49 protein-coding genes and 4 pseudogenes are annotated in these 57,671 nt (G+C 61.7%); 33 read left to right on the top strand and 20 right to left on the bottom strand.

Going from position 1 to position 57,671, the window contains the following annotated elements; translation table 11 throughout:
* Nucleotides 1-1,342: 1,342 nt before the first annotated feature.
* The 5 genes from CV102_RS19460 to CV102_RS19440 are packed head-to-tail and all read left to right on the top strand — an operon-like array spanning nt 1,343 to nt 7,155.
* Complete coding sequence (locus tag CV102_RS19460) at nt 1,343-3,034, top strand: ABC transporter substrate-binding protein (protein ID WP_233710747.1); 1,692 nt, start codon at nt 1,343-1,345, stop codon at nt 3,032-3,034.
* Between the two features lie 53 nt (nt 3,035-3,087).
* On the top strand, nt 3,088-4,065 hold the full coding sequence (locus CV102_RS19455; RefSeq protein WP_148859699.1) for an ABC transporter permease: 978 nt from the start codon (nt 3,088-3,090) through the stop codon (nt 4,063-4,065).
* 2 nt (nt 4,066-4,067) lie between these two features.
* A complete protein-coding gene (locus CV102_RS19450; protein WP_148859698.1) occupies nt 4,068-5,051 on the top strand; it encodes an ABC transporter permease in 984 nt (327 codons plus the stop codon).
* Entirely contained in the window at nt 5,052-6,104 is a 1,053-nt protein-coding gene (locus CV102_RS19445; RefSeq protein ID WP_148859697.1) for an ABC transporter ATP-binding protein, read from the top strand.
* 1 nt (nt 6,105) lies between these two features.
* Nucleotides 6,106-7,155, top strand: coding sequence for an ABC transporter ATP-binding protein (locus CV102_RS19440; protein ID WP_148859696.1), 1,050 nt, complete (start codon nt 6,106-6,108; stop codon nt 7,153-7,155).
* A 15-nt stretch (nt 7,156-7,170) separates the two neighbouring features.
* Here CV102_RS19440 and CV102_RS19435 read toward each other — a convergent pair whose 3' ends face one another.
* A complete protein-coding gene (locus CV102_RS19435; RefSeq protein ID WP_148859695.1) occupies nt 7,171-8,616 on the bottom strand; it encodes a metallopeptidase TldD-related protein in 1,446 nt (481 codons plus the stop codon).
* A gap of 177 nt (nt 8,617-8,793) precedes the next feature.
* On the opposite strand from CV102_RS19435, the gene CV102_RS19430 reads away from it, so the two are divergent.
* The 3 genes from CV102_RS19430 (at nt 8,794) to CV102_RS19420 (ending at nt 14,423) form a co-directional block, all read left to right on the top strand.
* Nucleotides 8,794-10,062, top strand: coding sequence for an amidohydrolase (locus CV102_RS19430; RefSeq protein ID WP_148859694.1), 1,269 nt, complete (start codon nt 8,794-8,796; stop codon nt 10,060-10,062).
* A gap of 418 nt (nt 10,063-10,480) precedes the next feature.
* The gene (locus CV102_RS19425) at nt 10,481-11,413 is read left to right on the top strand and encodes an alpha/beta hydrolase (protein ID WP_148859693.1); all 933 of its coding nucleotides are present in this window, start codon (nt 10,481-10,483) and stop codon (nt 11,411-11,413) included.
* A 409-nt stretch (nt 11,414-11,822) separates the two neighbouring features.
* Nucleotides 11,823-14,423 (top strand): YegP family protein, encoded by a 2,601-nt coding sequence (locus CV102_RS19420; RefSeq protein WP_148859692.1) that lies wholly within the window; start codon nt 11,823-11,825, stop codon nt 14,421-14,423.
* 706 nt (nt 14,424-15,129) lie between these two features.
* Here the strand turns inward: CV102_RS19420 and CV102_RS19410 are convergent.
* A complete protein-coding gene (locus CV102_RS19410; protein ID WP_148859691.1) occupies nt 15,130-15,423 on the bottom strand; it encodes a stress response translation initiation inhibitor YciH in 294 nt (97 codons plus the stop codon).
* Nucleotides 15,424-16,233: 810 nt separating this feature from the next.
* Nucleotides 16,234-16,554, bottom strand: a complete 321-nt coding sequence (locus CV102_RS19405) for a hypothetical protein (protein ID WP_148859690.1) — start codon at nt 16,552-16,554, stop codon at nt 16,234-16,236.
* A gap of 522 nt (nt 16,555-17,076) precedes the next feature.
* Here CV102_RS19405 and CV102_RS19400 point away from each other — a divergent pair.
* A complete protein-coding gene (locus CV102_RS19400; RefSeq protein WP_233710752.1) occupies nt 17,077-18,150 on the top strand; it encodes an SPFH domain-containing protein in 1,074 nt (357 codons plus the stop codon).
* Between the two features lie 185 nt (nt 18,151-18,335).
* On the opposite strand, the gene CV102_RS19395 is transcribed toward CV102_RS19400, so the two are convergent.
* Nucleotides 18,336-19,325 carry a DHH family phosphoesterase gene (locus CV102_RS19395; RefSeq protein ID WP_148859688.1) on the bottom strand — a complete coding sequence of 330 codons (990 nt, stop codon included), beginning with the start codon at nt 19,323-19,325 and terminating at the stop codon, nt 18,336-18,338.
* A 481-nt stretch (nt 19,326-19,806) separates the two neighbouring features.
* Between CV102_RS19395 and CV102_RS19390 the strand changes: the two genes are divergently transcribed.
* Nucleotides 19,807-20,466, top strand: a complete 660-nt coding sequence (locus CV102_RS19390; RefSeq protein ID WP_148859687.1) for a metal-dependent hydrolase — start codon at nt 19,807-19,809, stop codon at nt 20,464-20,466.
* 639 nt (nt 20,467-21,105) lie between these two features.
* On the opposite strand, the gene CV102_RS19385 is transcribed toward CV102_RS19390, so the two are convergent.
* The 3 genes from CV102_RS19385 to CV102_RS19370 all read right to left on the bottom strand — a co-directional run bounded on the left by CV102_RS19385 (nt 21,106) and on the right by CV102_RS19370 (nt 24,657).
* A complete protein-coding gene (locus tag CV102_RS19385) occupies nt 21,106-22,380 on the bottom strand; it encodes a DUF4397 domain-containing protein (RefSeq protein WP_148859686.1) in 1,275 nt (424 codons plus the stop codon).
* 847 nt (nt 22,381-23,227) lie between these two features.
* Nucleotides 23,228-24,505, bottom strand: a complete 1,278-nt coding sequence (locus CV102_RS19375) for an RNA-guided endonuclease InsQ/TnpB family protein (RefSeq protein ID WP_148859684.1) — start codon at nt 24,503-24,505, stop codon at nt 23,228-23,230.
* A complete protein-coding gene (locus CV102_RS19370) occupies nt 24,502-24,657 on the bottom strand; it encodes a DUF2080 family transposase-associated protein (RefSeq protein WP_148859683.1) in 156 nt (51 codons plus the stop codon). The genes CV102_RS19375 and CV102_RS19370 overlap by 4 nt, the downstream gene beginning before the upstream one ends.
* 53 nt (nt 24,658-24,710) lie before the next feature.
* On the opposite strand from CV102_RS19370, the gene tnpA reads away from it, so the two are divergent.
* The 5 genes and pseudogenes from tnpA to CV102_RS26745 all read left to right on the top strand — a co-directional run bounded on the left by tnpA (nt 24,711) and on the right by CV102_RS26745 (nt 27,648).
* Nucleotides 24,711-25,109 (top strand): IS200/IS605 family transposase, encoded by a 399-nt coding sequence (tnpA, locus tag CV102_RS19365; protein ID WP_148859682.1) that lies wholly within the window; start codon nt 24,711-24,713, stop codon nt 25,107-25,109.
* A gap of 146 nt (nt 25,110-25,255) precedes the next feature.
* Nucleotides 25,256-25,363: pseudogene (locus CV102_RS26755) on the top strand (IS6 family transposase); the annotation flags it as partial.
* Between the two features lie 406 nt (nt 25,364-25,769).
* Nucleotides 25,770-26,339: an ATP-binding protein gene (locus CV102_RS19360; RefSeq protein WP_233710746.1), complete on the top strand. Its 570-nt coding sequence runs from the start codon at nt 25,770-25,772 to the stop codon at nt 26,337-26,339.
* A gap of 67 nt (nt 26,340-26,406) precedes the next feature.
* Nucleotides 26,407-26,856: pseudogene (locus CV102_RS26750) on the top strand (FAD/NAD(P)-binding protein); the annotation flags it as partial.
* 66 nt (nt 26,857-26,922) lie between these two features.
* Nucleotides 26,923-27,648, top strand: coding sequence for a hypothetical protein (locus CV102_RS26745; RefSeq protein ID WP_233710751.1), 726 nt, complete (start codon nt 26,923-26,925; stop codon nt 27,646-27,648).
* Nucleotides 27,649-27,735: 87 nt separating this feature from the next.
* Here CV102_RS26745 and CV102_RS19350 read toward each other — a convergent pair whose 3' ends face one another.
* Nucleotides 27,736-29,004 carry an FAD/NAD(P)-binding protein gene (locus tag CV102_RS19350; RefSeq protein WP_148859679.1) on the bottom strand — a complete coding sequence of 423 codons (1,269 nt, stop codon included), beginning with the start codon at nt 29,002-29,004 and terminating at the stop codon, nt 27,736-27,738.
* 104 nt (nt 29,005-29,108) lie between these two features.
* On the opposite strand from CV102_RS19350, the gene CV102_RS19345 reads away from it, so the two are divergent.
* The 6 genes from CV102_RS19345 to CV102_RS19320 all read left to right on the top strand — a co-directional run bounded on the left by CV102_RS19345 (nt 29,109) and on the right by CV102_RS19320 (nt 33,797).
* Nucleotides 29,109-30,383 carry a GTP-binding protein gene (locus CV102_RS19345; RefSeq protein WP_148859678.1) on the top strand — a complete coding sequence of 425 codons (1,275 nt, stop codon included), beginning with the start codon at nt 29,109-29,111 and terminating at the stop codon, nt 30,381-30,383.
* A gap of 22 nt (nt 30,384-30,405) precedes the next feature.
* Complete coding sequence (locus CV102_RS19340) at nt 30,406-30,591, top strand: DUF7511 domain-containing protein (protein ID WP_233710745.1); 186 nt, start codon at nt 30,406-30,408, stop codon at nt 30,589-30,591.
* Between the two features lie 23 nt (nt 30,592-30,614).
* Nucleotides 30,615-30,872, top strand: coding sequence for a hypothetical protein (locus CV102_RS19335; protein WP_148859677.1), 258 nt, complete (start codon nt 30,615-30,617; stop codon nt 30,870-30,872).
* Nucleotides 30,869-31,066, top strand: a complete 198-nt coding sequence (locus tag CV102_RS19330) for a 30S ribosomal protein S14 (RefSeq protein ID WP_148859676.1) — start codon at nt 30,869-30,871, stop codon at nt 31,064-31,066. Before CV102_RS19335 ends, CV102_RS19330 begins: the two co-directional genes overlap by 4 nt.
* A 206-nt stretch (nt 31,067-31,272) precedes the next feature.
* Complete coding sequence (locus CV102_RS19325) at nt 31,273-32,433, top strand: hypothetical protein (protein ID WP_148859675.1); 1,161 nt, start codon at nt 31,273-31,275, stop codon at nt 32,431-32,433.
* 407 nt (nt 32,434-32,840) lie between these two features.
* On the top strand, nt 32,841-33,797 hold the full coding sequence (locus CV102_RS19320) for a transcription initiation factor IIB (RefSeq protein WP_148859674.1): 957 nt from the start codon (nt 32,841-32,843) through the stop codon (nt 33,795-33,797).
* 532 nt (nt 33,798-34,329) lie between these two features.
* Here CV102_RS19320 and CV102_RS19310 read toward each other — a convergent pair.
* Nucleotides 34,330-35,403, bottom strand: a complete 1,074-nt coding sequence (locus CV102_RS19310) for a hypothetical protein (protein ID WP_148859673.1) — start codon at nt 35,401-35,403, stop codon at nt 34,330-34,332.
* A gap of 334 nt (nt 35,404-35,737) precedes the next feature.
* Nucleotides 35,738-36,181, bottom strand: a complete 444-nt coding sequence (locus CV102_RS19305; RefSeq protein ID WP_148859672.1) for a hypothetical protein — start codon at nt 36,179-36,181, stop codon at nt 35,738-35,740.
* Between the two features lie 642 nt (nt 36,182-36,823).
* Between CV102_RS19305 and glmS the strand changes: the two genes are divergently transcribed.
* On the top strand, nt 36,824-38,614 hold the full coding sequence (glmS, locus tag CV102_RS19300; RefSeq protein WP_148859671.1) for a glutamine--fructose-6-phosphate transaminase (isomerizing): 1,791 nt from the start codon (nt 36,824-36,826) through the stop codon (nt 38,612-38,614).
* Between the two features lie 125 nt (nt 38,615-38,739).
* Here glmS and CV102_RS19295 read toward each other — a convergent pair.
* From CV102_RS19295 to CV102_RS19285, 3 genes and pseudogenes are all read right to left on the bottom strand, one after another.
* Nucleotides 38,740-39,124, bottom strand: a pseudogene (locus tag CV102_RS19295) (DUF192 domain-containing protein); the annotation flags it as partial.
* Nucleotides 39,125-39,139: 15 nt separating this feature from the next.
* Entirely contained in the window at nt 39,140-39,373 is a 234-nt protein-coding gene (locus tag CV102_RS19290) for a PRC-barrel domain-containing protein (protein WP_148859670.1), read from the bottom strand.
* Between the two features lie 349 nt (nt 39,374-39,722).
* Nucleotides 39,723-41,015: a hypothetical protein gene (locus tag CV102_RS19285; RefSeq protein WP_148859669.1), complete on the bottom strand. Its 1,293-nt coding sequence runs from the start codon at nt 41,013-41,015 to the stop codon at nt 39,723-39,725.
* Between the two features lie 777 nt (nt 41,016-41,792).
* On the opposite strand from CV102_RS19285, the gene CV102_RS19280 reads away from it, so the two are divergent.
* A complete protein-coding gene (locus tag CV102_RS19280; RefSeq protein ID WP_148859758.1) occupies nt 41,793-42,437 on the top strand; it encodes an SDR family oxidoreductase in 645 nt (214 codons plus the stop codon).
* Nucleotides 42,438-42,509: 72 nt separating this feature from the next.
* Here the strand turns inward: CV102_RS19280 and CV102_RS27165 are convergent.
* Nucleotides 42,510-42,677: pseudogene (locus CV102_RS27165) on the bottom strand (class I SAM-dependent methyltransferase); the annotation flags it as partial.
* A 601-nt stretch (nt 42,678-43,278) separates the two neighbouring features.
* Here CV102_RS27165 and CV102_RS19270 point away from each other — a divergent pair.
* From CV102_RS19270 to CV102_RS19250, 5 genes are all read left to right on the top strand, one after another.
* Entirely contained in the window at nt 43,279-44,787 is a 1,509-nt protein-coding gene (locus tag CV102_RS19270; RefSeq protein WP_148859668.1) for an amidase, read from the top strand.
* A gap of 196 nt (nt 44,788-44,983) precedes the next feature.
* A complete protein-coding gene (locus CV102_RS19265) occupies nt 44,984-45,532 on the top strand; it encodes a hypothetical protein (protein WP_148859667.1) in 549 nt (182 codons plus the stop codon).
* 156 nt (nt 45,533-45,688) lie between these two features.
* Nucleotides 45,689-46,402, top strand: a complete 714-nt coding sequence (locus CV102_RS19260; RefSeq protein WP_148859666.1) for a class I SAM-dependent methyltransferase — start codon at nt 45,689-45,691, stop codon at nt 46,400-46,402.
* Between the two features lie 186 nt (nt 46,403-46,588).
* On the top strand, nt 46,589-47,458 hold the full coding sequence (locus tag CV102_RS19255) for an alpha/beta fold hydrolase (protein ID WP_148859665.1): 870 nt from the start codon (nt 46,589-46,591) through the stop codon (nt 47,456-47,458).
* Nucleotides 47,459-47,605: 147 nt separating this feature from the next.
* Nucleotides 47,606-48,184: a carboxymuconolactone decarboxylase family protein gene (locus tag CV102_RS19250; protein WP_148859664.1), complete on the top strand. Its 579-nt coding sequence runs from the start codon at nt 47,606-47,608 to the stop codon at nt 48,182-48,184.
* Between the two features lie 60 nt (nt 48,185-48,244).
* On the opposite strand, the gene CV102_RS19245 is transcribed toward CV102_RS19250, so the two are convergent.
* A complete protein-coding gene (locus CV102_RS19245; RefSeq protein ID WP_148859663.1) occupies nt 48,245-48,691 on the bottom strand; it encodes a universal stress protein in 447 nt (148 codons plus the stop codon).
* Between the two features lie 219 nt (nt 48,692-48,910).
* On the opposite strand from CV102_RS19245, the gene CV102_RS19240 reads away from it, so the two are divergent.
* The gene (locus CV102_RS19240) at nt 48,911-49,300 is read left to right on the top strand and encodes a fluoride efflux transporter FluC (protein ID WP_148859662.1); all 390 of its coding nucleotides are present in this window, start codon (nt 48,911-48,913) and stop codon (nt 49,298-49,300) included.
* Nucleotides 49,293-49,640 (top strand): fluoride efflux transporter CrcB, encoded by a 348-nt coding sequence (gene crcB, locus CV102_RS19235; protein WP_233710744.1) that lies wholly within the window; start codon nt 49,293-49,295, stop codon nt 49,638-49,640. The genes CV102_RS19240 and crcB overlap by 8 nt, the downstream gene beginning before the upstream one ends.
* A gap of 34 nt (nt 49,641-49,674) precedes the next feature.
* Here crcB and CV102_RS19230 read toward each other — a convergent pair whose 3' ends face one another.
* Nucleotides 49,675-50,217 (bottom strand): AmiS/UreI family transporter, encoded by a 543-nt coding sequence (locus CV102_RS19230; protein WP_148859661.1) that lies wholly within the window; start codon nt 50,215-50,217, stop codon nt 49,675-49,677.
* Between the two features lie 194 nt (nt 50,218-50,411).
* Here CV102_RS19230 and CV102_RS19225 point away from each other — a divergent pair, with 194 nt between their 5' ends.
* Nucleotides 50,412-50,681: a transcriptional regulator gene (locus CV102_RS19225; RefSeq protein WP_148859660.1), complete on the top strand. Its 270-nt coding sequence runs from the start codon at nt 50,412-50,414 to the stop codon at nt 50,679-50,681.
* 28 nt (nt 50,682-50,709) lie between these two features.
* On the opposite strand, the gene CV102_RS19220 is transcribed toward CV102_RS19225, so the two are convergent.
* Nucleotides 50,710-51,348, bottom strand: coding sequence for a hypothetical protein (locus CV102_RS19220; RefSeq protein ID WP_148859659.1), 639 nt, complete (start codon nt 51,346-51,348; stop codon nt 50,710-50,712).
* A 202-nt stretch (nt 51,349-51,550) separates the two neighbouring features.
* Here CV102_RS19220 and fmdA (CV102_RS19215) point away from each other — a divergent pair, with 202 nt between their 5' ends.
* Nucleotides 51,551-52,810, top strand: a complete 1,260-nt coding sequence (gene fmdA, locus CV102_RS19215) for a formamidase (RefSeq protein WP_148859658.1) — start codon at nt 51,551-51,553, stop codon at nt 52,808-52,810.
* A 72-nt stretch (nt 52,811-52,882) separates the two neighbouring features.
* On the opposite strand, the gene thsA is transcribed toward fmdA (CV102_RS19215), so the two are convergent.
* A complete protein-coding gene (gene thsA, locus CV102_RS19210; protein ID WP_148859657.1) occupies nt 52,883-54,583 on the bottom strand; it encodes a thermosome subunit alpha in 1,701 nt (566 codons plus the stop codon).
* A gap of 357 nt (nt 54,584-54,940) precedes the next feature.
* Between thsA and CV102_RS19205 the strand changes: the two genes are divergently transcribed.
* On the top strand, nt 54,941-55,276 hold the full coding sequence (locus CV102_RS19205) for a hypothetical protein (RefSeq protein WP_148859656.1): 336 nt from the start codon (nt 54,941-54,943) through the stop codon (nt 55,274-55,276).
* Between the two features lie 27 nt (nt 55,277-55,303).
* Here CV102_RS19205 and fmdA (CV102_RS19200) read toward each other — a convergent pair whose 3' ends face one another.
* Together fmdA (CV102_RS19200) and CV102_RS19195 are read right to left on the bottom strand one after the other, a co-directional pair.
* Nucleotides 55,304-56,575 (bottom strand): formamidase, encoded by a 1,272-nt coding sequence (gene fmdA, locus CV102_RS19200; RefSeq protein ID WP_148859655.1) that lies wholly within the window; start codon nt 56,573-56,575, stop codon nt 55,304-55,306.
* Nucleotides 56,576-56,849: 274 nt separating this feature from the next.
* Nucleotides 56,850-57,326: an FKBP-type peptidyl-prolyl cis-trans isomerase gene (locus CV102_RS19195; RefSeq protein ID WP_148859654.1), complete on the bottom strand. Its 477-nt coding sequence runs from the start codon at nt 57,324-57,326 to the stop codon at nt 56,850-56,852.
* Between the last annotated feature and the right edge of the window lie 345 nt (nt 57,327-57,671).

Raw genomic sequence — 57,671 nt, 5'->3', positions numbered from 1 at the left:
AGGGACATTGCAGTCCGCGATGCGGACGAGAAATACGGTCGGACGGGCAAGAGCCGACACTTTCTTGTTAGTCACTTTCATACGTTCAAGATGAACAGCGGTCGGTGGCTGCTGGCCTCAGCGCGCTGAGGAACCGGAGGCCGGGTTAAGAGGCACAGATCCGTTATGCCGGCTCGAGGCCATCATGGACGGTATACGAACAGCGCACCATCCCGGCCTCCCTGCAACGGGAAGGCCGAGAGATGATATCGAAGCCTCGTCCTCAGCGATCGACGTGCGGTGGAGGAGTTCACCTACCGGTGTCCGAGAACCATGGAGTTAATCCGTTCCCTGATGCGTCAACGACCGAGGTGTCTCGAGATCTGTCTGCGGAAATCCCGGACGGAGAGGCGAAACGGGGACCGACGACCGGGGAGGCGAGGCGAGTAGGATGGTAGACGTTGCACGTAGCAGAGGCCGTGCGAAGATCGCTTTTGGTCTCTCGGCGTTAGCTGCAGCGGCTGCAGTCGGTTGGTTCTGGTATCGAGGTGATCCCGTCACCGGAGTCGTACTGGGTGGACTGCTGATAGGCGGCGGGTACTGGGAGTATCGACGACGGCTCGTGGACGTCAGGCGCGCCGCACGGGCCGAAAGCGACCTCGAAGATAATACCGGTCGTAAATGATCGTTCGACCGTCTGACTGGTAGCGGCAGTATGTGTAGTCACAGTTGACCTCCTCCACGCCGTTTACGGCGTGGAACCCCGACCGGTGGGCGTTTCAGGTTTGCAGTTCAATTACCGGACTACGACACCCTAGTGGGACTGGAGGTCCCGTGGAATGTCTGGTGGACTGCTGGTGGGGCCGAACCGTCGTCAACCCCTCTCCTCGACCAGTCGGGATTCCTCGGTGTTGTTTTTATTACGGGGAATCCGTCTTGGCATCAATAGATTCGAGGGTATCTTGTGGCTCGCTTCGAGCAGTCGGCACACGACCACACTCTTCTTGAATGTGGCGTTCACCGCCTGCTCTTCCGGATACGCCTCGTTCCGTTGGCGGACAGGTAGCCTCCCCACGACGGTTCGGAATTCACTCCGTTCCGACCAATTCCCGTCTTGATACAGCAGCCTGTTACTTCATCGTTGGTAGTAGAAACTCGAAGGGGCGTCCGAACGAAGAGTGTATCCTGTAGTAACGGCGCGTATTCACGATGTGAACGCCGTGGTACTGCACCCGTTCAGCGTATACCACTGGTTCATACCTTTATAGGGTATTAAATGGACCTTTCTTATCTTTAATATTTAAGTCCGAGTGAACATTCTGGCCAGTAGGTTTATCAACCTGAAAAATATTGGTATGGAAGTATGTCACACAGAGGCACAACCAATCGGCGAGGATTTCTAAGCAAAGCGGGCGCGACGGCGGGTCTCGGCGGACTTACTGTGATCGCTGGCTGTACCGGTGGTGACGGCGATGAGGATGACAGCGACGGAGCCGATGTCGAGGCGACCGATCCCGACAAACTCGGCGAGCAACTGCCGACGTACCAGTTCCTCAACAACGCGCAGAGCTACAATCCGCCTCGGCACGACGCAATCAACCTCATGGCAGACCAGTTCGGGGATATCGGGCTCGACATGGAGGTCGAGGTGCTGGAGTGGGGGACGTTGTTCAATCGCGTCGACGTGGAGTACGACTACGACTTCTCGTTATGGCACACGTTCTTCACCATCGACCCGGTGCTGGAGCTCAACTCTACGATGTACTCCGAAAACACCGATCCGGGCCAGGGGAACTTCGCCGGGTACGAGAACCCCGACGCCGACGAGCTGATGGATCAGTACCTCGAGGAGCCCGATGAGGACACTCGGATCGAGTTGGTGCACGACCTCCAGCGGACCCTGATGGAGGATCTGCCGCAGATGCCGATCGTCGACATGCCGTTCCTGGCCGTGTATAACAACGAGCAGGTCGACAACTGGGAGGCTGACCTTCCGCTAGGGTTCAACTCCTACTGGACGATGATCAACCTCGAAATGCAGGGCGGCGAGGACACCCTGAAGGGGTACTGGCCGGAGGCGCTCGACACGATGAACATCCTCGGCCACAACGACGAGAACAAACACACGTACAACTTCTCGGTGATGTACGACAGCCTCGTCCGACTCAACGACCAGGTCGAGATTGACACCGACGTGAGTCTCGCAACCGAGTATGAGCGCGTCGATACGACGACGATGGAGTACACGATCCGTGACCATACCTTCCACGACGGCGAGCCGCTTACCGTCGAGGACGTCGCGTTCAGCTACAACTACATCAACGAGAACGAGGTGCCAGTGTACTCGGTCCAGTCGGACTTCATCGACGAAGCGGAAGTGGTCGACGACAGCACGGTTCGGATCCACATGCCCGAGGACAACCCGCTCGGTCCGTTCAACCTGCTCGTCGGCACACAGATCCCGATCCTCCCCGAGCACCGGTGGGCGGATCGCGACGAGCCGAGCCAGGTGAACGTCGAAGAGCCCGTGGGCTCGGGTCCGCTCCAGTTCGACTACTGGGACCGGGGTGCCGAGCTCGGGCTCGAACGGTTCGACGACCACTTCGCGCCGGTCGACTTCGAGCAACGGTTCTGGCGGATCATTCCGGAGACGTCGACGGTGTGGGAGAACCTACGTAACGGCGACCTCAACTACGAGCCGTTCGGCCGGATCGACCGCCAACTCGACGAGAACCGGGATCTGGACGAGATCAGCGTCCAGTCGGTCCCGGCCACGTCTTTCTGGCACTGTACGCCCAACCAGCGATCCGATGGTCTCGGCGATCCCGAAGTGCGGAAGGCAGCGTACAACGCGGTCCCGCGGTCGGCGATCATCGACCAGATTCTCTTTGGTGTTCCGGAGCCCGGGTTCAACGTCGTCACCGAGGCGTTCGGTCCGCTCCACACGGAGGACGTCCCCCAGTACGAGGAGGACGTCGACGTCGGGATCGAACGGCTCCAAAATGCCGGTTACGGGTACGACGAGGACGGAATGCTCCACCACCTGGACGAATAAACACCTGCCCGCGGTTGCGGTTCAGATTCGAATGATACCACCTACCACCGAATATGAGTAAAGCAAGTTTCGTCATCCGACGGCTGCTCCAGCTCGGCGTGACCTTCTGGGCAGTCGGAACTGTGTTGTTCTTCCTGTTCCGTCTCATGCCGGGCGATCCGACAGCGTTCGTCGTCTCCGCGCAGATGACGCCGGAGGCACGACAACAGGTCATCGAGAGCTACGGCCTCAACCAGCCGCTGTACATCCAGTACGTGCGCTTCCTCGAGAACGCGCTCACTCTCAACTTCGGACGATCGTTCCACACCAACGAACCCGTCCGGGACGTGATCTGGACGTACCTCCCGAACACGCTAGTGTTGATGTTGAGCGCGTTCGTTGTCGCGTACATCCTGGGGATCGTCCTCGGCGTGCTCAGCGGATGGTACCGGGGATCCAGATTCGAGAAGACGACCGTCGTGACTGCGCTAACCGCGCGGAGCCTCCCCACCTTCTACGTCGGGCTCATCGTGCTGTGGCTCTTCGGCGCGACGCTCGGTGTGATCCCGATGAGCGGAATGGGGACGTCCGGGCAGACGTACGACACGTTCGGGGCGCGGATCTTCAACCTCGACTTCCTGCACCATCTCGTCGCTCCTGCAGCGGTGCTCGCGTTCTACTACATGGGCTACCCGCTTCTGATCATGCGCTCGAGCATGATGGAAGTGCTCTCACAGGACTTCATCGACGTCTGTCGCGCGAAGGGGCTCAGCGAGCGGGCGATCATGTTCAGGCACGCGGCACGGAACGCGCTGCTACCGATCATCACGGCTGCAGCGATTGCGCTCGGCTACGCTGTCGGCGGAAGCGTCCTCATCGAGACCGTGTTCGGGTGGCCCGGCCTCGGACGGGAGATGGTCAACGCCGTGTTGCGGCGCGACTTCCCGGTCGCACAGGGCACGTTCATGGTGCTCGCCGCTACGATCATCATCCTGAACTTCATCGCCGACCTCCTGTACGGCTACTTGGATCCACGGGTGACTTACGACTAACCATGGCAACTCAGGACAAACCATCGATCTTCGCAGACATTGACGACGGAGAGGTCGACCAGGAGGACGAAAGCGTCGACCGGTGGAGACGTAACCTGCGGTTGTGGCGAGAGACGCTCGCGAAGCAGTGGCGCATGCTCACCGACGACCTGATGGTCCGTCTCGCCATGATCACCATCGCCTTCTTCATGATCGTCGCCGTGTTCGCGCCGTTCATCGCGCCGTACCGGCCGCTCAACCGGCAGTACGAGAGCGACGCGGGAATTATCGTGGCCGACTGGATGGAGCCGTCGTTCATGTCCTCAGAGTCGGGCTACCTGCTCGGGACGACGGCCGAGGGATTCGACATCTTCAGTCAACTCGTGTACGGATCCCGGGCTGCTCTATTGGTCGGGCTAGTGGCGGCAGTGTTTACCGCCGGAATCGGCACGCTCGTCGGGCTGACGGCGGGCTACTACGGCGGCAAGATCGACGACATGCTGATGCGGATCGTCGACTTCCTGTACGGGATGCCGCTCCTGCCGACGGTGATCATTCTCGTCGCCCTGCTGGGGCCGAGCCTCTGGAACATCCTCTTGGCGATCATCCTGCTCCAGTGGCGGTCGACGGCACGGGTGATCCGGTCACAGGCGCTGTCGCTTCGTGAGCGACCGTTCGTCAAGGCGGCACAGGTTGCCGGTGCGAGCGACTGGCACATCATCTCCAGACATCTCGCACCGAACGTGCTTCCGCTATCGTTCCTCTACGGGGCGTTCGCCATCGCGTGGGCGATCCTCGCCGAAGCCGGCGTGTCGTTCATCGGACTCGGTGATCCGAACACGGTCTCGTGGGGAACGATGCTGCAGTCGTCACGCGCGTACTCCGCGCTCGACTTCGGTGCCTGGTGGTGGTTCATTCCGCCGGGCATCTGTATCGGTCTCGTGGTCATCAGTGGGTTCCTGATCGGCCGCGGGTACGAGGAGATCACGAACCCAGAGCTCAGATAAATGTCCGTACTCGAAGTTTCAGATCTGGAAGTCTACTACGAAACGGAATCAGCACCGGCGCAGGCGGTCGACGGGGTCTCGTTCTCCATCGAAGAGGGGGAGAACCTCGGGATCGTCGGTGAGTCCGGCTGTGGAAAAACCACGCTCGCGAAGGCAATCATCGGCATCCTCCCGGATGAGGGCTACGTTAACCGTGGCTCGATCGAGTTCGACGGCAGGGATCTCACGGAGATGTCCGAAGCGGAACGCCGTCGATACAAGTGGGAGGAGATATCGATGATCGCCCAGTCGGCGATGAACGCACTCGATCCCGTCTACACGATCCACGAGCAGATCGTCGAGGCGATCGAGACGCATCGCCCTGGAACGGGGCGAACCGAGTCCAACGAGATCGTCGCCGAGATGTTCGATCTCGTCGGTCTCGACCCCGAGCGAGCGGACGACTACCCACACCAGTTCTCCGGCGGTATGCGACAGCGGGCGATGATCGCGATGGCGCTTGCGCTCGAACCGTCGCTCGTGCTCGCGGACGAGCCGACGACGGCGCTCGACGTGATCATGCAGGATCAGATCCTGAAACGTATCGGGGAGATCCAGTCGGACATCAACTCCTCGATGATGGTGATCACCCACGACGTAAGCGTGGTCGCGGAGACCTGCGATCGCGTGATCGTGATGTACGCGGGCAAGATCGCGGAGGAGGGTCCCGTCGAGGAGATATTCGGAAATCCGTACCATCCGTACACGATCGGGCTCAAGCGGGCGTTTCCGAATATCCGGCAGTCGGATCAGGATCTTCTGTCGATCGCCGGCTATCCGCCGGAACTGACCGACCCACCGTCTGGCTGTCGGTTCGCGGAGCGATGCCCGATCGCGACCGACGAGTGTCGGACAGTCGAACCGGAGGCGCAGCAGCAGGGCGATCTCCGGACGTACTGCCACTACGCCGACGAGATAGATGACGGGTTCCGCTCGCGGGCCGACGATCCCGAAACGTGGGAGGAGACGGAGGCAGCTCGGTCCACCCGGTCGGCCGCGGAGGTGAACAATTGAGATGAGTGACGCTGGATCACCTGACGACTCGAGCGAGAACCCGCTCCTTCGAGTGGAAGGGCTACAGAAGCACTTTCAGGTCAACGAGGGGTTGATCTCCAGTGTCCTTCGTGCGGTGACGGCGAAGGAGGCGGACTACGTCCATGCTGTCGACGGCGTGAGCTTCGAACTCGAACACGGCGAGACGCTCGGACTCGCCGGCGAGTCGGGCTGTGGGAAAACGACGACAGGGATGTCCCTCGTGAAGCTTCACGAGCCGACGGACGGTCGGATCGAGTTCAAGGGCATGGACCTCACGGAGCCCGACGACGAAGAACTCGCCGAGTTCCGGCAGAACTCGCAGATGATCTTCCAGGACCCGTTCGAGTCGTTGAACCCCCGCATGACGGTGTACGACACGCTCGCTGAGCCACTGCGGATCCACGACATTGCGAACGAAACCGCTCGCATCCGGCGGGCTCTGGAGTTCGCGGAACTCCAGCCACCGGACCAGTACTTCGATCAGTATCCCCACGAACTGTCCGGCGGTCAACGACAGCGGGTCGCCATCGCTCGAGCGCTCGTCTTGGATCCCGATTTCATCGTCGCCGACGAACCCGTCAGCATGCTCGACGTCTCGCTTCGGGCGGGCGTGCTGTCGTTGATGGAGCGGATGACCGAGGAGTTCAACCTGTCCGTCGTATACATCAGCCACGACCTCTCGCTGCTTCGTCACATGTGTGACCGACTCGCGATCATGTACATGGGCGAGATCGTCGAAAAGGGAGACACCGAGGACGTGATCGAGAACCCACAACACCCGTACACCCGCGCACTCATCAACGCGGTGCCGGTTCCGGACCCCAACGTGGGACGCGAGCGCGTCGAACTCGCGGGTGAGGTCGGGGACGCAATTGACGTCCCCTCCGGCTGCCGGTTCCACGGGCGATGCTCGGAGTACATCGGCGAGATCTGCAAGACCGAGTCGCCCCCGATCGAACAAAAGGTGGAGTTCGACGACGACCGCGAGGTCGCCTGCCACCTGTACGACTCTTGCCAGGACGGGTCGTAGCCCTCGATCGCGCACTCAGTTTTCGCACCGGACGTCGAGCCGTACCGCGGGTGCCGTAACGGCGTACGGGATTCGTGACTTGTGTTTCGACGCGACGCCCGTCACGGTCGATCGCGTCTCACCGATACCGTCGATACTCTCGAGAGCGTCGGCTGTCCAGACGACTGTCGAATCGACGGCGGGACCGAGTTCGCCGTTCTCGACGAGGAATCCCTCGGCGATCGGGAGTTCCACGGTTCCAGCGTCGGGGCGGTCGCCCATGCGCTCTGCGACGTCGTGAGCGTACAGCGAACTCGGCGGCATCGCGCCGCTACGCTGCGTTCGTTCGAACTCATCGCGGTAAAAGGCTGGACCGAAGCGTCGGACGTACACGTCCGCGTCGGCCAACAGCTCGTCCCTGCTCGCCGCTCCAGCGTGGACGTCTAGGTGCCGGTGATGGATTCGCGGTGGCTGCTCGAATCCGATCGCCGGGATCGCGTTGCCGGTCGGGACCTGCCCGGCTTCTGCCGCCGTCGTCGTGTCGTGGAGGAAGGACTCGACTTGCCCCCGGTCGACGAGTCGGACCGGCGTAGTCGGTCGAGCCTCGGCGTCGTACGCCGTGGCGGCCCACGATCCCGCACGGACTCCGTCGTCGATCGTCAACGGAGCATCGGTCAATCGATCGCCCTGCTCGAACGGGGAAAACCCGAACGCTGCCACGTCGGCCGCGAGATACCCGCCGATCTCGTGACACAGTTGTCCGGTCGCCGACGGACTCAACACGACGGTCGATGTCCCCGACGGGGAATCGGCCTCGGCTGCGCTCGCGATCGTACTCGCGTCGCGGTCGATCTCTGCGAACAAGCTCGGGAGGCGGTCGAGAAACGCTGCACCGCGAGTACTGCCGTGGTGACGCCGGAGCTTCGGCCCGTCGACGGGCACCAGCGTCACGTCCACGCTCGCCCGATCGACCGTCGTTCGGACGACGCTGTCCGCGGTCGTCGCGATCGAGTGGTCCACGCGCTCGTCGGCGTACGTTACCCGGGTTCGGTCGAGCGCCGTCTCGACTTCGTCGGGGGCGGCCTGCACGGACGCGCGCTTCTCCGAGAGGGATCGGTCCGCGACCGACTCGCGTGCCCAGCCGTCGTGGACCCCGCGGTGGCTCGATTCGATATCGACGCGTTCGGCGGTCGACTGAGCAAGTTGGTCTCCACCGGTCGTCGCGCGATTTGCAGCGTCGGAGAGGGCCTCGGATGAGAGCTCACTCGTGAACCGATACGCCGCGGAACCGCCGGCAAAGACGCGACACCAGACGCCGGTCGTCGTCCACTCGTTGTCGCTCCGGACCCCGGTTTCCGTGATGACGACTTCCGTCGCACTCCTCGTCGTTCCGCCGACCTCCGCGAAAGAAACCCTGTCGTCCGATTCCAGGATCGTTAGCAGTTCATCGACCGCATCGGCGACGCCCCCCTGTTCGCTCATTGGTTCCTGTTTCCCGGCTCGGAACTTGAATCTTCGTCGCGACGAGGGGGGAAGATCCTCGGGAGCGACAAGACGTCACCCTGCTTTGGACAGACGAGGAGGGTCGATTGGAACGACCCCCACCGATCGACTCGCCGTCAACCAATGTTTTTTGATCCTCGTCTGAGTGTCACTGACATGGACACACTTGATACGTTCGTTGACGCACCGCTCCGCGACGTTCGGCGGGATCTCCATGCGCATCCGGAAGCGGGCTGGAAGGAGTTCCGGACGACGGCGCTGCTCGCGGACGCGCTCGACGAACTCGGGTACGACGTGCTGTTGGGTACGGAAACGGTCGATCCCGACGAGCGAATGGGGGTCCCGCCGACGGACGATGTCGCTGCGGCCCGCGAGCGCGCACGAGACGAGGGAGCGCCGGAGGAGTATCTCGAGGCGATGGACGATATCACTGGCGTCATCGCGACGCGAACGTTCGGCGACGGCCCCGTCATCGGACTCCGGACCGACATCGACGCCCTCTCGCTGCAGGAAGCGATGGACGATGATCATCGACCTGCTCGAGAGGGATTCGCGAGCGGTCATCCCGGCGAGATGCACGCCTGCGGCCACGATGCACACGCAGCGATCGGACTCGGCGTGGCCCGCGAGTTCGCCGAAAACGGGTTTGACGGTACGTTGAAACTCTTTTTCCAGTCCGCGGAGGAGGGGGGCCGCGGTGGGAAACCGATGGCTGAGTCGGGTCACCTCGATGACGTCGACCATCTGCTTGCGGTGCACGTCGGACTCGACGAACCGACCGGGACGGTGTTGTCCAGCTACGACGCACCGCTCGCGAACGCCAAAATCGACGTCACGTTCGACGGAGAACCGGCACATGCGGGCCGCGAGCCGAACGCAGGACGGAACGCGCTCCAGGCGGCGACGGCGGCGATCGGAAACCTGTACGGGATTGCACGACACAGGGACGAACGGACCCGGATCAACGTCGGCCGCGTTAGCGCCGACAACGCACAGAACGTCATCTGTGAGGAGGCAACGATGCGCGTCGAAGTCCGTGGCGGAACCCACGACGCCAACGAATACATGCTCGGCCGTGCCCGCGAGGTGATAGATGGTGCGGCGACGATGCACGACGTTGACTACGAGACGAGCCTCTACGGAAAGACGACGACGTTCGAGAACGATGACGCGGTGACTGAACGCGTCGAAGCAGCGGCGAGCGCGACCGACGCGGTCGATGAGATCGTCAGAAAGGAATTCGGCGGCAGTGAGGACGCCTCGTACCTCATCCGTCACGTCCAGGAGCAGGGCGGCACCGCGACATACCTCGGTATCGGCGCGAGCAATCCCGCGGGCCACCACACGGCGTACTTCGACATCGACGAGACGGCTATCGACATCGGCGTGGACGTGATCGTCGACACGATCGAACTGCTAACCTGAGCCGGCGGCGTTCACGCCGAGCGTCCAAGACGACGAAGTCGTGGTGGCAAAGCGTTCAGATCTCGCCGGGATCCGCGGACGTGGGAACATTGCGGGCTCGCCACACGTCCTGCGGGCGACCGCCGACCGCGTGAAGGACGTGACGTCGAAGCGATCCCGAAGCGTTGCGAGCGGACCGGCGTCGTCGCGTTCGCGTGCGTACTCTACGCCAGTCCGGTGTTTGCGGGCTGTGCCGTCTTCCGTGTTCGAGTCCACGTTCCCTCTCTCGAGGGGGAACCGACAGGAACGTTTCGACGTCTTGTGACGAATCAGCGATCCCGCCGGGCGAACGGTCGTCGATCGTCCGATCACCGTTTCCGCCCGTCCTCGATCCTCGATACGAGAAGGATTAAACGTTCAATCGGTCGATATTCGGGGTATGAACCACGCGAGCGACGAACTGGATCCCGAGCTCGAGGGCGTCATCGAAGCGATTCAAGCGGCCGGTGTCCCGCCCTGGCATTCGCTGTCGGTCGAGAGCGCCCGGCGGATCGAAGACGAGGTGTTCTCGTCCGGCAGTGGACCCGAGATGCGGTCGGTGCGGAATCTGCGGATCGACGGTCCCGGTGGCGACCTGCCGATCAGGGTCTACCGGCCGCACGCCGAGCGTCCGTCGACGCTCGTGTTCTATCACGGCGGCGGCTGGACGCTCGGGACGCTCGACTCCGCGGACGACATCTGCCGGGAACTGGCGGCCCGCGCGGAGTGTCTCGTTCTCTCGGTCGACTATCGCCTCGCACCCGAACACCCCTTCCCCGCGGCGGTCGACGACGCCTACGCTGCTCTCGAGTGGGCGGCCGATTACGCCGACTCTCTGGGGGGCGACCCCGGTCGGCTGGGTGTGGCGGGAACGAGCGCTGGCGGGAACCTCGCCGCGACGACGGCGCTGCGGGCGCGCGACGCCGGGCCGGCCCTCGCCGGCCAGTTCCTGCTGTACCCGATGACCGATCGCTCGTTCGATCGCGACTCGTACCGCGAGCACGGCGACGGACCGTTGCTCACGGAAGAAGGCGTACGATGGTTCTGGAACCAGTACCTCCGGAGTCCGGTCGACGAACACAACCCGTTCGCGACGGTGTTGCGCGCGCCTGATCTCTCGGACGTCGCCCCGGCGACGGTCGCGACGGCGGGACACGACGTACTCCGGGACGAGGGGACCGCCTACGCCGAGAAGCTTTCTAACCACGGCGTTCCGACCGAGTACGACCACTACCCGACGCTTACACACGGCTTCTTCAGTCTGACCGACGTCGAACGGGCCGACGAAGCGATGGATGCGCTCGCCGAGAACGTTCGATCGCGACTGGGGTGAGCGGACTGTCGACCCGAGGCCCGTTCTCGGAACGGCTGAAAACGGTGCGGCGGTCAGTCGACGTCGAACCTCTCTGCTGCAGTTTCTATGTCCTTGCCCCACGTCCGGGGAGGTTCACGAGGTTCGTGTCGTGACCGATGTCTAGGTGGGATAATTTTCGGGTTGACACTCGGTCTCTGTGATTCCCATCGAAAACAGCGTGCTGAATAGAGAGGCTGAACGCAGCAAACCGATCTCGGTTGTTACGAAGAATTTGTGACAACCAACCGGTTGGGAGACTCGATAAGCAGAAAACTATCGCGACCGTGAGCTGCCAGCGGTGTTCTGGAACTCGAGCTGACCGCTGGCCGTAGCTGTCCTGTATGGTGGACATTCTTATAGGCTGGCCGGTGGTTCGGTCTGGGCACGAATGTCTTCCGTTCGAAAGCTACGCTTGCGAACCGGTGGCGGCTCGGGTCTCCTGCTCGGTGGGGTTTCGGCCGGCGCGCTCGGTCCCGCCGGCTGGCCGGCCCAGAGCCCTGGGCTTCCGGGCGGCGTGCTTGCGACCGGCCTCGTGCTCTTCCTGGGGCTGATCGCACTCGGCCTCACAATGGGGAGCAAGTACCTCGCCGACGACGAGGCCGAGTCACCCGCTGCGCTGGTGCTCCCGACGGGCGACGATCCGCCGCGCACCGAGTTCGCCGTTCGACGAAACGAGACCGACGCCTGGCAGTTACACGTCGTCCGTCTCGAGCCCCTGGCGACAGGCGAAACCGGTTCCGAAACGCGGCCGGCGGCAACCGCCCGTGTCGAACAGTTGCAGGCGTCGATCGAGACGGCCGGAGTGGTGGAGCTCTCCCGAGCAGCGTTCCGGCTCACCGAAACCCGCGATGGCGCCTGGCAGTGGACGCTAGTGCGGGCCGATGGCAGCCTCGTCAGCGCCAGCAGCCAGGTGTTCGACGAGCGCGACGCCGCCGGAGCGGCCGTGAGTTACTTGCAAGAACACGGGCCAACGGCCGGAATCGTCGAGATTGAGGGCGCGGCGATCACGTACACCGAGGCGCCCGACGGCTGGCACTGGCGGTTGGTCGACGACGAACGGAACCCGCTGGCCACCGGCGAGGTTGGCTTCGAGAGCCAGGATCGGGCCGCAGACGCCGCCCGAACGTTCACCGAGCGGATCGCTCAGGCGTCAGTGCTCGACATCGAGGGTGTGGGAGTCGAACTGTACGACGGCGACGACGGCTGGGCGTGGCGCGTCGTCGACGAAACCGACGAGATCATCGCCGACGCGGCCGCGACGTTCGAGACGCGCCGGGCGGCCGAGGCCGCCGTCGAGTCGATACTGCCGGAGGTTCGCTCGGCTGCGATTACCGCCGCCGGGGAGCCGGCCTACGAGCGCTACCGGGACGAGACGGGGTGGCGCTGGCGACTCGTCGACGCGACCGATCGGGTGCTCGCCCGTGCCTCCGACGGCTGTTCGGAGGCCGAACACACGGCCCAGGCGACCGCGACGTTCAGCACAGCGGCGCCCGACGCGGACGTCGTCGAGATCGACGGCGCGACCTACGAGTGCTATCTCGCAGCCGCGGCCGAGAACGACGGGACGGCTCGCAGTACAGGAGCCGGGACCGACGACTCCAACGGCGCCGACACCGACGGTGAGGGTAACGCCTGGCACTGGCAACTCGTCACCGAAGACCGCGAGCCTCTCGCCGTGAGTACCGCCTCCTATGCGGATGCGGACGCGGCGGCAGCCGCGATCGACCGCGTGCGTGAGCAGGCCCGCGAGGCGGAGTTACTCGAGTTCGAGACCGCCGTGTTCCAGGTCTACGAGAGCGAGAGTGGGACCTGGCGGTGGCGGTTGCTCGACGAGGACGGCAGCGTCCTCGCCGACAGCAGTGCAGAGCACGACTCGCAAAGCGAGGCCACCGAGGCGATGCTGACGCTGAAAGAGCAGGCGCCCGACGCCGACGTGCTCGAGATCGAGACGGCAGCGTTCGAGCTGTTCGTCACCACGAACGCGGCGTGGCGCTGGCGCCTGATCGACAGCGCCGGCAGTTGCGTCGCCGAAGGGCCGACGTCCCATCCGACACGAGAGCGGGCACGGCACGCAATGGAGCGGCTGCTCGAGCACGTGGAGGCCGACGTCTGCACGATAGACCAACCCGTGTTCCAGCTCGATGCAACCGACGGCTGGCACTGGCGGTTCGTCCGACCGTCGGGCGAGACGATCGCGGTCGGCGCCGAGACGGCACCGACCCGGGACATCCTCGTCGAGCGTCTCGAGGCCGTCCGCGAGACGGCGACCGCCGCACAGGACTACACGCTCGAGGGCGTTACCATCCAGCTCTACAACAGCGGTAACTGGCACTGGCGACTGCTCGATCGTGACCGCGAGGTGCTCGCCGAGTCGACGGGCTCCTACGCCGAGCGCGAGGCGGCGGTGCAGGCGGTCGAGACACTCAAGCAGACCCTCGGGGACGCCACGGTCTTCGCGATCGAGGACGCGGCACTGCGTCTCGACGACACCGATGGGTGGCGCTGGGAGCTCGTCACTCGCGAGCGTGAGCTGCGTGCCAGTGCGAACGAGGCCGCCGCCACTCGGACGGAGCTGATGGCGGCCATCGAGGACGTCCGCCGGCTCGCGCCGCTGGCCGACTCGATCAGTGTCGGAAACGTATCGTTCGATCTCGTCGCGACCGAGGACGAGCGCTGGCGGTGGCGGTTGCTCGACGAGGACGGCGCCACCGTCGTGAGTGGCGCCCACGGCCACGAGTCGAAAGCGGCCGCCAGAGAGACGATTGTCACGGTCCGGGAGCTGCTCGATCAGGCGAGCGTCCTCGATCACGAGAGCGTCACCTTCGAACTGCATACGGCCGCCGACGGGTGGAGATGGCAGTTAGTCGATGCGTACGGCGAGACGATGCTCGAGAGCACACGAACCTACGCGACGCGCACCGCCGCACGCGAGGCGATCGCCGATCTGAAAGCGCAGGCACCCGATGGCGAACTGAGAGTCACTGAGTGAGCCGTCGACAGCTGCTCGTCACGCTGGTACGTTCCCGGCAGCCGAGCCGTCAGGTGGCGGTCCGCGTCGGTGTCTTCCATACAGCCACGGGCCCTTCCTACTGCCACGCTCGAGATCGGTCCTGGTGGCGTGCTGGTCGCCAGAGCCGGGGGACAAAAACGCAGTGAGCCGCTGGCCGACGAGCCTACTGGCGCGTCCGTCGAGTAGGAGCACGTTACCGCGCTTGTGGACGAACTCTCGCTTTCGGAAGCTGCGGCCTAGCGGATGAGGTGTTCGCCGGAACCGGACGTACCAGGACCGAGGGGGTGCCGACACGCCGTGTGCGTCGATGGATCAACTGCGGAGACAGCGGACCTGGCCACCTGGCAGGCCGCCCCTGCGGACCTTCGACGGTAGAGCACGCGTGTCAGATCCGGATGAGTACGTATAGGCAGGTGAACGTGGCTCGGATGGCGGTCCTCGAGATCGACGACGTTTTCGGGGTCGTTGTCGGGGAACACACGTCACGCTCGCAGTGAAAGTTGAAATCCCCTCGGGGTCACGCCCAGGAGCGTTCTCCTATTCAGTGCGGACGGGGCAGGCGCCAGACGCCGTGTTCGGCCATCGTTGCACAGCGGTCGAACACCCCGTTCTCGGGTGACACAGTATGGGGGTCGCGGTTCGTGATGTCGTCGGCCGTGCTCTCTCAGAACAGTTCGAGATCGGCTTACCTGACAGAGAAACCTCGCTTGCGCAGGAACGCTTCAACGCGTCCAGTGTGGTTACCGTGGAGTGTGATCGACCCGACGTCGAGGATGCCGTCGCAGGCGAACTGGGATTGCAGGTCCGAGGCCAGTTTCTCCATATCGACGGTGTTCGGATCGAATCCGGTAAGAACCGTGGTCTGCTTCCCGGATCTGCGCTCGGCAATACGAACGGCGACCGTCCGGCCATCCGTTGTGACGTCCTCACAGAGGCAGCGCGCTGCGAGGGATCGGCATGTCGGACACACACCAGGCATTGTGCTAGCTCGAAAACAGCCGTCACCGGTACAAAAGTAAGCGGTGAGTAGCTGAGACGACGACACTGCCTTTCGTGAGTACACGAGACATCGGACTCAGCCGCTGAAGAGTGGCACTGGATACAGTTTGGGCCGCTACTTGGAGTGTGTTAATGATAAATATACTCTGGTAGACCAGACATATACACTCGTACCTAGTAAAGTCGATACTTCAACCACGGAGACAGCGCCAAACCCGACCAGTCGCACCGTACAGAGCACCGACGCTCGCGAGCCAGCGGAGTCGGCGGAGCGAGTTCGAGTCGGCGGAGCGAGTTCGAGTCGGAGAGTTCGAGTAGAGAGGATCCCGAGGTCGACGTCGTCTCACGGGTCACCGGTGAGAAACACACGTCGGCAGAGACGCCCTCGAGAGGGTTTCAGATCAGTTGGAGCGATCGGTCGACGAGCCGCGGAACCTTGCGAAGCGTGTGACCGGCAAGTAGCACTCCGCACCAGCTGCACTAGCTCTTCCCCCTGAGGGGTCCGTCGACGACCACCCCACACAGGGAGGACGGTGTTCAGATTACACCGATTTGCGAGAGAATCGAACACTACGAAAGCCGATTACCCACGGTAGTATCTGAACACGGCCCACGGAGAGCAGGCAAACAGCTATAATAACTGTTTCCGTAGTATCATTTCCGGAAAGAGGCATGCTCAGAACATGCACCAACTGTGCGGAACCGCTCCCAGCTCACCGGTATCATATTCATCTTTCGACGGGCGAGGTCGTGGAGATCGTTCTCTGTGAGGGATGTCGGTACAAGTTCGTCACCGCAGACTGGGTCGATGCAGTGATCTGACTCGGTGCGCGTAGTCGAGCAACCCGAACGGATGGCCGTTCCTCTGGAAGCCCGACGGTAATAGGCCGTCGATCTCCTGGATTCCGGTCCGGGCACCTTCCTCGTGCGGAATCGTGCTGAGCATGCCCAGCCGCTCGTCTTTCCCAGGGTTCCACCGATCGCCGTGCGTGTAGCCGGCGACCGTCCCGCCGGCCGCCGCGAACGCGTCGGGATCGATCCCGGACGACGAGGCGACGCCGTCGACGGCGACGGGATAGCCGAGTGGTGCGGGGCGCCAGACGTCCCGCACCGCTCGACCGGCCGGGCCCCCGCCAACAGCGGATGGTCCCCGTCCTCCTCCAAGAGGTGGAAGGCGACGGTCTCTTGCGAGGCAACGTCGTCGGCCGAGAGGTCGCACTCCGTAAACTGGCCGGAGGCGGCGATCTCGGTCCCGTATCGCCATGACTCACTCCCGACACCGAAGACCATCGTGTCTCGATGGTTTCGACTCGGTCACGGATGAGGACCGGCGCTCGTGCTGTGCAGTCGCGTCAGATCCCATGGGCTAATCGCGCGCGATTGGTCGCTGTCCAGCGACGACTCCCAGACATCAGTTCTCCCACCTGTTGGTGCTGCTCGGCTGCTACGAATGCCGGGGGGTTGCAGAGAGCCGGGTACGTTCCCCCAGAGTCGGCAGGGCCAGATCACCGGCCAGAGAAACAGTCAGGCCAATTTTATGTGTTAACAGTTACCACGATAGCGTCCCATAGCGCTAGATATGGGGGTCGCTACCATACTTCAAGTTGCGCCCGGTGTCGAACCGTTCGCCATCATGGCCATGCTCGCCCTCGTGGTGGTGGTTGCCACCATCTGGTCGATGGTCGAAATCGTCGATGCCTACGAGCGTGAGGCGCTTACGGTGTTCGGCGAGTACCGTTCCATTCTCAAGCCCGGCATCAACTTCATCCCGCCGTTCGTGAACAAAACGTACACGTTCGATATGCGGACACAGACGATCGACGTCCCGCGTCAGGAAGCGATCACGCGGGACAACTCGCCCGTGACTGCCGACGCCGTCGTCTACATCAGGGTGATGGACGCCAAACGGGCGTTCCTCGAGGTCGACGACTACACGAAGGCCGTCTCGAACCTCGCCCAGACGACGCTGCGTGCCGTCCTGGGGGACATGGAACTCGACGATACGCTCAACAAGCGCCAGCAGATCAACGCCAAGATCCGCGAGGAACTGGACGAACCCACCGACGAGTGGGGGATCCGCGTCGAGAGCGTCGAGGTGCGGGAGGTCAACCCCTCCGGGGATGTCCAGCACGCGATGGAGCAACAGACCTCCGCGGAGCGCAAACGCCGCGCGATGATCCTCGAAGCACAGGGCGAGCGCCGGTCCGCGATCGAGCGAGCCGAAGGCGACAAGCGGTCGAACATCATCCGTGCCCAGGGTGAAAAGCAAAGCCAGATCCTCGAAGCGCAGGGTGAGGCGATCTCGACGGTCTTGCGCGCTCGCGCGGCAGAATCGATGGGCGAACGGGCCGTCATCGACAAAGGCGTCGACGCTTTGACGGCAATCGGACAAAGCGAGTCGACGACGTTCGTCCTCCCACAGGAACTGTCCTCGCTGGTCGGCCGCTACGGCAAGCATCTCTCCGGCAGCGACGTCGCTGAAACCGACGGCCAACTCGAGAGCCTCGAGTTCGACGAGGAGACGCGTGAACTGCTCGGGCTGGATGAGATCGCGGAGATCGTCGGCGACATCGAAGAAACAGTGCTGGATGTCGAGGCGATGGAAGCGGAGGCAGAGACCGTCGCAGACGGTGCCGATCCCGTGACGGTAACAGACGCCACCGACGAGGAAGAGGCGATGGACCACGATCCTGGGAGGGCGTCGTAGCACTCCACGCGCCACCTGCCGTCGGTGTTTGAGCGTGTCCGGGTCCGGTGACGGCTGGGACCCCGGAAGCGGCCAGCGGACGGTCGACGCGTAGCCAGCGGAAGTGAGTACGCGAAGCGCGAACGCGCGGTGTTCGACGGCGGGGACGCTGCGACTCCGGTGATTCGGGAATCCTGGCCTGGCAACTATAGCGCATCGAAGAAGCGGTCTTCGATTCGTTTTCGGATCGCGGCGACGAGTTCGACGTCAGTCTCGGCCTCGGTATCGAACGCTGCCACCGGGAGCTGCCCGCCGGCCATATCGTCGTGTCCACCGACATCGCCAAGATCGCCGAACACCTGTGTAAAATAGACACCGAGATCGAACTCCGGTCTGATCGTTCGCCCACTCAGACGAAGTTCGTCCCGAACGATCCCGCAAACGAGAACGGTATCGATGCCCTCGATGAGGAGCAGAAAGTCGGCTGCTTGGGCCAGTGCGACTCGGTTCTCTAACCGACCGATGCAGGAAACGAGGACAGAGCCGCGTCGCACACGGTTGTGGATTACGTTCCCGATTGCATCGACGCTACTCGGCAGAAAGGAGGCGCCGTACAGGTCGCGAAGCATTCCCACATCAGCACGGCTGTGGAGATAGCTCGTAAGTTCGTACTCACGGTCCGTCGGCTGCTGATAGAAATCGAGTCGCTCTCGGTGGATGCCGAACAGGAGCGCCGACGCGACTCGTGGGGTAATCTCGATATGGGAGTCACGAAAGTATTCGGCGAGGATCGTCGCCGTTGCGCCGTACTCTTCTCGAACGTCGGTGATCGCCGCCGGAACCGGCTGGGCAGACGGGTGATGATCGACGACGAGATCGAGGTGGGTACCCTCCGGAACCGGATTGTGATTCCCGGGGAGGGAGTGATCGACGAACGCACTGATCTCGTTCGAGTACAGCAGCGCCTCCGAGTAACGCTTCGGTTCGATCTCGAAGCGGTCGACGAAGGCGCGGTTTTGCTGGTGCGAGATCGTCCCGCCGTACAGAATATCGACGGTTTCAATGCCGCTTTCTATCGCGAGCAACTCGAGCGCGATCGCCGACGAAAGGGAGTCGGGATCGGGGTCGCTGTGGCAGATGATGGTCAGCGACGACCCCGTTTGCAAGTGGTCCAATACCGTGTTGACCGCCGTCATACACGCCCTTTGGAAGGCGTTCTTGTGAGTCTTTCCCACGATACCACTGATTTTCCAGAATCAGGTCCGTTGCTGCCGACCTGTGGCCGATGGGCCACACCCACTCGGTGACACGCCGGTGCGAGCAAAAGTGGGACGAGATCGCTCAGCTCCGTCGGGTACAGAGGCACCAATCGAGTCACTGACGATGTGTGGCTCGCCTGGGACGACCGGCTCGGAGAAGTTCTCACGGGACCCACACCCAGTCGGCCAGGAGAGCCTGCGCTCCCGGCAAACTTGTCCTTGCCGAGGGAGCGGGCTGGGAGGCCATCGTCACGGTCGATCCCGGACGACGACCCGTGCTCGGCCTGATCCCGCCCGACGACTCGCAAAGCGGTCAAACGCCAGTCTGCCACCAGCCGGACCAGTGGCCATCTAGTACCGCTCTCACGTCTGGCTACGACACGAAGCCCCCATATGCAGCGATACGGAACTACCCACCATGTTCCCGTGGGAGCACGCCGCGGTCGCGTACCTGCTGTACGCCGGCTACGCGCGATGGCACGACGGGACGGCGCCGGCGGGGTGGGCCGTCCTCGTCGTGCTGTTCGCCTCCCAACTGCCCGACCTGATCGACAAGCCGCTCGCCTGGCAGTTCGGCCTGCTCCCGAGCGGCCGCGCGCTCGCCCACTCGGTGTTCGTCGCCGTACCGCTCGTCGTCGTAGTCTTCGCGCTCGCTCGCCGCCACGACACGCCCTCGCTAGGAATCGCGTTCGCGATCGGCTACCTCTCGCATCTTGCGACCGATGCCGTCCCGTTGTATCCGGGCGGCTCGGTAAGCCTCGAAAGCGTCCTCTGGCCGGTCATGATCTATCGGTCGTCGACCGAGCGGGTTGACGACTCTTCGTCCGCGGCTGGGGAGTCAGCTGGTACCGAGGCCTCCGGTGGCGTGTTCGAGCAGACGGCCGACATCTTGCTCGGCGCCTACCCCTCGCTCGTTGCGCTCGAGCCAACCGGGGCGGATCTCGTCGGGTTCGGCATCGTCGTGCTCGCGGGGCTCGTCTGGCTCTACGACGGTCGGCCGGGTATCCGCGAACTCGGGCATGTGATCCGCCGAACAGGTGTTGTTATTCGGTCGTGGTCCGCTTGGAACCGACCGTGAGCGTCGCGAAACTATTCGATTAGGGTCCCCCATTGTTTCGCCGGCGGTAGTACTCCAATCTTCTCGAGGGTCCCGCGCCCAGACACAGCTAACGCCGATACTGGCGAGCGTCCAGTTGCAGGTGGTCTCCCACTGGGTCGCAAATCGGTTGGGGCAGGCGATCGACAGGCTACGGTGCCTCGCAAAAAGTGTGACCGCGGAGTAGGATCCGGTAGCACGCTGATTCGGTCGTGATTCGCTGAGCCGAGTTGCGAACCATCTGCGACGACCGGTGAGACAGTCCTTACAGAGATAACAGGAGAAAGCCCACGGCTTTAGCCGTGTGGAGGACGTCACACAGACCGGTCCGTTTGCTACGGATGGCCCCTCCAATCGCCCGAAAGAAACGGAGTTCATGCCGACAGGATAGCTGGGCGCAGTCACACCGGGCGGGCCGTCGAGAGGCTGCACGCGGTGCGGTCGGCCGCCGGGAACGCCGGAACGGGGGCGCGGCCACCGTAGGTCGGTGGCTCTGGCGTCGCAGTGGCCGCCGGCCGGATCTAGTACAGTGGACCGGTAGCCAACCCGAGTCTACCCATAGCCGAGCGGGCAGGGGACCAGTCGAACAGTGTGTGACTGTACTGGCTGGTCACTAGCTGGTCAGGAGCAGTCCTTAGTCTGTGGACCCTTGTCGTTCTTCTTATCCTTCTTGTCTTTGTCGTCGTACTTATCGTCCTTTTTGTCCTTGTCGTCGTACTTGTCGTCGTTCTTCTTCTCGCCCTTGTCGTCCTTTTTGTCTTTGTCGTCGTACTTGTCGTCCTTTTTGTCTTTGTCGTCGTACTTGTCGTCCTTTTTGTCCTTGTCGTCGTACTTGTCGTCCTTTTTGTCCTTGTCGTCGTTCTTCTTCTCGCCCTTCTCGTCGTCCTTCTTGTCCTTCTTGTCGTCCTCCTCGTCGTACTTGTCGTTCTTTTTATCGTCTTCGTCGTACTTGTCTTCCTTCGCGTCTTTGTCTTCCTTCGCGTCTTTGTCTTCCTTCGCGTCTTTGTCTTCCTTCGCGTCTTTGTCTTCCTTCGCGTCTGTCTTCTCGTCCGTTTCATCGATAGCCGCCGGACCGTCAACCGTCAGCAGGACGGTGAATCCACGATCGGCCAGATCTTGGGGCGGCTCGAGGTAGCCGATCGCGTACCCGGTATACGCAACACCCTCCTCGAGGGTCACGTCGAACGACGCCACCTCGTCGGGCTCTCCAGCAGGTCGGACCGAGAGCGTGTACGTCCCGGCCGGAACGGCGAGATACTCAGTCACCTCGCCGAAGGAGATGCCCTCGACCAGCGGTTCCCCGTCGGCGAAAATGTCGACCGCGGGTGCATCGGGTGAGAAGTGTGCGACGCGAACGAACGCTGCACCGGCTGGGCGCTTTTCGGGCAGTGGCTCGGCGTCGAGGAGGACTGCGAGTTCGAACGTCTCGGCCGAGAGTTCGCCGACCGCGGCGGCGGTGTAAAACGCTTCCTCGACCTCGATCTCGTCCTCGAACACAACGGTGTCCGGATCGCCCGCGGGCGTGATCGTGACAGTATAGGTCCCAGGCTCGAGTTCCAGGTACGGCGAGACGTTACCGAAGGCGACGTCCGCGAGTACCCGTTCATTGTCGACGAAGACGTCGACGTTCGGCGCGTCCGGGGAGAAGTGTGCGACACGAACCGCTGCCAGACCGTCGGTTCGATCGTCGTCGTGTTTCTCGTCGTCGCGTTTTTTGTCGTCGTGTTTCTTGTCCGTCTCTGGATCTTTGTCTTCGTCTCCGCTGGCACCGGCGATCGAGAAGCCACCGACAGTCAATGCACCCGCTGCAGCCAGGCCCTTGACGTACGGTCGTCGACCCAGGCGGGAACTCTGACTCGTCTCATCTGCTCGTCGATCTTCTGGTTTTTCTGCCATTGCATTTTTGCCAAAACTCACCTCACGGATATTGTACTGAGCAAGCTAATTCTCACAGAATCTTAACAAACCAATCTCTTTGACAGTAGACTGAAATACCTACTCTTCTCAGTGTCACCGTACACGGACAACCCAACAGTTCTACGCTCGTTCTTTCTGTGGCGTTGATCTTGCCCCTGAGTTTGGAAACGTCTCGCAGTCAGTAGCTTCCCTCGGCCCAGCACACTGGCTCAGCTTTGGAGAACGGCGCGAGAGAACTCCGTTCTACGAGAGGACCACTCGTCGAAGGAGCCGGCTACGAACAGTTCGATGTATAGCAACAACGCTGAATCTACCTGTCTCCGAACTGGCGAGTCTGCGAGCGATCGTTCACTGGTTGGACACTCGAGTCTACGGAGCTCCGGGAAGGAAGGGGGCCGCCCGACGTGTCGGGCGGCCACCGCTGAACCAGTGTGATCAGCAGCGGAGGCCAACAGGTACAGTGTACATGGGTCTCCCCGCTGATCATCACTCTCTTGGGCTCTCTGCACAAATACCCTCCGAATCGACCTCGAACCAGCTGCACAACTGCTCCGGTCGCCTCACAGAGGTGGCATCGATGACGCTCCGGTCGTTCACCGGTTTGATCCGGCGAACGGGCATTCGGGGTCGGTGTCGTCGCAACCGATTACGCCCTCGAGATGCCGTCGACGCATTCGCAACTGACGCCGGTGCTGGCGGCCGGGCAGTTGGCCTCCTACTGGGTGGCCAATCGGCCGGAGCGGTCGATCGACAAACCGCGAACCTGGCGAAAACTGTGGCCGGCGAGTGAACCGCCTCGGGGTCAAGCCCCGAGGCTTCCCGTGGTTTAGTAGGACACTCCCACGCGACCATCGGCCTGATAGCCTCGAACGGTCGGATGGGTCACGGTCGGAGCGTCCACGGCCCCCGATGCCTGCCGTCGCACCTTCCGAACTTGGGGAAGGCTGTTGAGAGCGGGCACATTCCAGTCCTGATGCTTCTTGATTCCTTTCACGGCGATGTTGACGCTTGCACTTCGGTCGCTGTGGTCTTGATGCTCACAGTTCTTGCACTTGAACCGCTTCTTGTTCCGGTTCGCACGCTCCGTGTGTCCACACATCGGGCACCGTTGACTCGTGTACTCGGGGTTAATCCATCCAGTCGGGATTCCCTCGAACGACGCCTTGTACGACGTGTAGTATTGGAGGGCGCGGAAGGGGAGGTGGTGCAAGCGTCGGTTCATCCGCGTGCCGTAGTCGATACTGTCGCGCATCTCTTTGAGGTCTTCAAAGACGATGCACGGCTTCTCGAACTGACCACTCCACTCCACGATGTGATGGCTCACTTTGTGAAGTCGGTCACGGACGAACCGTTCTTCACGCCCTTCCAGCGTGTCGTGGATGCTGTCCTTCCCAGCGTTCTGCACACGCTTCCGCATCGTGAAGTAGCGGTGACGCTCGAACTTGATTTCGGGGAAGTCGATAACCAACGTGCCCTCGACGCCATCCCCGGAGAGGGCGGTGAGAGCCACGTTATCTTCGTTCACGTCTACACCGACGACAGTCCGTGAGTCCTGCTTGTCTCGGACGGTCTGCTCGGTGTTGGTGACGTTGACGTGCAACTCGGCGTTCTCGTTGTGGAACAGGGCTTCTGCCGTCCCAATCTTCCATTTGTCGCTTTCGAGTGCGGTCTTGAGAATATCGAGGTGGGCGCCGTCACCTTTGAGGACGCCCTTGACGTGCTTGTACGGCTTTGCACTGATTCGGAACGCCACGTCGCCGTCGTCGGTGAGCGACAGGTTGTACCCTTCCTCGTAGTTCGCACGGAGCGGGTACGCGCCGTCCTTGGTGTGGCTCGGCTGGTTGAAGCCGTCGTACTCGTAGTAGTTCTCCATCGCGCCGAGTGCTTTGGCGACGACGCGCTGAGTCGTGTTCTTCACGAGGTTGGCGTCGTCGGCCACACGGTCGGGAATAACGTCCCAGTCCACGCCGTCTTTGGCGAGTCGAATGGTTTCGTTGTACACCCGGCGGGCTTCGAGCGTGGCGTCGTACAGCAGCCCCTCGTTGTCACTTTGGATGTCGAGTTGGAAATCCAGCGTCTTAGTGAGGGGCTGTTCGTCCGTCATTCTTTGTCTTGTTTGGTTGGTTCTGAGGTTCGGACGACTTTCACGTCGGCTCCCCGCCAGCGTTTGGGGACGGTGACGTGGGCGCTGTTCCCGAACGGTTTGACCTCGCCGTCGAGAACTTCTTCGCCGTCTATTTCAAAGCGATTCGCCATACCTGTGTATATCCTTTGGATATACTTAACTGTGTCGGTGACGTAGGTTCAATGTGGGTGAGAAGCGGTCGAACCACACGGTGTACAACGTCAACTACCACTTCGTGTGGTGCCCGAAGTACCGCCACGCGATTCTCGAACCAATCGAGGATTCGCTGGAAGCGAGTTTCCGCGATGTGTGCGACGAATACGGCTACGAGATACTGTCGCTACACGTCTCACCCGACCACGTACACCTGTTCCTTTCCGCCCACCCGAAACATGCACCAAGCGAGATTGTGCGAACGGTCAAGAGCATCACGGCACGGGAGATGTGGGAGCAACACGAGACGTTCTTGGAGGAGTATTTGTGGGGTGGTGGGTTTTGGGAGGAGTCGTACTACGTAGGGACGGCAGGCGATGTTTCGACCGCCACGATTGAGAAGTATATCGAGCGTACGGAACACGTTTAACGGAGCGTACGGCCTTCACCCTCGGGGTCAAGCCCCGAGGCACTCGGCCTGTTCCGCCTGTAGAACCCAGCACCGCACCGGATCGATAGTGGTCTTTGTTGCGTTGCCATGATCGTGGTCGGCTATAGTAACAACTGCACAGGTCATCATTTTCAGATACTGTTTCTATCTTAGAGAGATTTAGTGTTGGGCGTACTCACTCGACCGTGCATAACTGGGCTCAGAAAGGCAACCTAGCCGATACAGGCTCCGATTTCGATCCGAAAAACATGGAACTCGGGCGCTATCGAATATTCATTTTAAAGAATAAGATGATGTATCTTCCCGTTTGGAAACTATTTCAGAATCGCCGAGCCAAAATTCGCTGAAACATGGCTGCAAAACCGCGCTTGCTGCTGGAGTCGCCCACTCGTTCGAGACTAACTCGGTTTGTTAATGTTTCGACCTACGATAACAACTCTAATTAAGTCCAATGTATACTATATTAATACTGTGTCAACAAATTTGAACGCTGCCGACTCGTTCGAAGCTGGTGGTCAGACTCGCCACGTCGGATTTGTTGGTGATTCAGACGTCGGGAAAACGACGGTCGCGACACTCGTCGCGGCCCGCTTGGCCGAGCGAACGCAAGTAACGGTTGCCGGAGATGCCGCGCGATTCGTGAGTACCCAAGATGCCGAGAACGACGACGCGATCGGTATCGAGTGGACAGTCGAGGACTGTACTCCGGGAGTAGACGCGTTCGGCCCACGTCCGGAACGCCTGGATACGGTGTTCGTCGTGGCAACGCCCGAAACGCTCGACAGCGTCGCAAAGTACGAGCAGGTCGCTCGTCGACACGGCGTCGATTGCTTCCTCGTGGTCAACCGGTTCCAGGAATCGGCGAAAGATCAACTCAGAGCGTTCGATGGACCCGAGATTGCCGAATACATTTATGTTGACGAAGAAATCTCGACGGCCATCTCCGATAGACGAGTGCCGACGCTTCCGGACTGGACTGTCGAAGCAATACTCATCGAAGCGCTCCAACCCGAACGACAAGAAGCCGAACGAGCACTCGCCGCACTTGATAGTGGCGAGCGGTCGATCGTCAACGTCGAAGTCGGCGACAGAGCTGATGCCGACACGCTCATCGATTCGTTCAAAACTGCCGGCTACGGTGCAGCCTATTTCGAGTGTAACTGCCAGTGCCACGATGGACACGTGCTGGCGCGTCAGCCACAGATCTGAATGAGGGCAGCAGTCGTGTCTCCTTGGGCAAAAAGTCGCCCTCTCGTCAGCCGATCACGGGACAGGGATGACGGGTACTGACACTCTCGTTACGATTATCGGTGGAGGCGTCCACGGCGTCCATCTGGCCGTTCGCCTGCTAGAGGCCGAGCTGATCGATTTGAGTGAGCTTCGTATCATCGAGCCAGCGGGGTTACTTGAAGAATTCGGCCAAAAGTGCCGCCAGTGTGGGATGACCGAATTTCGATCTCCGTTCGTTCACCACGTGGGGAGTGATCCGTTCTCGCTCCGGGACTTCGCACGCACCCGCTGTCGTGAAGACGAACTCGTTCCGACCAGCGTTGGTGCGGATCGGCCGACCGTGTCGCTGTTCTTCGATCACGCTGAGTGGATCTGCGATCGGTACGATCTCGAGACAGTCGTCTTGGAAGGTCGAGCCACCGGTCTCGTAAATAACGGGGACGCGGTCAAGATTGAGACGACCCGTGATCGTCTCAGCTCTCGGTGGTGTCTCCTCGCTGTCGGACACGGGGACTCACTTGCATACCCGGAGTGGGCAGAGGATCTGATTCCGACTGAGCCGATGACTCACGTTTGGGACCCATCGTTCGACCCTGAAGGGATTGGTGAGACATCGACCGTTGGAATCGTCGGTGGTGGCATCACTGCCGCACAGCTCTCGACGACGCTCGCTCGGCTGCCGGGACGCGACGTGGTTCTGTTCGCCCGAAGTCCGTTTCGCGTCGAGACACTCGAGGCGAACACCGACTGGATGCACTTTTCGAGTGTTGTCGAAAAACTCCACGCACACCCTCCTGCGTCGCGTGCCCGTAGTGAACTCGTTGCTGAGGCACGACATGACGGGACGATCCCCCCATACGTGTTTCGTCGACTACAGCGGGCGCTCGAGCGGGAGCAGATCGAACTCGAACGATCGGAGATCACAGTCGCGACCGAAGCTGGAGGAACGGTCGTCGCCACCTGTCGGGATGGCAGCGCGTTTTGTCTCAACGATTTGATCTGCGCGACGGGTTTCGGATCGCCGTACGACGGTGAACTGTTTTGCAACCTACGTGAGCAATCCGCGCTGCAGACGGACTACTGTGGGTCGCCTGTCCTGGATGACGAGACGCTTCGCTGGATGTGTCGGGACGGGACCCTCTCTCGAATTGCTGTTTCGGGCGCTGCTGCACAGCAGGTCCTCGGTCCGGTCGCTCGTAACGTGATCGGCGCACGGCGAGCAGGAGATCTGATCGTCGGATTTCTCGAGTCCGAACTCGACGCCGAGAAACGCGAGGCTGAGCTGTGAAGTGCCTCGGGGGCAAGCCCGTGACATTCGCCTCGACCGCCTGTAAATCGAGTCGCAGTTCTGGTTGAAGCCACCGTACTGATCGGATCAGTCGGACACTTCTGTTCCGTGTATCGGTTCACTTGCAGTGTCCACTCCAGAACAGTGAACGTGCCGTCCAATGGCAGCCGTAATCCGATCACCGGCCCGTCTAGCTCCCGGAATATTAGGCGCGTACGGTCCAACTGTCCCGAGGGCGAGTGCTCCGGAGACGTACAACGGAATGAATCGTCCGTCGTCGCGCTGCCAGGTAAGCGTCTCGTCATCGAGAACCGGCATTCCTCGATGGCCCCGAGCCAGCGCGAGTTCGTCGGCGATTCGATCGACAAACGGGTGATCGAATACCGGTTCGAATCCGGTCGCGAGGACGACGCGGTCTCCGAGTAGCTGCAATCCGTGGTCGAGGGAGAGCCGAATCGACTCATCTTCGTTCGTCGCCGAGTCAACCGCACCCTGCGCAATCGTGAGCGCGCCGTCGGTGGTTCGGCTCTCGAACTCTGCGTAGAGATACGGCGGAATCGTTGCGGCGTGTCGAGCCTCCGAAATCACGTCGAGTCGGTCGCTCGATCCGGGTGGGTGCACGTGGAGGTTTCGTTCAATGTGTGACCAATTGATCAACGGTGGATTCGCCTCGGCAATCTCCCACTCGAGCGGGTGTCGTGAGAACAACGCTACTGACTGCGTCTCGCTCAACTTACACGCGAGTTGGGCGGCGGTGATGCCGCCGCCGACGACGATGGTTCGATCGGCAGACATATTGGGATCGAATCCATCCCAGACGTGTTCGACGCCGTCGAGATCGGCTGCCCAGTCAGGCCGTCGGCACTGATCACCGTGGCCGATCGCCAGAACGCAGTGGTCGGTATCGATGGATCCCGCGGTCGTCTCGAGCCGAAGTCCCGTCTTATCGGGAATTTCCTGGATAGCGTCGACGGCTGCTCGAAGATGGAGTGATTCAAGATCCTTTTGCTCGATCACGTGCTCCGAATAGTCCAGGAACAGATCGAGAGACGGCCGCGGCGGATAATCGACCGTCGGAACGAGTTCGTCTTCCCGATCGTTTGCTTCGGCGAAATTCTCGAGGCCGAACGACTCGGTTCCGATGTGGTGGACGAACGTCGATCGGAGGGCCTCCATGCCGCAGGTCCTCGCCTTCTCACGGAACGACGTCAGCAATCGGTTGTGAGGATCAACGACGAGAACGTCGGATCTGTCGAACGGAGTGTTTTCGATGAGACGCTGGGCGAGGTACGTTCCGTGGATTCCTCCTCCAACGATGGTACAGCCGAATTTTCGAGTGGAGTCGTGTGTCGTCATACGAGATACGTCGCGTCGGTGTCCGAAGACAGCCTCCGAAAGTTAATAAGATCTTCGAATAGAATAACAAATTATATTATCTCATAGTCGCATATTACTAATATATGGATGACCAGACAATCCCCGTGACCGTGCTTTCTGGGACGCTCGGCGCCGGAAAGACGACTACGTTGAACCACATACTCCGCGAAAGCGGCGAACGAGATCTTGCGGTCCTCGTCAACGATATGGGCGAAGTGAACGTCGACGCGGATCTCGTCGCGGAGTCCTCCGATATCTCGGCGGATGAGGAGGAGCTGATCGAACTCTCGAACGGCTGTATCTGCTGTGAGCTTCGCGGCGACCTGCTCGAGGCGATCGACGGGCTCGCCCGCGAGCGCGAGTTCGACGGAATCGTCGTCGAGTCGACGGGCGTCGCGGAACCGCTCCCCGTCGCCCAGACGCTGACGCTCGGCTTCGACCAGGGAGACCTCGAGCCGACCGAGTTCTACGAGGAGACCGGTATCGAACCGCTCGAGGACTGTCACCTCGATACGACGGTGACCGTCGTCGACGCCCACCAGTTCCGGGAGGCGATGCGCTCGGACGAGATTCTGGACGACGACGGCACCGAGAAACACCTCGGCGACCTGCTGGTCGAACAGGTCGAGTTCTGCGACGTCCTCCTGCTCAACAAGTGCGACCTCGTCGACGAGGACACGCTCGCACAGATCGAAGAGACTCTCGAAGCGTTGCAACCCCGGGCCGAGATCCTTCGGACGACCCACGGTCGAGTCGACGTTGACGACATCATCGCCACCGGCCGGTTCGACTTCGAGGAAGCGAGCCAGTCGGCCGGCTGGATGCAGGAACTTCGAGAGCCCCACGAATCCGCCGAAGAAGAACACGGCGTCACCTCGTTCGTCTTCGAGGCGCGGCGGCCCTTCCACCCCGAACGGTTCGCCGAACTACTCGACGCGTTCCCGGAGAACGTCGTTCGATCCAAGGGCCACTTCTGGCTCGCCGGCCGTGAGGAGATGGCACTCATGTTCAACGTCGCCGGACAGTCGATTCGAGTCGCACCCGCCGGGAACTGGGTCGCGACACTCCCACCCGAAGAGCGCGAGGAGCAGTTCGAGGCCTACCCCGAACTCGAGGAGACGTGGGACGACGAGTGGGGAGATCGCGGAACGCGACTGGTCGTCATCGGAACCGAGATAGACCACGAATCGATCCGGAACCACCTCGAACTCTGTCTGCTCACCGACGAGGAGATGGATGCCGACTGGGAGGCGTTCGCCGATCGGTTCCCGACGTTCGAGGCACCGGAAGACGTCGAGGACGATGAGCCGGAGAGCCCCGAACACGATGGCCAGGAAGAAATCGGAATCGCAGATTGACCCGCAGCACTCGAACGATCACGTGACAGAAACGGAATCACCACCGTCCGTCGAGCACCCTTCGCCAGAGTGTTGCGCGATCGTCGAACCGACCGATTCGGGGCCGGACCTGTGTACGATCTACTCGATCGCGTCCGAGGACTCGCTGGTGACGGCGTGGATTTCGGCCCGCGAAGGCTCGTACTGCGCGCTCGAAGACGCACGATAACAATCAACGAAACCTATCGAACGATGTCTACGACACTCCAAACAACAGTTGAGAAGAACGTTTCACGAACGCAACGCTACGAAGCGATCGATGCACTCGACCGTGCGGGCGAGACGACGAACCTCGCAATTCTCGTCCGAATGGGCGGACTCCGCGGCGAGTTCCGCCGTCATGCTCTCAGTGGACTCGCCGAGTGTGGCGCCACGACAGTTCTCGAAGAACTCGCTGAGGACAGGACGATCGAACCGTCGTCGAGACGGAGAGCCGAGGATTTGGCATGACCAGTGAGGCGTCGACCGATTTCACGAGCGAATCGAGCGATAGCGCCGACGCGAACGGGGGACGTACCGGAAACCAACGCGTTTGCAGAGACACTGATCGAGAACAGGGCTTAATTGGCAAGTACGATATCTGGTTGTGTCGGCAATCGTTTCGAGAAATGGCCCGCGACATGGGCTTTCGAAAGTACGACTGACTTGCGGGGTTCGTTGCTCGAGGACGAGCGACCGAGAGATGTCGAATCACCCCCGGAGCACCGATCGGACTTTTTGAGGGGTTTCGAGACGTCGTCTGTGAAGCCAACGGAGAAGAGTGCCGTCTCGAGTAAGATTTCGAACCAGTCTGCTTCTCACGGCTCTGTATATTCGACACTGTTATTCAGGTGTTGGATAACACACGCCTATGCGACGACGCACGATACTTGAGGGCGCCGGAGTGACGCTCTCAGTGACGCTAGCCGGGTGCGGAGATCTTATCGAACCGATCGACGACGACAGCGAGACGGGTCACGAGCAGGACAATGGGTCTGACGGGAGCAACGAGGACGGCTTTGGAGACGACGAACCCGACAGCGAACCGAGCGACTCAGATGACGACGACGACGTATACGAGGACGAGTCCATAGAGGGAGAAGTGATCGTCTCCGAGGCCGCAAGCGAGTATCTTTCGGCACTGAGGCACACCTACACATGGAATGACGACCCACCGGGTGACACGTGTAACGTTCACGTCGAACTCGAGAACGTTGGCGACGAGGAGATCGCCGCGAGCATGGAAGCACGAATCTACGACGAGGAGGGTGCCGAACTCGCGAGTACTCACCACCCCGGCGAAACCAGCCCTGCCCCGGACGACACTGCCACCTACTCGTTCCCGCTCAGTAACTGCGAGGGAACTGCTGCGTACGAACTCGAGATCGACGGCCCCGGCGACGAGAGCGACGTCTCCGACGATTTGGGCACGCTAATGATCGACGACTTTGAGGACTACAACAGCGGTGGCCTCCCGGGTTCGTGGACGCTCGACGGGACTGGTAACGCCGACGTCTCCTCAACTGCGGGCTTACACGAGGACTCGAGTCAGGGTCTTCGACAAGACGGCGACTCGAACGTCCGTTCTTTCCCCGGCCAGGGACTACCGAACTACCCCGAAGACGGCCGTGAAGTCTCGGTTCTGATGCGCCCTGACTCGAACTCCTTCCAGCCCTGGATTCTTGTCGGTATGGAGGACGACGTTTGGTCCACAGAAACACCGGGTTGGCGGCTCATTATCGACCCGGACGGGGGGATTCGGATCGCTCGAGAGACGGGTAGTGGTGCCGAGATCCTTGACGAGAATTCGACACTCCCGAGCCTGGTTGACAAGACTGTCGACTGTCGATTTATTGCCGACAGTTCTGATGGGGTCGAGTTCTGGGTACAGGATCTCGACGGATCTACACTCGGCTCCGTGAGCACGAGTGAGACCGACGGAATCGAGGACGAGATGAGTATTGGCTTCCGGTCGTCGCAAGGCGTCGACTGGGACTGGCCGCGACTCGTCGATGGCGAGAGCGGTGAGTAGCGAGAGCAACTAGTTGGTTCCTCCGGATCACAGACTGAACTCGGTCACTCTGGATCGGATAACTTCGTCGAGAGTCGATCGAGCCGATCCTGTGTGAACCGCCCCGGGGTCAACTCGTTCGAGAATCTTCGGTTTTCGGACGACCCCGAGGCACTCGCCTTGCTCATCTGTGGAGGGCCAACAACACCGGCTGGCTCAACTGAGCATCTGTTAGCTTAGTTTCAAGACATTTGTGAGCTCTCCGACGAGACTCTCGAGGATACTGAGTTACTCCTGAGCCGCTCTATGAGGCGCTCATCGAGTGGAGGCACAATAGAGATACTCGGATTTCACGAGTGCCATCGATCTTCGGCCCATAGCGCCTGTAGAGCGAGGTTTTAACACTCCTTGGACACGGAACTATTCGCATGGAGCGCTATACGCGCCAGCGCGAATCAAAATCAACCGAAAAAGATCAAGAGACCACGGATGAGCAAACATGCGATGAATGTGGCTCGAGCGCTCTTACGACAAGCGAGGATCAGGGTGAGCTTGTCTGTGAGGACTGTGGGTTAATTCTTGAAACGACAAACATCGACCGAGGCCCAGAGTGGCGAGCCTTCAACCACTCAGAGCGGAACAACAAATCCCGCGTTGGGGCGCCGACCACCAAAACAATGCACGACAAGGGCCTCACCACGCAGATCGACTGGAAAAACAAAGACGCCTATGGACGGTCCCTCTCCTCGGAGAAGCGCGGCCAGATGCAGCGCCTGCGCAAGTGGCAGGAACGAATCCGAACGAAAGATGCCGGCGAGCGCAACCTGCAGTTCGCACTCAGCGAAATCGACCGGATGGCCTCGGCGCTGGGTGTGCCACGATCAGTTCGGGAGGTCGCTAGCGTCGTCTATCGGCGGGCACTGAACGAAGATCTCATCCGTGGGCGTTCGATCGAAGGGGTTGCAACAAGCTGTCTGTATGCTGCTTGCCGACAGGAAGGCATTCCGCGCAGTTTAGAAGAGGTTGCCGACGTCTCTCGAGTCGAAAAGAAAGAAATCGGGCGGACGTACCGCTATGTCGCTCAGGAACTCTCTCTCGAGATGAAACCGGTCGATCCCAAGGAGTACGTTCCACGGTTTTGCTCCGATCTCGACTCGAGTGAAGAGGTCCAGTCGAAAGCCAGGGAGATCATCGACACCACTGCAGAGCAGGGACTGCTCTCCGGAAAGTCCCCGACAGGGTATGCCGCCGCTGCGATCTATGCCGCCTCGCTGCTGTGCAACGAGAAAAAAACACAACGCGAGGTCGCAGACGTTGCGCAGGTAACGGAAGTGACAATCCGGAACCGGTACCAGGAGCAGATCGAGGCGATGGGAATTCATTAGCCGCTTGTCTGGACAGAGAGGGAGCTCTGCTATCCAATCGGAACTCTGACCGTTCTCAGCGATCACCAACTACGCTGCTTTAGTGCCGTTAATACAGATGTCACTGTATCGTAGCAACTGTCTGACTCAGAATGTATTCCACTCTTGAAAGTTAGACGGAGATAATAAACTGACCGGAGGAAGTGCCTGTTCTTGATCGCCCGATACGAGGTTTCCATACCCCATCTTCCACGGAATCTCGCAGCCAACAGTTCAGCACCGCTTCTCTGTTGCGAACTCTCGCGGGTCGTGGGTAGTGTAGAACTGGGGTAGCGCGTCGGCCGATCATCGAGATCATCTTTCTGGAGACGCGACTTCTTCTCTTCTGGCAGGACGAAGATGCAACCCCTTTCCTTTGTTTACAGATGAGTAAGGCGAGTGCCTCGGGGTCGTCCGAAAATCTTCGATTCTCGAACGACTCGACCCCGAGGCAGTTTACACCGGCAGTAAAAACAAACCGGCTGTGCTGGCATCCATCAAGAGTATGGATTAACTAGTCCTCGCCAGAGACATCGTTCGCATTCGCTGCTTCGAGACTGATCTGATAATCAGAGGCCCCGCCACAGTCATACGCTTCTATCGTGGACTCCGATGATTCTTCAGGCTCTACCAGGGTTGCACTATCGGTCCCGCTCCCAACAGACGAGCCGTCTTCGTCGACAGCAACCCCTCTGTAATAGACCATGACCTCGTGATTCTCTGTGACGTTTTCTACGGTGAACGTGATGAGACAGAGTGGGGGATCATCCCCACCCGGATTCTGTCGCTCGATACTGTGCTCCGTGACCTCGTACATCTCCTGATAGTCTCCGGAATAGTTCACCTCACCCTCCATCTCGTCGAACGAATCGCTCTCGCTATCGTCGTCGTCTTCGCTTTCATCGTCCTCGGCCTCGAGTTCGACAGTGACTCCAGTCTCACCGTCGTGGACGTGTTCGACCGTCTCTGCGACGTAGTCGGGGTGGTCGACCTCGATCGAGTACTCGTTTTCGTAGATCGGGGTGGAGTGGACGCCGTCGGCGTTGGTCTCGCCGTCGAACTCGAGGGGGATCTCGGCCTCGTGCGGTTCGCCCTCGCCGCCGATCACCGCGTTCTCGATCGGTTCGCCCTCTGTACTGGTGACCTGGATGGTAATCTCGGCGACCGGTGGCTCCTCTGTGTCCGGTTCGTCGCCGTCGTCCCCGTCTGTATCGCCGTCGTCCCCGTCGTCATCGTCTTCGCTCTCGTCGACGTCCTCGTCTTGGTCTCCCCCGTCCTCTAGTTCATCCGTCTCATCCTCACCTTCGCCCTCGCCGTCCTTGCCTTCGCTTTCGTCGTCATCTTCCTCCACTTCTGTCTCGTCGCCGCCGTCTCCCTCGTTGGTCTCGTCTTCGCTCTCGTCATCCGGTTCGGTATCGTCGTCCTCGATTTCCTCTTCGGACTCTCCCTCGCCGTCGTTACTCCCCTCTGTTTCGTCGGTGCCAGTACCGGTCCCGTTCTCGAGGTTCTCTTCTTCGGCATCCATACAACCGGCGAGGACGGCTCCCGCACCGACACTGGTGCCGACGATAAACGTGCGTCGCTCCATAGACAATAACGATAGCCTCCTTCCAAAAACCTGATCGTAGACATATCAACCACCGCGAGGGTCGGCTCGACGAAGGGTAACCCACGAAAGATGCGAAGAAACGCTGCTACGAGGGATTCCGCACGAACTCGACAGCGTATCCAAGCTCGAACCGAGTGAGAGATCACCTCGTTACAGCCATAGCGAACAAACTCCAACGGCTCAGACCTCAGTAGGACATCTTCGTTACGATACCGCTACTCCGTCTGAATCGGGAGGGGTCCTCTCAGAGTTGCCATTAGTTCGCGTTCCCACATACCGGTCCACTGTGGTCCCGGCCAGACAGGTCACGGGCCTACAGGAGCCCACCGTTCATCGCAGCGACGACCAGCAGCGCCGGAACCACCGCGGTCGCCACCGCCACGAGATGGGGGGCGGTCGTCTCCGCGATCGTCGTTCGTGCGTGCACCGCTGCAGCGAGCGTAAACGTCCCGGTAGCAGCGAAAAAGAACAGAATTGCTCCCACGACACTCGCGTTGTGCTGGGTGCGAACGGCCGGTCGATCGAGCGTGTAGTGGAAGGCAAACAGATTCGCCCACTGAGTGTCGTGAAATGCGTGCAGTTCCGCCCCGTAGATCGGCGCGATGTGGTGGATATCGGGAAACAGTCCCCAGAGCCCGCCGACGGCGACGAGCCACAGCGGCACCCACGCTGGCAGCCGGTACCGAAGCGCGAGAGGCGTCGCAAGCAGGAGGAGGAGCGCTGCGCCGACGAGGAAGTGGACGAGTGCGGGAGCCATAGGTGTCTCCGCCGGTCGTGAGACCGGCCGAACGAGGCGATTCGGCGCTCGTCGGCTTCAGTAATGAGAGCGTACACGGTCAGTGGCCGAGCGTCACCTCGGACGTTCTCGACTGGCTTGAAGACCGTCCGCTCGAGCCGATCTCCTCGAGTGGGCGGACTCTGGTGGTGTCCGGGCTGGCGAATTTGTGAGCGATCGCTGGTTGTGCACTCGAATCTACGGAGTTCCGGAAAGGAGGATGGACTCTCGATCACGGCTGCCAGGAGGCTACCGCTGAACCAGCGTGATCAGCAGCGGAGGCTAACAGGGACGGTGCACATGGCGTCTCTCTTCTACCGATCATCACCGACCCCGACTGCACGCGGACACGCCCCGACTCGTACGTGAGTGGCCACATCCGAATCGTCAGTAGACCGCACAAAGGGGTGCTCGCAGCCCTGCCACTCATCCGGGCGGCCGGTCTCTTGCTCGCAGCATATATCGGTGAAGGAGAGTTTCATACTATAATGTGTAACAATGTTCTCAGAAAGACTGATCGAAATAAATAAACGGGAACGCGGATGTTACTATTGGTGTGATAATTCTGAAGACTATCTCTGGATTCGAACGAGGGAACCGACGAGCTGAGTGGGAGACCCCCTAATGTGTGGGATCATCGGCTATACGGGCGACGACCGTGCGACGCTCGATGTCCTCCTTACCGGGCTCGAGGGGCTCGAATACCGGGGGTACGACTCGGCGGGCGTCGCGCTCGCGAACGGTTCGCTCGCAGTCTACAAACGCGAGGGCGAGGTGCAAGCACTCAAGAACGCACTCCCCGACGCCAGCGTAGAGGGAACGGCCGGGATCGGTCACACCCGTTGGAGCACCCACGGCCCGCCGTCGGACGCCAACGCCCATCCTCATACTGACGAGGACGGGCGAGTCGCGGTCGTCCACAACGGCATCATCGAGAACTACCAAGCACTGCGCGACGAACTCGCAGCACGAGGCCACGTGTTCGCCAGTGACACCGACACCGAAGTCATCCCACATCTGATCGAGGAGCGCCTCGAGGTCGGTGTGGACCACGAAACCGCGTTCCGAGAGGCGATCAATCGACTGGAGGGCAGTTACGCCATCGCGGCGGTGTTCCGAGGCAGCGAGACGGTGTATGCGGCACGCCACGAATCGCCGCTCGTGCTGGGGGTCGGGGACGACGGCCACTATCTGGCGAGCGACGTGCCGGCGTTCATTGAGTATACGGATCAAGTGATCTATCTCGAGGACGGTGAGTTCGCGACGATCACCCCCGCTACTGTGACCGTCACCGACGAGACGGGCTCCGTGGTCGAAACAGTGGTTGAGACGATCGCGTGGGATCCCGAGGACGCCGCGAAAAGCGGCTACGACCACTACATGAAAAAGGAGATCCACGAACAGCCCCGCGCGATCCGCCAGTGTCTGCGCGGCCGCATCGCGGAACCCGATGGCGGGATTACGCTCGAGGGGCTGGCCGACCTCGAGCCCGAAGGAATGGTTCAGTTCGTCGCCTGCGGCACCTCTTCTAATGCCGCACGCTACGGCGCCCGCCTGCTGCGCGAGCACGGGATCCCAACGCAGACGTTCCTCGCCAGCGAGTACACCGCCGACGCGGTCCCGGTCGACGAGGAGACGCTGGTCGTCGGGGTTACGCAAAGCGGGGAGACCGCGGACACGATGCGTGCCCTGCGGGAGGCCAACGGCGCCGGCGCGACGACGCTCGCGCTGACCAACACGGTCGGGAGTTCGGCCGCCCGCGAGTGCGACCACGTCTGCTACATCCGGGCCGGTCCCGAGATCGGCGTCGCCGCGACGAAAACCTTCGTCAGCCAGCAGGTCGCCCTGGCGCTGTTCACGGGCGCACTCGTCGGCGATTCCGATCCGGCGTTTCTCGAGGGGCTGCGCGAGCTGCCGGAGCTGGTCCAAACGGTGCTCGACTCGTCGCGGGCGCGCGAGGTCGCCGACGCCTACGTCGACGCCGACGCCTACTTTTTCATCGGCCGGGAGTACACCGCCCCGGTCGCCTTCGAGGGCGCGCTCAAAATGAAGGAGATCACCTACAAACACGCCGAGGGCTTTGCCGCCGGCGAACTCAAGCACGGCCCGCTCGCGCTGGTGACCGAGAACACGCCCGTCTTTGCGCTGCTGACGGCGGGGTCGCGCCTGGAGAAGACCCTGGGGAACGTCAAGGAGGTCCAGACCCGTGGCGCACCCGTCATTGCGGTGACCGACGTCCCCGAGGAGGTCGGCCGGTACGCCGATCACGTGCTGGAAATCCCCTCGACCCATCCGCAGCTGACGCCGATCCTGGCGAACGTGCAGTTGCAACTCGTCTCGTACTGGGTCGCCAACCGTCTGGGGCGGTCGATCGACAAGCCGCGCAACCTGGCGAAAAGCGTGACCGTCGAGTAGGAGCCCACACTGAACGGAGCCGCTTTTTGAGCTCGTACGCCGATATCGGAGTCGCGAGCAGCTCCTGGTCGGAGACCCAAGTCACGGTCCGTTCGCCGCGAGGGTGGCGATCCCGACCACATCGGTCACAGCTCGAACTGGAGGACGTCCCCTTCCTCGACGCCGCGCTCGACGGTCCTCTCGTAGACGACTTCCAGCACGTACTGGCCGCGACCGGAGTAGGTCTGTTCGGTTCCGTCCTCCTCCGGTCCCGGCACCGGCGCATTGAAAATACTCGTTGTGGCCCCTCGTCATCGGCGAACACGATGTCGATGCCGAAGGACATGTCGGGCATGCCGAACGTCCGCTCCTCGACCGCGTCGTAGACGTACAGTATGCCGCGATCGTCGGGGAGCTCGTCGGTGTCGCTCAAGCCGAGCCTTGCAGTTCCTGCGTGTCCGCGATCGCCGCTGTCACGTTACCGAGTTCGTCACCGTCGGGGGTCGTCACGCGAACGTCGGTCGACTCGTAGCGGTGCTCGATCTCCTAGTCGGTGTCGATGATGATCTGGTCGCGTACCGTTTTGACCCGGCCGATCGGAATTCGGTATCGGCCGTCGTCCGTGTCGGCTGTCGTCTTCGACTCGTGCGGGTCGACGACGAGGTCGCGGAGCATGCCGGAGTCTGGGTCCATCGTGATGTTGTACAGCGTTCCGAAGGTCCTGCCGTCGGTTCCAACGATCGACTTCTCCTGGAGATCCCGGGCCAAGATGTCACGCATACACTCACTGCACTACCGATGAATAATAAATAGTATAGGGTGTGTAGCACCCGCTGAGAGGCCGGCGAGTCTCTCGGAGCGTTGCCGGCACCTGCTTCGAGAGTTCCGCGACGACGCACGGGAACACGTTGGGACAACGAACGACAGGTCACTGCCTTGATCGACCGTGAGACGGCACGATAGGGTGGCACTACTGACAGGCTTCGCGAGCGACGGCAGCGACGGCGGCCGTCGTTTTCAACGGACGTCCCTCGGCTACCCGGTTGAGAACTGGCTGACTCCCTCTAAAACACCAACACGATTTACTCAGACCGCAGATCTGGATGTGATGTCCACACATGTCAACACACTACAGATAGCCGAACAGCGGCATCGCGAGACCAATGATCCATCCCAGAAGGCCAACACCGAAGAGCACGGCTCCTTCGACATCGCTGCGGGCGGATCCCGCCGCGAGCAACCCGAGCGTGACTATCAGCCCGAGTCGGTGGAGCAACAGCTCGATCGGGAGCGCCATGACCCCGATCGCGACGAAATCCAGAACGAATCCCCCACCAAGCCCGACGACAGTGAACGCGAACGCGGACTGGGGTTCCAACGGGTCTCCCAGCCAGTTCACAACGCGCTGTAACCGTAAAAACCGGCCCGCCGTGTCGAGCGACTGGGTGAGCACGATCGTCGTCACCGGCAAGCCGATCACCAATATCGGATAAAGCACGACGACGAACGCCTGGGGGGTGATCCAGGGCACCGCCGCCTCTACGGCGAGGCCGGCGCTCCGAACGCCGACAACCAGACCGGCGAGCGCCCCTGCGAGGATGAAGCCGCGGATGTTCAGATACGCCCACTTGGCAAGGCCACGGGTTCCGCGCAAGAGCCCCTGCACGGTTTGGGCACCGAACACTCCCAGCAGGCCGAGGACGCTCCCGACCATCACGGGTGTGATGGCCGCCAACTCGATGACCGAGAGCCAGCCGTCGTTCCAGCCCCCGTGCGTGCCGTGATACTCGCGTCGGACTTCCTCGACGTAGGGCTCGTCGAGGAACTCCGCCTCGAGCGTGTTCTGTGACTCCTGAATGTCAGTCACTGTATGTCGAAGCCGGAACCAGTCGAAGTGCTCCTGGTGCACCTGTATTGCCGTCCAGTCGTCGTGCTCCGTCGTGTACGCGCGGATGTGGTACCGGCTCCCGAGGTACTCGCCCGTATGGAGCTGATAGCTCTCTTCGATCCAGACACCGTCGCCGCCGTGCGGTCCGGTGTCGGCATAGGTGTACCGCGACGAGCCGTGGGCGTCGTCCCACTGGATCGAATCCTCGGCGTCCTCGTAGGTTTCCGGTTCGTCCTCCGCATCGGGATCCAGTTCCTCCCACTCGAGTTCCTCCTGGGCGACGAGCGCCCGCTGGACGCGCTCGTCGGAGCCGTGGACGATGAGGTTGATCGCGAGCGTTCGTTCGTCGGTCGATCGGTCACGGCTGGTGTACGGCCAGATGTAGCTTCCGTTCTCCTCGGGTTGCACCAGCCGGTCGCGATCGAGCGTCTCGGGCTCGGGCGATTCGGTCGACGGATCGATCACCCCGCCGGCGACCAGATAGCTGGCGGCGAGGACGAGCAGCCCGAAAAGCAAGAGATAGCGGCGATTCATCGGCGGTCTCGACTCACACGTGTCTTCCCATCCAGAACGTCGTGGCTGAGCCGTTCTCGGGGTGCGCTTTCTGTCGTGGCCCCTCCAACCGACCGAGAGGGTGCCAGCCCAGCCCGTCGATGCCGACCACCGCTGTCTTCCTCGTCATTCCATCTCACTTGTAACTCACCTCGGACATGGAAATAAGTACCTACGGTGGTCGATAAAAGCGGCTATTGCAGGGTGTTTCCGTCCTCTGGTTCGAACGTATCGGGGGCGACCCCGCCAGTCGATACGCATCTGTCCGGGACAGGGCGTTCCTCTCGAAGTCGGCCGTGAGCAAGAGCACCGATCCGCTACGGACAGGCGAACTCCGTAGGCAGGGAGTGGCCATCCGTCGCTCGTTGCACTCGAGCCAATCGGTGCAGATCTCGCCAGAATCGGGACCATCGTACTCGCGGGGCTCGGTGGCTCTATATTTAGATGGTCTATGACAAATATATGCAACTAATTATCAGTTCAGTCCGGTGAGTCCGCGGGTCACCGGCACCACCGTCGGTGACTCGGCAAGTACCCAATCGTCCACGCCGGTTTACACTGGAAGTCCCCCCGTCCCCCTCCACGCCCATGATCGGTGAGCCGCGGTGGTGGTCAACGCCGTTCTTCGCTCGCTGGACGCCTCGGCACGTTCTGTGAATGTGCACGTCGTCGAGAGCGTTGTCTTGCGCAGTCGGTGTACTGGAACGACGGGGAGTGACCATAGCAGCTATTCATCCAGACCGCGAGAGATGGGAGACGATGCAAGTCGCAGTTATCGGCGCGAATGGCGGAATCGGCCGCGAATTAGTCCCTCGACTTGCTGAAACCGGCCATGACCCGATCGGAGTCGTCCGAGACGAATCACAGTTCGGTGCGGTCCGCGAACGCGGCGGCGAACCACGGTTGGGCGATCTCGAAGGGGAGTTCGCGCCAGCACTTCAAGGCGCCGACGCCGTCGTATTCACCGCTGGTTCTGGCGGGGACACCGGCTGGGACAAGACGCTGCTGATCGATCTCTGGGGAGCGCGGCGAAGTATCGACGCCTGCGTTGCGCACGGCATCGACCGGTTTGTGATGATCAGTGCGTACAACGCAAGCGATCCAATGGCCGCGCCCGACGCGATTCGTCCGTATCACGTGGCCAAGCGATGTGCTGACGACTATCTCGACTGGTCCCCGCTCGAGGCCACGATTCTTCGGCCGACCGCGCTCACCGACGACGAGGGAACGGGACAGATTTCGGCAGCCTTCGACTATCGGGACGCGGATGGCGACGAGATCCCGCGCGCCGATGTTGCCCAGACAGTCGTCGCCTGTCTCGCAACCGCGGACACAGTCGGCGAAACGATCAGGCTCTTCGGCGGCGAGACTCCTATCGAGGACGCGATCCGTCCCAATAACTGAGTTTCGGGGTCGTCTGGCGTCCTGGTCGTCGGTCCAGTGGAGCGTCGCGTTCGAAAAGACGGCATCGAACGGCTCGTCAGCGGTGAACTCGTTCGCGTCCGCGCGGACGAACGTACAGTCGGGATACGACTCGCGGGCGGTGGCGATCATCTCGGCCGACTGATCGAGGCCGACGACGGTCGCGCCGCTGTCGGCGATCGCGTTCGTCAGGTGGCCCGTCCCGCAGCCGAGATCGAGCACGCGGTCGTCCGGTTCGACCTCAAGCAGCTCGAGGAGGTCCGGCCGTACTCGTAGACGAACGAGTGGGCGTCGTCGTAGGCGGCCGCGTTCCAGGCGTCGTCTCCAAACGCAGTCATCGTGAGAGAGTGAACCGAACCCAGCCAGCTAAACGGTTGGTTCGCTCAGTCGGGCGTTCGATCGCGAGCGGGATACTCGTGACGTGAACGGAGGGCGCTTGTGAATCGCCAATCGAAGATGGAAAATATACTTCCTGGTTATCTGGTTCCTCTCTACGGAGAGCCCGATGCTTTCTCGCGCGCGTCAGTTGTCGATAATTCTTGATTTACCAGTGGTCACCCCCGTAATCTTCAAAGATCTACTGGCTTGGGTGCTATCCCTGTATCATATCAGATAACGGAAATATAGAACATGGTGTGTGGTGAAAATTGTAAAACCGATCCACAATACACAAACAGTCTCAGTTCTAGTATAGGTGATATGTTGACGCTGGAGGCTATCTGTGGAACGCGAGGGGTCCGGGTGGGCCCACAATGTGTGGGCTCATCCCAACGTTTCTGGGACCCCCGCAGAGCTATGCGCTGTTCCACCGAAGAGTGAGCACATGGGGAACACACAGCACCCAATCGAAGAAGCGACGATTGATCAACTGCACCGCGCGTTCGAAGCTGGAACACTTACCAGCGAAGGGCTCGTTGACCGGTATCTCGAACGGATCGATACCTACGATCGTGGCGGGCCCGAGCTCAATTCGATCGTGACGGTCAACGAAACCGCGTCGGAGCGAGCAGCCGAACTCGACCAAACGTTCGCCGAAACGGGGACGTTCGCCGGACCGCTCCACGGAATCCCCGTGCTCGTCAAAGATCACGTCGAAACGAGGGACCTGGCAACGACGTACGGCTCGGAAGCGTTCGACGGATACCTTCCCGAGACGGACGCAGACGTAATACGACGGTTGCGCGACGCAGGGGCGATTCTTCTGGCGAAGACGACGATGCCGGACTGGGCCACGTCGTGGTTCGGATTTTCCTCGGTCAGTGGGCGGACGAAAAATCCGTACGACCTGACGCGGGATCCGGGCGGGTCGAGCAGTGGGACCGGTTCGGCAGTCGCGGCGAACTTGGGCACCGTCGGTATTGGAACCGACTGCGGCGGCTCGATTCGCGTCCCTGCGTCGTTCGATAACCTCGTCGGGATCCGTGTGACGCCCGGCTTGATCAGCCGAACCGGAATGAGTCCGCTGGTCTCACAGCAAGATACGGCTGGCCCAATGACCCGAACGGTCCGTGATACGGCCAAACTACTCGACGTCCTCGTCGGCTACGACGAGCGTGACACACTCACCGGGCAGACCGAGCTAGCCGCTGTTCACGGCTCATATACGAACTCCCTCCTCGCAGACGGGTTGAACGACGCTCGAATCGGTGTGCTCCGGGATGGGTTCGGTGACGACGAGAACCCCGCCGCTGCGCCGGTCAACGAGGTGATCGAACGAGCGCTGACGACGATGGAGAACGTGGGCGCGACAGTTCTCGATCCAGTCGAGATTCCACGGTTGGCAGAGTCCCTCGAGGACACGATGCTCTACATCCTGCAGTCGAAGCGTGACCTCAACGAGTTCCTCGACGACCGCGACGGGCCCGTTGATTCCGTCGACGAACTCTACGAAAACGGCCAGTACCACGACCTGCTGGATCTGTTTATTGGATTCGCCGAAGACGGCCCGACTGATCTCTCGGACCATCTGGACTACTGGAAGCGGCGGAACGCACAACAAACGTTCCAGCAGGAGATTCTGAACGTGTTTGCGAGCCACGACCTCGATGCGATCGTCTACCCCGACGTGCAAGTCGTTCCCCCGACGGAACGCGAAATCCGGGACGGAAAGTACGAAACGATGACCTTTGCGACGAATACGATCATCGCCTCGCAGTCGCTCTGTAGTGCAGTCTCGATCCCGGCTGGATTCACTGACGATGGTCTCCCGGTCGGTATCGAACTGCTGGCACGCCCCTTCGATGAACCGACGCTGCTGAAACTGGGCTATTCCTTCGAACAGGCGACAGAGCACCGTCAGCCACCGGAGACCGCGCCGTCACTGTCGGAGTGACCCGGTCCATCGTTGCGCTCGAGCCAACCGAGCGGCCCACGATGCGGGCACAACGATGGGAGGTGAACGGGTACGACGACGTCGGGTGATCGAAGTCGAGGCGCGTCCCTGCTGGCTGAAACCGAACGGGTGCCGAGTATCAGTCCTGATAGTCACCCAAAATGTAAATTCAATTCGCTGAGATGGTCCGGTATCGATGGCGTCACGGCAGCAGTTTCAGCGACTCGAGTCGTTTCTCGACGACGGCGAGACGACGATCGACAGCTACTCGACTGACGACGAGGTGGGCGTCCTCACCGATCGGCGGGTGGTGCAGCTCGCGACGACCGGGCGAGACGAGACCACGACGGTCGTGAACACGACGTACCTCGATCGGATCGGCGGTGCGAAAATCGAGCACAAGACGACACCGGGGGTCGATCAGGAGACAGTCGTCTCTGGAATCGCCGCGCTGTTTCTCGCCCTGGTGTCGATCGCGCTCCTCGGTGTCGTCGACGGGGGTGGACTGACGGGGGTACTCGTGGTCGTTGGCCTCAGCGTCGGTCTGATAGGGCTGGTCTTGCTGATCGAAGCGTACCACACGCCGGACGGCAGCGTCCGGATCGTTCTCCAGGCGGCCGATGGCGATGCGGTGTGGCAGACCCGCCTCGACGAAGGGCAACTCGAGTTCGCCGAAACGCTCTCGAAAACGGTGAGCAATGCACACACTCCCGCGAACTCGGTGACGCGGACGGTCGGAACCTGATCTCGTCTCGTGGATTCCGGGAACGGTGCGGGCGGCACGCGATTCGCCTGCGTCTCCGGCGTCGCCGTGTGTCGACGCCTCGTGCTCGCCGACCGGATATAAAATGGCGATACATTTCGCCACCAGCTACTCTCACGTCGTCGACGATATTCGACTATGGAACCCGACTCACAGAGCGCTCGAGTCCCCTCGGAGGCGCCACCCGATGTCCCGAACGATCGACGCTACGCGGCCCACCTCGAGCGAAACCGACGGGTGTGGGACCGCTGGAGTGACTGGTACGGCATGAGCGAACGGGACTTCGAACCGATACGCGAAGCGACGATCGACCGGCTGGAGCTCGAGGAGGGCGACCGCGTACTCGACGTCGGCTGTGGGCCGGGGGTGAACTTCGAGCACATCCGGCACAAAATCGGAACGGAGGGACGGCTCGCCGGCGTCGATTACAGTCCCGGGATGGTCGAGAACGCCAGGGAACGCGTCGACCGACACGGCTGGGCGAACGTCGAGGTCCGCCGTGCCGACGCGACGACGGTCGACTTCGACGAGCGGTTCGACGCCGCCGTCGCGACGCTCTCGCTGGGCGTGATGCCGGACGCCCGCCGGACGCTCGAGAACGTCCGTCGGCTGCTCGTCCCCGGCGGCCCCCTCGCCCTGGTGGACGTCAGGCCCGCTCCGAGCGGCCCCGTGCGGCTTTTGAACCCGGTTATCTGGCGGTTCTTCCGCTGGTACGCTAACTGGAATCCCGACAACGACGTCCTCGAGTCGGGACGAGCCGTCTTCGAGGAGTGTGAACTCGTCGAGACGGCCGTCGCCGGCACCGCGTACGCGGCGGTCTGTCGAACGGCCGGGCCACGGGACGCCGAGTGACGCCGATGAGCGAGCGTCTCTGAGTCGGTTCGGTCGATTAGAACCAGCAGACAGCCGGTACAAGACTACCGGTACGATCTGCTCGGTTCTCAACCTGCCCCAGCTAGACGGCACGATGTCCCCGAATCGAATTCGTCTGTGCGAACATGTACCACCTTTAGTAACGCACGAGTGGGGGCATTCGGTATGTTTGGGGACTTCGAGGAGACGCGTATCGACGTCGGCGAGGCAGAAATGTACCTCCGCCGAGGTGGCGATGGACCTCCGTTGTTGTTGCTTCACGGATACCCGCAGACGCACGCAACCTGGCATAAGGTCGCGCCGGAGTTAGCCGAGGACTACACGGTCGTGATGCCCGACCTCCGCGGGTACGGCGACAGTACGGGGCCGGCCGATCCCGAGACGAGGCAGTACGCCAATCGGGTGTTGGCCAGGGATATGGTCGCAGTCATGGACTCACTGGGATATGATACGTACCGAATCGTCGGCCACGACCGCGGTGGTCGCGTCGGCTACCGGTTCGCACTCGACCATCCCGACCGGGTGAAGAAGCTGGCGGCCCTCGACATCATTCCGACGCTCGAAACGGTCGAGCGAATGGACCACGAGTACGCCTACGCGATGTATCACTGGCTGTTCCTGGCCCAGCCACATCCGATCCCGGAGACGTTGCTCGCCAACGAGCCGACCTTCTACGTCGACCACTTGATAGACAACTGGGCAGTGTATCCCGACCGCCTCGATCCGGAAGCGATCGCCGAGTACCACCGCTGTTTCGAGAACGAACGCGTCATCCGGGCGAGCTGCGAGGACTACCGGGCCGGGCTGAGCGTCGACCTCGAGCACGATCGGGCCTCGCGCGAGGCCGGCGACCGGATCGAGTGTCCGGTGCTGGCGCTGTGGGGCGACGCCTCCGGGACCGTCGACTTCGACCCGCTCGACGTCTGGGAGGAGTGGGCGACGTCGGTCAGCGGTCGGGGGTTGTCGTGTGGCCACTTCGTGATGGAGGAGGCGCCCGACGCGACGCTCGCGGAACTCGAGCCCTTCCTGGCGTAGCGGTGCAGCCTCTTTCGGGCGACTCGAACGAGTACAGTTCTGCACGGCGGTCGACTCATTATTGGTGGCCGAGAGGTTCTCAGCGAGACGAGGACTGGCGTCCGGTACGATCGATCTTTTATGTGGATTGCTACCATAGACCGTTGCATGTCTCCCCGTATCGAACCGATAGCTCCCGGTGACTCGGACGACGACGAGGTCAACGAAATCCTTCAGGAAAGCGAGGAGGGGTGGTACAAAGACTCCGCGTACTTCGGTGCTGTTGCGCATCAGCCTCGGCTTTTGAAGCGACTCGTCCGGATGTTCCGGCTGTTCCCACGCAGCGATTCTATCGATTCGGAGACGCTGGAACTGATGCGGCTGCGGGTTGCTGCAGTCCACGGCTGTGCGTACTGTGGAACCGTGCGCACCTGGGAAGTCAAAGACGAAGTCGAGCCGAAAGAAGACGCCGTATTCTCCGATCGAATCGATACAAGTCAACTCACCCGGCGCGAAGAACTCGCCGTTCGCGTCGCGGATTACATGTCTCGAGATCCACAGGAGATCCCGGACGCGTTCTTCGCCGAACTGAAAGCAGAATATAGCGACGAGGCGATCATCGAACTCCTCCTGTTTGCCGGAATCGAAGTGGGACTCGACAGGTTCTGTATCGCATTGCAGTTAGATACCACCGAACAGAGCCCGTATCCGACCGGACTCGAGTATCCGCTCGAACGGGATACGTAGCGGGACCCCACTCGGGATCGAGCGCCGGAGACGGCGACTTCCGTTATCCGCATGGCCCGCCTATCCGTCCTCGAGATCGGTCTCCGTCGCACGCACTACGTGAACCGGTACCGGCGCGGTTCGAATAATCTTCTCCGTAACGCTCCCCAGCAGATACCGCTTGACCCCCGACCGCCCGTGTGTTGCCATCACGATCAGATCGATATCGTGTTCGTCGACGTACTCGAGGACCGTCTCGTGTGGGTCACCGCGAACGACGGCGGTTTCGGTCCGATCCAGTCCGTGTGCCGACGCGGCCTCGACGACCTCGTCGACCGCCCGCTGGCCTCGCTCCTCGAGCGGTTCGATCACCGACTGTGTGATACTCTCCGCATCGTACGGCCTCGTATCGACGACGTGAAGGACGTAAAGCGGTGCGTCGTACGCCCTGGCGAGGTCGATGGCGTGCTCGGTCGCAGCCGTCGCTGCGTCGCTTCCGTCCGTCGGCAGGAGAATCCGGTCGTACATAGTCGCCGTTCGGCGGCCAGATAAAAATCATTAGCTGTGCTGGCGTCTGTAGTCGGTCACTCCACCCGGTTCGATCCAAAGTCGGTCCGGCGTCCGCCGAGTAGTGCAGTTGTTCGATTGACGAGCGAGCGAATACGGACCTCGAGTTTCGCGCTTCGATCTGGCGAACGGCTCCCCTGTACAATAGTAATTTCAAAGAGAATGGTGTCATCTCAACGGATGACCGTTCGAGACCGGCTTGCCGACATCGAGGTGGTGGGACTCGTCGTGATCGGCGGGTTTCTCGGGGCGAACGCCCGGTACGGGATCGGGCTCTTGTATCCGGGATTGACCGGGACCTTCGTCGCGAACGTGACCGGGAGCTTCGTGCTCGGGTTCGTCGTCTACGAAGCGATGTACACCGACTATCTCACCGACAGGGGACGATTGCTCGTGTCGACGGGCTTCATCTCCTCGTACACGACGTACAGCACGTTCGCGTACGAAACGGTGGCAGTCGAGCCGCTGCTCGGCTTACTCAACGTTGGCGCCAGTTACTCGTTCGGTTTTGCGGGCGTCGTCCTCGGTCGATGGGTCGCACTGCGAATCCGGGGTGGGTCTCGTGAGTGAGTCGATCCTCCTCGTCGGCGTCGGTGGTGCGGTCGGTGCGCTGGGGCGATACACCGTTGCCACGATCGTCGAGGGGGACCGCTTTCCGCTGTCAACCTTTCTGGTGAACGTCGTCGGGAGCTTCCTGCTGGGGTTGGTGCTGTTTTCGGATCTGGGGGAGTCGGTCCGACTGTTCGTCGGCGTCGGAGTGTGTGGCGCGTTCACCACGTTTTCGACGTTCTCCGTCGACACCGTCCGACTCGTCGAAGACGGGCACGTGTGGACTGCGGTCGTCTACGCGCTCGGAAACATCCTGGTCTCGGTCGCGGCGATCGGAGTCGCGTGGTTCCTGACGGGGTGATCGACGCCGGTATCGGATTGCTGAACTCGGTTTTTCAGACCGCCCACGGCCAAAATCCCGCTGCCATCAGATAGCCAGCCGCACCCGTGATGAGCCCAACGATCGTAGTGAACCACGCGATCGGATTCGTGTACTCATCGAGTTCCAGCCCTAACAGGACCCAAAAGGTCGCCCAGAGGACTGCCCAGATCCACCAGAGTCCGGCGAGTCCGATGTCGCCGCCGAGAAACACGAGGTAGCCCGTCGGGATGGCGATTACAGTGACGAGGATACAGTACCAGCCGAACGATCGCTGATCACCGATACCGCGGATCGCGTTCGCACCGATCCAGAGGTAGGTGAACGAAAACAGTAACGTTCCCGCTGCCACGAACGCGTCTCCGGACTCGTACTCGCCGAACGCCCACAACTCACCGAACGCCCACCACATGGCGATGATGAACGTCAATATTCCGACGAAGAAGTTCAGTATCGCGACGTCGCTGTCCGCACCTTTCCCGAGTAACCATATCCCGTTCACTACCAGCACGGCACCGACGAAGATCAGTCCCATGCCGAGGATCATGTACAGTGACATTGGTGTTCACCACTACTTGCGTGTGAGTATCACACAATATCTGCTGCAGTCGGCGGAACAATAGTTCTGACCGCAACACGAGTGAAATGTCACTCGCTGACCACACTCTTCTGAGAGAAACTGATCAAAAACCCGCTCTGCTTCGGTCACACGTCCAACGATTATAGTCGAGGCCGTGGTACGGACGACCACGGATGACCGAGAAGGAGACGCCCACCACTACGGACCGGGAACGACTCCCGCCGAAAACGATCACCGACCGGTTCGATGAGTTGAGCGCTGGCGACGAAATCACGATCAATAATCGAGAGACGCCGTACGAGGTCATCGAGACGGATCGATACTCGGTTACGGTCTCGGATCCGGACGGGAATCACATCACGCTCTCGCAGAACCTCCAGACCGGTGGCTGGGTCGTCCACGAGGAGATCTGGTGGGTCGGCGCCGAGCAGTCCGGAGACTGATCGTCCGGATCCGTTCTCCCCGGTCGAATCAGGCCGTCCGGAGAAACAATCGAAACTCGAGTTCGTCTTTGGAGTCGCCGACGACGTCGGAAAACCCCTTTTCGAACGAGGAGTCGAGATCGGTTCGATCGGTGATCTCGGGAGCGCACAGGTGGTCTGCGATCCGTTGGGCGCGATCGGCACGCGCTCCCGACGTTCGGAGGACGATACCCGCGAGCGCGTCGCCTCCATCGAGCGCAGTCGCTGCCGCGGTCGCGACGGAGTCCACGTCGTCGTGGCCACCGACGAAGACGCTGGCGAAAGTGTCGTCATCCCGCTTCAATCGCCCCGGATCCGGTTCGGCCGTTGCCGGCCGTTGGGTCGCCGTCGAGGCTGTGATCAACCGATGGAGTGTTTCGGCCCGTTCAGCGGCCCGCTCTCGCCATCTCGCCGGACTCTCGTCGGGCGAACAGCGAACGCGGTAGCGATCGTCGTCGATTCGATCGACGAGCCCGTACGCGACGAGAAGTGTGAGCCGGTACTCGAGATCGGACGCCGACGATTCGGGCCCGTCTTCGTGATCGGCGAGTTCAGCCGTGGAAAACGGGCGCTCGTCGAAGGAGGCGTATGCAACGCGGTACGTCTCGAGACAGCTCTCGATCGCAGGCAGTGACTCGAGGGTCGTCATGGAAGTAGTGCTGTCCTTCGCGATACACGAGCAAAAAACGTTATCGGGGACTCGCGTCGAGCGCGGACGCCCCGTCTCGTATCACCGATCGGGCGCCCGCCAGAACCGCATTTCTATCCGCCAATTTGGGCTAGTAATAATCACCGTGTTCCGCGCTGTGAGATAGCTATAAATACTGATGTGGTGGCAGTCAACACGTATCATGCCGGAAACGATATTCGAGGTGGACGTAGACGCGTCCATCGATGACCAACCGGATCCGATAGTGAACCGCTGGCACCCGGACGTCCCGCCGGCAGCGTCGATCGAACCCGGCGAAAAAGTCCGGATCGAGTGTCTCGACTGGACGGGGAACCAGGTGAAAAACGACGACAGCGCGAACGATATCCGGGATATGCGGTTGGACCCCAACCACCACCTGAGCGGCCCCTTCGAGGTCGAGGGCGCCGAACCCGGTGACGTGCTCGTCATCGACATTCTGGACCTCGGCCCGTTCCCGGACAACGAGTGGGGGTTCACCGGGATCTTCGAACTGGACAACGGCGGTGGGTTCCTGACCGATCACTTCCCGGAGGCACGGAAGGCGATCTGGGACGTCGACGGGGTACTGACGCACTCGCGGCACATCGAGGACGTCAGATTCCCCGGCGTCGTTCACCCCGGTATCGTCGGGACCGCGCCCTCCCACGAGTTGCTCGAGGAGTGGAACGAACGCGAACAGGCACTCATCGAGAGGGGCCCAGAGGCCGAGACGGCGGTCAATCACGAAACCAGAGAGGACGATCCGCCGCTCGCCCTCCCCCCGGAACCGAACGAGGTCTTGCTCGGCGAGATGGACGACGACGACGTCGAGGAGGCGGCCGAGGAGGCTGCCCGAACCATCCCGCCCCGGGAGAACGCCGGGAACTGCGACATCAAGAACCTCGGCCGTGGCTCGCGGGTCTACCTGCCCGTCTTCGTCGAGGGAGCGAACTTCATCACCGGCGATCTGCACTTCTCCCAGGGTGACGGCGAGATCACCTTCTGCGGGGCGATCGAGATCGCCGGCTGGATCGACATGAAAGTCGATCTGATCAAGGACGGAGTAGAGAAGTTAGGGACCGACCACGCGATGTTCAAACCGGGGTACCAGGATCCCGACTTCTCGAACTACGTCGTCTTCGAGGGGTACTCCGTCGACGAGGACGGCACCCAGCACTACAAGAACGCGAACGTCGGGATGCGTCGAGCCTGTCTGGACGCCATCGACTATCTGACGAACTTCGGGTACACGGAAGAACAGGCGTACATCCTGCTCAGCACGGTCCCCGTCGAGAGCCGGATCGCGGGGATCGTCGACCTGCCGAACACCTGTGTGACCGTCTCGGTCCCCAACGAAGCCTTCGACATCGACATCGATCCGGATACGCTCACCGACGAGTACGACTCGAGTGACAAAGGAGACGTCGCCAAACCCTCCTGATCCGGACCTGCGCTTCTTTACCCCCCGTTTTTCGAGACGGGCGGACACCGGGGGCCGACCCGCGATCGGCCGTTAGTGCCCCATCGAGTGACCGACTGCCCAGGGGTAGCCTTCGGTACTCTCGACGAGTCCGCCGGGGCCGTGGTCGTGATCGTGGTCGTGGTCGTGGCCGTCTTCGTCGCGGGTCACCGCGACGATTTCGTCGATGCGGACGAGCAGATTCGCGGCTTCCGTTGCGCTGGCGAGCGCCCGTTCTGTGACTGCGAGGGGTTCGACGATCTCCCCCTCGACGACGTCACCGATTCGCCCCGACTCGTTCTCGAGCCGTAATCCCGTCGTGTGATCGCCGTCGTGATGGCTCGCGCGTAACTCGACGATCGTGTCGATCGGATCCAGCCCTGCCGACGCGGCGAGCGTCCGGGGGATCACCTCGAGGGCGTCGGCGAACGCCTCGATCGCGAGTTGCTCTCTGTCGGGAACGGTCGCGGCGTACTCGCGGAGATCGCCTGCGAGGTGAACCGCTGTTGCCCCACCGCCGGGAACGACGACGCCGTCTTCGATCGTCCGTGACAGCACGTGAAAACAGCCGTCGACGACCCGTTTCGTCTCGTCTGCCACCTGCTGTGTACTCCCTCGGAGGAGCACCGAGACCTGATCGACGTCCCTCCCGCCGTCGACGATCGCCACCTCGGTCGGGCCGACATCGCGTCGCTCCACCCGTTCGGCGCGCCCGGTCTCTGCGGCCGTCAGGTCGTCGACGGTCCCAACCGGACGCGCGCCCGTGGCGCGGCCGACCTTCTCGAGTTCGTCCTGTCGAGTCCGTTCGATGGGGAGGATCCCCTCCTTCGTGAGCAGGTAGCGGACCGCGTCGTCGATCGACTTCTGGCAGAAGACGACGTCCGCACCCGCGCCGGCGATCCGGTCGACGTACCGCTCGTAGACCTCCTGTTCGTACTCTCTGAACTCGTGGCGGTCGTCCGGCGTCTCGAGGCTGACCGCCCCCTGGCCGGTCGCCGTTTCGATCGTGAGCTGGTCGTCGATCAGTGCGACGGTCGCATCTTCGAAGACGTTGGGAAGGCCCGGCTCGAGCGAGACGGGGGTCGTCGACGACGAGTCCATATCGATGATGAGTCCGTCGACGAGCTCCGAATCGTAGTAGGAGCTTCCCGGGATCGCTTTGCGCGTAATTCGCCCCAGGTCGACCGTCCCGTCCCGTTCGATCGCACGGACGGCGGCGACCGCTTTCTGCGCCAGGAAGTCGCTGGCGTCCCGCCCCCATTTGCCGGTGACCGACGTCCGGGCGACGGCCTGGAGCGTCGCGTCGTCGGGGCTCACCGGAATCGCCTGGTCGTAGAGCGTCTCCCGTGCGCGGTCGCAAGCGAGCGTGTACCCTCGAGCGATCGACATCTGGTGGAGCCCGTCCTCGAGGAGCGTCTCGGCCTCCGTGAGTAACTCACCCGCCAGGATGAGCGCCGACGTCGTCCCGTCACCGACCCGTGCATCCTGTTGTGCTGCGATCTCGACGATCGACTGCGCGGCGGGATGGGTGATGTCCATCCGATCGACGATACTCGCACCGTCGTTCGTTACGACCATCGTGCCGTCGGCCCCCACGAGCAGTTTGTCCAACCCCTTGGGACCGAGCGTCGTCTTGATCGCCTCTGACAGCGCCTTCGCAGCCGCGATATTATCCGTCTGGGCGTCGCGGCTATCGAGCTGTTGAAATTCGACTCCCTGTGATAACACCTGATACGGGCTGGCACCCTTTGACATGAGGGTCTCTCTCACCGGGTACGAACAAAAAGCTACGGTGGCCGTTCACGACGGTGTTGAGAGGACACCGACTCGCCGAGAGACGCGACCACGACGAACGTCCCGCCCGGGCCGGCTGCCTGGCCAGCCATCGTGGGTGGGACCGTAAGGGGGCTTTCGTGGTGGTCTCACCGTCCGGTGCTCACTCACGGTAGTCTCTGAACACGGCCCCGCTCACGGCGTGGGCTCGAGCCGGCTCGAGCGTGCCATCGCTGGTTCAATCGTGGCGGTCCCGAGGCGCTACGTCGACGCCGCTCCCGCATCTCGAGACGGGACCCTCCCGAATACTTACGTCCGTCTCTCTGGTGGCATACCCTCATGGACGACGACGAGATCGCATCCGCGGCGACTCGCTTTCACGAGGACGTACCCCACCAGTTCCAGGTGTCGTTGACGATGTCGATGCAGACTCGCGAACGGCTCCGAGCGATTCGGGACGAACTCAACGACAGCGTCGGAGAGCGACTGTTCACGACGAACGATGTCATGCGGCTCGCGCTCCTCGGTGCGGACCGCTATCACGCGCTGGCCTCCGGCGAGGTGCAGGACCTCGAGCGCGTCGACGAGGAGCAACTGCTCCCGCTGACCGCGCCGATCCGCGAGGTGCTCGAAGCGGAGAATCTGCTCGATTCCCCCGAGCGGGATTCGGACTGAGCGTGGTGTCGAACGCGGCCGAGCCGATCACCCCAGCGGGTCGTCGGTGATCGGGATCTGTCCGCGCCCGTCGTGGTCGTCGAGCGCGTCGGGGCTGACGTCGAACTCGAAGACCTCCTTCGGGACGGCGATCGTCGAACAGGCGTTCGGGATATCGACGATCCCGCTCTGCCTCCCTTCGATCGGCACCGTTCCGAGGATCATGTACGCCTGCTCGCGCGTGTAGCCGAACTTGCTCAGGTACTCGATCGCCTCGAGCGCGGCGCGCCGATACGCGACGTGGGGATCCATGTACCGCTGTTCGCCGTCCTCCGTGACCGAGTACCCCTCGAAGACGACGTAGTCGGAGAAGTTCGGGCCCCGATGTCCCGGTTCGAATATCGGATGGTCGATGCCGAACTTGTTCATGCCGTCCTTGACGAGTTCGAACTTCACGTCCACGTATCCCGCCATCTCGATCGCCCCGCAGAAGGTGATCTCGCCGTCGCCCTGGGAGGCGTGGAGGTCGCCGATACCGAACTTCGCACCGTCGACGTAGACCGGGAAGTAGATCGTCGACCCGAGTGAGAGGTCCTTGATGTCACAGTTGCCGCCGTGTTCCCGCGGCGGGACCGTTCTGGCCCCCTCTTCGGCGATCCTGTCGGCCGTCTCGCCGGTCGCCTCACCCGGAAGCGCGCCGTCGGTGGTGGGCGGGGAGGCGACGGGCGGTTCCGATTCGCCCGTCGGATGGTTCTGGATCGACTCGGGATCTTCGGCGTGTTTCTCGATCAGTTCCTGTTCGCGTTCGTTCCACTCCTCGAGTAGTTCCTGCGACGGGGCGGTCCCGATCAGGCCGGGATGGATCATTCCCTCGTAGTAGACGTCCGGGATATGCCTGGAGGACACGTACGTCCCGTCGAGATCCCAGATCGCCTTCGCGGCGTCGGGGAAGTGATCGGTCAGGAAGCCGCCGCCGTTCTGCTGGGAGAAGATCCCGGTGAAGCCGAACTCCGACCGCTCGTTCAGCGGGCCGATGTCGAGGAGCGTCGTCTTCAGCAGGTCGCCGGGTTCGGCGCCCTCGACCTCGACGGGCCCGCTCAGATAGTGGACCTGGTTCAGGTCCACGTCGCGGACCTCGTTCGGGTTGTCGTTGTCTTGGATCTGTCCACCGGTCCAGTCGAGACACTCGAGCCGGACCGTCTCACCAGGTTCGGCCGTCACGACGGACTCGATCTCCGGATGCCAGCGATTGAACGGCTTGTCTCCTGGCTGGTCGTCGGGTGGCGCGTCGACGTCCACCTCGAATTGTACTTCGGGCATAGGTCACTCCGGGCCAGCAAGCCCATCCGCTACGCCCATGAGCACGGCAATAATGGTTCTCGATAACCATATTTACAAACGTATAAAAATAAGATGAGTCCGTTTCAGGATCGATTAGATAGTCCCGTGGTGGGACGTCCCCCTCCAACGGCTGTTCGGCGACGAACCGGTGTGGCTCGTCCGGCATCCCGCCACGCTGGCTGGCTCGGCTCCTGCCGGCACGGGCCGAGCGGACGGAGCAGCTTGGGGACTCTCTCACCCCGGACGTGGAGACTCAGTCGGCTTCGAGAACCTGGAGGTCGAACTCGAGGGTCTCGCCCGCCAGCTGGTGATTGAAGTCGATCCGAGTGATCTCCGGATCGATATGCGTGACTTCGCCGACGTTTCCGTCCTCGGACCCGATCTGTATCCCCATCTCGAGGGACCGGCCCTCCGACTCGAGTATTTGCTCGAACTCGACGGTCGGGTATTCGACGACTCGGTCGTCGGATCGCTCGCCGTACGCTTTCTCCGGTGGGACCGTGATCGTCGTCTCGTCGCCTGCTGCCATCCCGACGAGCGCGTCGTTGATCCCCTCGATGACCTCGTCGTCGCCGACCTCGAAGGTGAGCGGTTCGTACTCGCGGTCGGGCAGACGCTCGGCCAGCCCCGTCTCCTCGGCGACCTCTTTGCGCGTCGTATCGAACACGAGACCGTCGGCGAACCGGGCCGTGTACTCGATCGTGACCGAGTCGCCGGTTTCGATCGGCATGGATACTCGGTAGTGTCGTGGGGGATAAAGGACCTGTCATCGACGCCGGGAGGGTGTCGGTGGTGGTCCTGTTTGGCGGGTACTGATCGCGGGATAGTTACTGGAGTGTCCGAGGCAGATATGGACACTCCGGCTCTGTTGAAAGTCTTAGTAGCTAACAAGGGTTGGCTGCTGAATACAGAGGATACGTTCACCACGATAGTTTCGCGTATTTCCTCGGACTGTTCAGGAGTCCGGCGTATCCCGAGAGTCGGAGAAATCAGTCCTCGTGACATCCTCACCCGCCGTAAACGGCGGGGCTTCCTACAAGGGAAGCCTCGCGATTGAGGTGGTTTCAGGACTCGA

The sequence above is a fragment of the Natronococcus pandeyae genome (assembly GCF_008122205.1).
Lineage (GTDB): Archaea > Halobacteriota > Halobacteria > Halobacteriales > Natrialbaceae > Natronococcus > Natronococcus pandeyae.
The sequence above is the reverse complement of the archived record's forward strand: the minus strand, read 5'-3'. Positions and strand labels throughout refer to the sequence as shown.

Bases quoted from the DNA above. Each gene is read 5' to 3' on its own strand.
- CV102_RS19460 (WP_233710747.1), top strand. From the start codon at position 1,343: ATGTCACACAGAGGCACAACCAATCGGCGAGGATTTCTAAGCAAAGCG.
- CV102_RS19455 (WP_148859699.1), top strand. From the start codon at position 3,088: ATGAGTAAAGCAAGTTTCGTCATCCGACGGCTGCTCCAGCTCGGCGTG.
- CV102_RS19450 (WP_148859698.1), top strand. From the start codon at position 4,068: ATGGCAACTCAGGACAAACCATCGATCTTCGCAGACATTGACGACGGA.
- CV102_RS19445 (WP_148859697.1), top strand. From the start codon at position 5,052: ATGTCCGTACTCGAAGTTTCAGATCTGGAAGTCTACTACGAAACGGAA.
- CV102_RS19440 (WP_148859696.1), top strand. From the start codon at position 6,106: ATGAGTGACGCTGGATCACCTGACGACTCGAGCGAGAACCCGCTCCTT.
- CV102_RS19435 (WP_148859695.1), bottom strand. From the start codon at position 8,616: ATGAGCGAACAGGGGGGCGTCGCCGATGCGGTCGATGAACTGCTAACG.
- CV102_RS19430 (WP_148859694.1), top strand. From the start codon at position 8,794: ATGGACACACTTGATACGTTCGTTGACGCACCGCTCCGCGACGTTCGG.
- CV102_RS19425 (WP_148859693.1), top strand. From the start codon at position 10,481: ATGAACCACGCGAGCGACGAACTGGATCCCGAGCTCGAGGGCGTCATC.
- CV102_RS19420 (WP_148859692.1), top strand. From the start codon at position 11,823: ATGTCTTCCGTTCGAAAGCTACGCTTGCGAACCGGTGGCGGCTCGGGT.
- CV102_RS19410 (WP_148859691.1), bottom strand. From the start codon at position 15,423: ATGCCTGGTGTGTGTCCGACATGCCGATCCCTCGCAGCGCGCTGCCTC.
- CV102_RS19400 (WP_233710752.1), top strand. From the start codon at position 17,077: ATGGCCATGCTCGCCCTCGTGGTGGTGGTTGCCACCATCTGGTCGATG.
- CV102_RS19395 (WP_148859688.1), bottom strand. From the start codon at position 19,325: ATGACGGCGGTCAACACGGTATTGGACCACTTGCAAACGGGGTCGTCG.
- CV102_RS19390 (WP_148859687.1), top strand. From the start codon at position 19,807: ATGTTCCCGTGGGAGCACGCCGCGGTCGCGTACCTGCTGTACGCCGGC.
- CV102_RS19385 (WP_148859686.1), bottom strand. From the start codon at position 22,380: ATGGCAGAAAAACCAGAAGATCGACGAGCAGATGAGACGAGTCAGAGT.
- CV102_RS19375 (WP_148859684.1), bottom strand. From the start codon at position 24,505: ATGACGGACGAACAGCCCCTCACTAAGACGCTGGATTTCCAACTCGAC.
- CV102_RS19370 (WP_148859683.1), bottom strand. From the start codon at position 24,657: ATGGCGAATCGCTTTGAAATAGACGGCGAAGAAGTTCTCGACGGCGAG.
- CV102_RS26745 (WP_233710751.1), top strand. From the start codon at position 26,923: ATGACTCACGTTTGGGACCCATCGTTCGACCCTGAAGGGATTGGTGAG.
- CV102_RS19350 (WP_148859679.1), bottom strand. From the start codon at position 29,004: ATGACGACACACGACTCCACTCGAAAATTCGGCTGTACCATCGTTGGA.
- CV102_RS19345 (WP_148859678.1), top strand. From the start codon at position 29,109: ATGGATGACCAGACAATCCCCGTGACCGTGCTTTCTGGGACGCTCGGC.
- CV102_RS19335 (WP_148859677.1), top strand. From the start codon at position 30,615: ATGTCTACGACACTCCAAACAACAGTTGAGAAGAACGTTTCACGAACG.
- CV102_RS19330 (WP_148859676.1), top strand. From the start codon at position 30,869: ATGACCAGTGAGGCGTCGACCGATTTCACGAGCGAATCGAGCGATAGC.
- CV102_RS19325 (WP_148859675.1), top strand. From the start codon at position 31,273: ATGCGACGACGCACGATACTTGAGGGCGCCGGAGTGACGCTCTCAGTG.
- CV102_RS19320 (WP_148859674.1), top strand. From the start codon at position 32,841: ATGGAGCGCTATACGCGCCAGCGCGAATCAAAATCAACCGAAAAAGAT.
- CV102_RS19310 (WP_148859673.1), bottom strand. From the start codon at position 35,403: ATGGAGCGACGCACGTTTATCGTCGGCACCAGTGTCGGTGCGGGAGCC.
- CV102_RS19305 (WP_148859672.1), bottom strand. From the start codon at position 36,181: ATGGCTCCCGCACTCGTCCACTTCCTCGTCGGCGCAGCGCTCCTCCTC.
- glmS (WP_148859671.1), top strand. From the start codon at position 36,824: ATGTGTGGGATCATCGGCTATACGGGCGACGACCGTGCGACGCTCGAT.
- CV102_RS19290 (WP_148859670.1), bottom strand. From the start codon at position 39,373: ATGCGTGACATCTTGGCCCGGGATCTCCAGGAGAAGTCGATCGTTGGA.
- CV102_RS19285 (WP_148859669.1), bottom strand. From the start codon at position 41,015: ATGAATCGCCGCTATCTCTTGCTTTTCGGGCTGCTCGTCCTCGCCGCC.
- CV102_RS19280 (WP_148859758.1), top strand. From the start codon at position 41,793: ATGCAAGTCGCAGTTATCGGCGCGAATGGCGGAATCGGCCGCGAATTA.
- CV102_RS19270 (WP_148859668.1), top strand. From the start codon at position 43,279: ATGGGGAACACACAGCACCCAATCGAAGAAGCGACGATTGATCAACTG.
- CV102_RS19265 (WP_148859667.1), top strand. From the start codon at position 44,984: ATGGCGTCACGGCAGCAGTTTCAGCGACTCGAGTCGTTTCTCGACGAC.
- CV102_RS19260 (WP_148859666.1), top strand. From the start codon at position 45,689: ATGGAACCCGACTCACAGAGCGCTCGAGTCCCCTCGGAGGCGCCACCC.
- CV102_RS19255 (WP_148859665.1), top strand. From the start codon at position 46,589: ATGTTTGGGGACTTCGAGGAGACGCGTATCGACGTCGGCGAGGCAGAA.
- CV102_RS19250 (WP_148859664.1), top strand. From the start codon at position 47,606: ATGTCTCCCCGTATCGAACCGATAGCTCCCGGTGACTCGGACGACGAC.
- CV102_RS19245 (WP_148859663.1), bottom strand. From the start codon at position 48,691: ATGTACGACCGGATTCTCCTGCCGACGGACGGAAGCGACGCAGCGACG.
- CV102_RS19240 (WP_148859662.1), top strand. From the start codon at position 48,911: ATGACCGTTCGAGACCGGCTTGCCGACATCGAGGTGGTGGGACTCGTC.
- CV102_RS19230 (WP_148859661.1), bottom strand. From the start codon at position 50,217: ATGTCACTGTACATGATCCTCGGCATGGGACTGATCTTCGTCGGTGCC.
- CV102_RS19225 (WP_148859660.1), top strand. From the start codon at position 50,412: ATGACCGAGAAGGAGACGCCCACCACTACGGACCGGGAACGACTCCCG.
- CV102_RS19220 (WP_148859659.1), bottom strand. From the start codon at position 51,348: ATGACGACCCTCGAGTCACTGCCTGCGATCGAGAGCTGTCTCGAGACG.
- fmdA (WP_148859658.1), top strand. From the start codon at position 51,551: ATGCCGGAAACGATATTCGAGGTGGACGTAGACGCGTCCATCGATGAC.
- thsA (WP_148859657.1), bottom strand. From the start codon at position 54,583: ATGTCAAAGGGTGCCAGCCCGTATCAGGTGTTATCACAGGGAGTCGAA.
- CV102_RS19205 (WP_148859656.1), top strand. From the start codon at position 54,941: ATGGACGACGACGAGATCGCATCCGCGGCGACTCGCTTTCACGAGGAC.
- fmdA (WP_148859655.1), bottom strand. From the start codon at position 56,575: ATGCCCGAAGTACAATTCGAGGTGGACGTCGACGCGCCACCCGACGAC.
- CV102_RS19195 (WP_148859654.1), bottom strand. From the start codon at position 57,326: ATGCCGATCGAAACCGGCGACTCGGTCACGATCGAGTACACGGCCCGG.